At 54.3% G+C, this 56,915-nt stretch carries 56 protein-coding genes (1 of these 56 running past the window's edge); 43 read left to right on the top strand and 13 right to left on the bottom strand.

Annotated features, from left to right (window positions below; genetic code table 11):
• The 8 genes from purB to EDM57_RS09265 all read left to right on the top strand — a co-directional run.
• A protein-coding gene (gene purB / locus EDM57_RS09300; protein ID WP_122904499.1) for an adenylosuccinate lyase crosses the window boundary here: on the top strand, positions 1-1,026 show its 3' portion. Its footprint begins 270 nt before the window's first position; 1,026 of the gene's 1,296 nt are visible here — the last part of the coding sequence; its start codon lies off the left edge, out of view; it ends in the stop codon at positions 1,024-1,026.
• Positions 1,027-1,260: 234 nt separating this feature from the next.
• Positions 1,261-1,776, top strand: coding sequence for a sigma-70 family RNA polymerase sigma factor (locus EDM57_RS09295; RefSeq protein ID WP_122904498.1), 516 nt, complete (start codon positions 1,261-1,263; stop codon positions 1,774-1,776).
• 143 nt (positions 1,777-1,919) lie between these two features.
• Complete coding sequence (locus EDM57_RS09290; RefSeq protein WP_122904497.1) at positions 1,920-2,618, top strand: response regulator transcription factor; 699 nt, start codon at positions 1,920-1,922, stop codon at positions 2,616-2,618.
• On the top strand, positions 2,615-3,631 hold the full coding sequence (locus EDM57_RS09285) for a sensor histidine kinase (protein ID WP_122904496.1): 1,017 nt from the start codon (positions 2,615-2,617) through the stop codon (positions 3,629-3,631). Before EDM57_RS09290 ends, EDM57_RS09285 begins: the two co-directional genes overlap by 4 nt.
• Positions 3,632-3,700: 69 nt before the next feature.
• Positions 3,701-4,471, top strand: a complete 771-nt coding sequence (locus EDM57_RS09280; RefSeq protein ID WP_122904495.1) for an ABC transporter ATP-binding protein — start codon at positions 3,701-3,703, stop codon at positions 4,469-4,471.
• On the top strand, positions 4,446-6,335 hold the full coding sequence (locus EDM57_RS09275; protein WP_122904494.1) for an FtsX-like permease family protein: 1,890 nt from the start codon (positions 4,446-4,448) through the stop codon (positions 6,333-6,335). Before EDM57_RS09280 ends, EDM57_RS09275 begins: the two co-directional genes overlap by 26 nt.
• 81 nt (positions 6,336-6,416) lie before the next feature.
• A complete protein-coding gene (locus tag EDM57_RS09270) occupies positions 6,417-6,887 on the top strand; it encodes a nucleoside deaminase (RefSeq protein WP_122904493.1) in 471 nt (156 codons plus the stop codon).
• A gap of 271 nt (positions 6,888-7,158) precedes the next feature.
• The gene (locus EDM57_RS09265; protein WP_122904492.1) at positions 7,159-7,518 is read left to right on the top strand and encodes a response regulator; all 360 of its coding nucleotides are present in this window, start codon (positions 7,159-7,161) and stop codon (positions 7,516-7,518) included.
• 199 nt (positions 7,519-7,717) lie between these two features.
• Here the strand turns inward: EDM57_RS09265 and EDM57_RS09260 are convergent, their stop codons facing one another.
• A complete protein-coding gene (locus tag EDM57_RS09260) occupies positions 7,718-8,866 on the bottom strand; it encodes a response regulator (protein WP_122904491.1) in 1,149 nt (382 codons plus the stop codon).
• Between the two features lie 156 nt (positions 8,867-9,022).
• Here EDM57_RS09260 and EDM57_RS09255 point away from each other — a divergent pair, with 156 nt between their 5' ends.
• The 16 genes from EDM57_RS09255 to EDM57_RS09180 all read left to right on the top strand — a co-directional run bounded on the left by EDM57_RS09255 (position 9,023) and on the right by EDM57_RS09180 (position 24,907).
• The gene (locus tag EDM57_RS09255; protein ID WP_122904490.1) at positions 9,023-12,145 is read left to right on the top strand and encodes a hybrid sensor histidine kinase/response regulator; all 3,123 of its coding nucleotides are present in this window, start codon (positions 9,023-9,025) and stop codon (positions 12,143-12,145) included.
• Positions 12,146-12,397: 252 nt separating this feature from the next.
• Positions 12,398-12,871, top strand: coding sequence for a prepilin peptidase (locus tag EDM57_RS09250; RefSeq protein WP_246005776.1), 474 nt, complete (start codon positions 12,398-12,400; stop codon positions 12,869-12,871).
• Between the two features lie 102 nt (positions 12,872-12,973).
• Complete coding sequence (locus tag EDM57_RS09245; RefSeq protein WP_122904489.1) at positions 12,974-13,831, top strand: CpaB family protein; 858 nt, start codon at positions 12,974-12,976, stop codon at positions 13,829-13,831.
• A 3-nt stretch (positions 13,832-13,834) separates the two neighbouring features.
• Entirely contained in the window at positions 13,835-14,992 is a 1,158-nt protein-coding gene (locus tag EDM57_RS09240; RefSeq protein WP_122904488.1) for a CpaE/TadZ family protein, read from the top strand.
• A gap of 12 nt (positions 14,993-15,004) precedes the next feature.
• The gene (locus tag EDM57_RS09235) at positions 15,005-16,393 is read left to right on the top strand and encodes a TadA family conjugal transfer-associated ATPase (protein ID WP_122904487.1); all 1,389 of its coding nucleotides are present in this window, start codon (positions 15,005-15,007) and stop codon (positions 16,391-16,393) included.
• Positions 16,371-17,297: a type II secretion system F family protein gene (locus EDM57_RS09230; RefSeq protein ID WP_122904486.1), complete on the top strand. Its 927-nt coding sequence runs from the start codon at positions 16,371-16,373 to the stop codon at positions 17,295-17,297. Before EDM57_RS09235 ends, EDM57_RS09230 begins: the two co-directional genes overlap by 23 nt.
• A 4-nt stretch (positions 17,298-17,301) precedes the next feature.
• On the top strand, positions 17,302-18,237 hold the full coding sequence (locus EDM57_RS09225; RefSeq protein ID WP_122904485.1) for a type II secretion system F family protein: 936 nt from the start codon (positions 17,302-17,304) through the stop codon (positions 18,235-18,237).
• Between the two features lie 98 nt (positions 18,238-18,335).
• Entirely contained in the window at positions 18,336-18,560 is a 225-nt protein-coding gene (locus EDM57_RS09220) for a hypothetical protein (RefSeq protein ID WP_122904484.1), read from the top strand.
• Between the two features lie 119 nt (positions 18,561-18,679).
• Positions 18,680-20,086 (top strand): VWA domain-containing protein, encoded by a 1,407-nt coding sequence (locus EDM57_RS09215; RefSeq protein WP_122904483.1) that lies wholly within the window; start codon positions 18,680-18,682, stop codon positions 20,084-20,086.
• 50 nt (positions 20,087-20,136) lie between these two features.
• Positions 20,137-21,171, top strand: coding sequence for a hypothetical protein (locus EDM57_RS09210; RefSeq protein WP_122904482.1), 1,035 nt, complete (start codon positions 20,137-20,139; stop codon positions 21,169-21,171).
• 59 nt (positions 21,172-21,230) lie between these two features.
• Complete coding sequence (locus tag EDM57_RS09205) at positions 21,231-21,950, top strand: hypothetical protein (RefSeq protein ID WP_122904481.1); 720 nt, start codon at positions 21,231-21,233, stop codon at positions 21,948-21,950.
• The gene (locus tag EDM57_RS09200) at positions 21,947-22,147 is read left to right on the top strand and encodes a hypothetical protein (RefSeq protein ID WP_122904480.1); all 201 of its coding nucleotides are present in this window, start codon (positions 21,947-21,949) and stop codon (positions 22,145-22,147) included. The genes EDM57_RS09205 and EDM57_RS09200 overlap by 4 nt, the downstream gene beginning before the upstream one ends.
• Before the next feature lie 40 nt (positions 22,148-22,187).
• On the top strand, positions 22,188-22,388 hold the full coding sequence (locus tag EDM57_RS09195; RefSeq protein ID WP_122904479.1) for a hypothetical protein: 201 nt from the start codon (positions 22,188-22,190) through the stop codon (positions 22,386-22,388).
• Complete coding sequence (locus EDM57_RS09190) at positions 22,375-22,866, top strand: TadE/TadG family type IV pilus assembly protein (RefSeq protein WP_246005775.1); 492 nt, start codon at positions 22,375-22,377, stop codon at positions 22,864-22,866. The genes EDM57_RS09195 and EDM57_RS09190 overlap by 14 nt, the downstream gene beginning before the upstream one ends.
• Complete coding sequence (locus EDM57_RS09185) at positions 22,867-23,538, top strand: pilus assembly protein TadG-related protein (protein WP_122904478.1); 672 nt, start codon at positions 22,867-22,869, stop codon at positions 23,536-23,538. It abuts the gene before it with no gap.
• 55 nt (positions 23,539-23,593) lie between these two features.
• Positions 23,594-24,907, top strand: coding sequence for a VWA domain-containing protein (locus tag EDM57_RS09180; RefSeq protein ID WP_122904477.1), 1,314 nt, complete (start codon positions 23,594-23,596; stop codon positions 24,905-24,907).
• Positions 24,908-25,005: 98 nt separating this feature from the next.
• On the opposite strand, the gene EDM57_RS09175 is transcribed toward EDM57_RS09180, so the two are convergent.
• Entirely contained in the window at positions 25,006-25,599 is a 594-nt protein-coding gene (locus tag EDM57_RS09175; RefSeq protein WP_122904476.1) for a hypothetical protein, read from the bottom strand.
• Positions 25,600-25,890: 291 nt separating this feature from the next.
• Between EDM57_RS09175 and EDM57_RS09170 the strand changes: the two genes are divergently transcribed.
• A complete protein-coding gene (locus EDM57_RS09170) occupies positions 25,891-26,223 on the top strand; it encodes a hypothetical protein (protein WP_122904475.1) in 333 nt (110 codons plus the stop codon).
• A gap of 174 nt (positions 26,224-26,397) precedes the next feature.
• On the opposite strand, the gene EDM57_RS09165 is transcribed toward EDM57_RS09170, so the two are convergent.
• From EDM57_RS09165 to EDM57_RS09145, 5 genes are all read right to left on the bottom strand, one after another.
• Positions 26,398-26,919, bottom strand: a complete 522-nt coding sequence (locus tag EDM57_RS09165; protein ID WP_122904474.1) for a DinB family protein — start codon at positions 26,917-26,919, stop codon at positions 26,398-26,400.
• Between the two features lie 65 nt (positions 26,920-26,984).
• Positions 26,985-27,932, bottom strand: a complete 948-nt coding sequence (locus tag EDM57_RS09160) for a helix-turn-helix transcriptional regulator (RefSeq protein WP_122904473.1) — start codon at positions 27,930-27,932, stop codon at positions 26,985-26,987.
• A 168-nt stretch (positions 27,933-28,100) separates the two neighbouring features.
• A complete protein-coding gene (locus tag EDM57_RS09155) occupies positions 28,101-28,559 on the bottom strand; it encodes an AraC family transcriptional regulator (protein WP_122904472.1) in 459 nt (152 codons plus the stop codon).
• Positions 28,560-28,765: 206 nt separating this feature from the next.
• Positions 28,766-29,881, bottom strand: a complete 1,116-nt coding sequence (locus tag EDM57_RS09150) for an aminopeptidase (RefSeq protein ID WP_122904471.1) — start codon at positions 29,879-29,881, stop codon at positions 28,766-28,768.
• A gap of 84 nt (positions 29,882-29,965) precedes the next feature.
• Complete coding sequence (locus EDM57_RS09145; protein ID WP_122904470.1) at positions 29,966-31,165, bottom strand: iron-containing alcohol dehydrogenase; 1,200 nt, start codon at positions 31,163-31,165, stop codon at positions 29,966-29,968.
• A 372-nt stretch (positions 31,166-31,537) separates the two neighbouring features.
• Between EDM57_RS09145 and purC the strand changes: the two genes are divergently transcribed.
• The 10 genes from purC (at position 31,538) to purD (ending at position 42,053) form a co-directional block, all read left to right on the top strand.
• Positions 31,538-32,257 carry a phosphoribosylaminoimidazolesuccinocarboxamide synthase gene (gene purC / locus EDM57_RS09140; protein WP_122904469.1) on the top strand — a complete coding sequence of 240 codons (720 nt, stop codon included), beginning with the start codon at positions 31,538-31,540 and terminating at the stop codon, positions 32,255-32,257.
• A complete protein-coding gene (gene purS / locus EDM57_RS09135; protein WP_122904468.1) occupies positions 32,250-32,498 on the top strand; it encodes a phosphoribosylformylglycinamidine synthase subunit PurS in 249 nt (82 codons plus the stop codon). The genes purC and purS overlap by 8 nt, the downstream gene beginning before the upstream one ends.
• A 4-nt stretch (positions 32,499-32,502) precedes the next feature.
• Positions 32,503-33,195 (top strand): phosphoribosylformylglycinamidine synthase subunit PurQ, encoded by a 693-nt coding sequence (gene purQ, locus EDM57_RS09130; protein ID WP_122904467.1) that lies wholly within the window; start codon positions 32,503-32,505, stop codon positions 33,193-33,195.
• A complete protein-coding gene (gene purL / locus EDM57_RS09125) occupies positions 33,176-35,419 on the top strand; it encodes a phosphoribosylformylglycinamidine synthase subunit PurL (RefSeq protein ID WP_122904466.1) in 2,244 nt (747 codons plus the stop codon). Before purQ ends, purL begins: the two co-directional genes overlap by 20 nt.
• Positions 35,404-36,822, top strand: coding sequence for an amidophosphoribosyltransferase (gene purF, locus EDM57_RS09120; protein WP_122904465.1), 1,419 nt, complete (start codon positions 35,404-35,406; stop codon positions 36,820-36,822). The genes purL and purF overlap by 16 nt, the downstream gene beginning before the upstream one ends.
• Before the next feature lie 31 nt (positions 36,823-36,853).
• Positions 36,854-37,894, top strand: a complete 1,041-nt coding sequence (purM, locus tag EDM57_RS09115) for a phosphoribosylformylglycinamidine cyclo-ligase (RefSeq protein WP_122904464.1) — start codon at positions 36,854-36,856, stop codon at positions 37,892-37,894.
• Complete coding sequence (gene purN / locus EDM57_RS09110) at positions 37,888-38,499, top strand: phosphoribosylglycinamide formyltransferase (protein WP_122904463.1); 612 nt, start codon at positions 37,888-37,890, stop codon at positions 38,497-38,499. Before purM ends, purN begins: the two co-directional genes overlap by 7 nt.
• Positions 38,500-38,645: 146 nt before the next feature.
• On the top strand, positions 38,646-39,014 hold the full coding sequence (locus EDM57_RS09105) for a hypothetical protein (RefSeq protein WP_122904462.1): 369 nt from the start codon (positions 38,646-38,648) through the stop codon (positions 39,012-39,014).
• Between the two features lie 195 nt (positions 39,015-39,209).
• Positions 39,210-40,760, top strand: a complete 1,551-nt coding sequence (purH, locus tag EDM57_RS09100) for a bifunctional phosphoribosylaminoimidazolecarboxamide formyltransferase/IMP cyclohydrolase (RefSeq protein ID WP_122904461.1) — start codon at positions 39,210-39,212, stop codon at positions 40,758-40,760.
• A gap of 15 nt (positions 40,761-40,775) precedes the next feature.
• A complete protein-coding gene (gene purD, locus EDM57_RS09095; protein ID WP_122904460.1) occupies positions 40,776-42,053 on the top strand; it encodes a phosphoribosylamine--glycine ligase in 1,278 nt (425 codons plus the stop codon).
• A 70-nt stretch (positions 42,054-42,123) separates the two neighbouring features.
• On the opposite strand, the gene EDM57_RS09090 is transcribed toward purD, so the two are convergent.
• From EDM57_RS09090 to EDM57_RS09080, 4 genes are all read right to left on the bottom strand, one after another.
• Positions 42,124-43,332, bottom strand: a complete 1,209-nt coding sequence (locus EDM57_RS09090) for an MFS transporter (RefSeq protein ID WP_122904459.1) — start codon at positions 43,330-43,332, stop codon at positions 42,124-42,126.
• Positions 43,333-43,343: 11 nt separating this feature from the next.
• Positions 43,344-43,787 carry a MarR family winged helix-turn-helix transcriptional regulator gene (locus EDM57_RS09085; protein ID WP_122904458.1) on the bottom strand — a complete coding sequence of 148 codons (444 nt, stop codon included), beginning with the start codon at positions 43,785-43,787 and terminating at the stop codon, positions 43,344-43,346.
• 126 nt (positions 43,788-43,913) lie between these two features.
• Positions 43,914-44,048 carry an EYxxD motif small membrane protein gene (locus EDM57_RS23895; RefSeq protein ID WP_281274228.1) on the bottom strand — a complete coding sequence of 45 codons (135 nt, stop codon included), beginning with the start codon at positions 44,046-44,048 and terminating at the stop codon, positions 43,914-43,916.
• Between the two features lie 19 nt (positions 44,049-44,067).
• Entirely contained in the window at positions 44,068-44,604 is a 537-nt protein-coding gene (locus EDM57_RS09080) for a YgaP family membrane protein (protein ID WP_122904457.1), read from the bottom strand.
• 189 nt (positions 44,605-44,793) lie between these two features.
• On the opposite strand from EDM57_RS09080, the gene EDM57_RS09075 reads away from it, so the two are divergent.
• The 7 genes from EDM57_RS09075 to pdxR all read left to right on the top strand — a co-directional run bounded on the left by EDM57_RS09075 (position 44,794) and on the right by pdxR (position 53,772).
• Entirely contained in the window at positions 44,794-46,548 is a 1,755-nt protein-coding gene (locus tag EDM57_RS09075; protein ID WP_122904456.1) for an adenine deaminase C-terminal domain-containing protein, read from the top strand.
• 315 nt (positions 46,549-46,863) lie between these two features.
• The gene (locus EDM57_RS09070) at positions 46,864-48,105 is read left to right on the top strand and encodes a branched-chain amino acid ABC transporter substrate-binding protein (RefSeq protein ID WP_122904455.1); all 1,242 of its coding nucleotides are present in this window, start codon (positions 46,864-46,866) and stop codon (positions 48,103-48,105) included.
• Positions 48,106-48,258: 153 nt separating this feature from the next.
• Entirely contained in the window at positions 48,259-49,209 is a 951-nt protein-coding gene (locus EDM57_RS09065; RefSeq protein WP_122904454.1) for a branched-chain amino acid ABC transporter permease, read from the top strand.
• Between the two features lie 9 nt (positions 49,210-49,218).
• Positions 49,219-50,502, top strand: coding sequence for a branched-chain amino acid ABC transporter permease (locus EDM57_RS09060; protein WP_122904453.1), 1,284 nt, complete (start codon positions 49,219-49,221; stop codon positions 50,500-50,502).
• Between the two features lie 21 nt (positions 50,503-50,523).
• Complete coding sequence (locus tag EDM57_RS09055) at positions 50,524-51,300, top strand: ABC transporter ATP-binding protein (RefSeq protein ID WP_122904452.1); 777 nt, start codon at positions 50,524-50,526, stop codon at positions 51,298-51,300.
• A gap of 14 nt (positions 51,301-51,314) precedes the next feature.
• On the top strand, positions 51,315-52,022 hold the full coding sequence (locus tag EDM57_RS09050) for an ABC transporter ATP-binding protein (protein WP_122904451.1): 708 nt from the start codon (positions 51,315-51,317) through the stop codon (positions 52,020-52,022).
• A gap of 271 nt (positions 52,023-52,293) precedes the next feature.
• On the top strand, positions 52,294-53,772 hold the full coding sequence (gene pdxR / locus EDM57_RS09045) for a MocR-like pyridoxine biosynthesis transcription factor PdxR (protein WP_122904450.1): 1,479 nt from the start codon (positions 52,294-52,296) through the stop codon (positions 53,770-53,772).
• 184 nt (positions 53,773-53,956) lie between these two features.
• Here pdxR and EDM57_RS09040 read toward each other — a convergent pair whose 3' ends face one another.
• Positions 53,957-55,132 (bottom strand): MFS transporter, encoded by a 1,176-nt coding sequence (locus EDM57_RS09040; protein WP_122904449.1) that lies wholly within the window; start codon positions 55,130-55,132, stop codon positions 53,957-53,959.
• Between the two features lie 7 nt (positions 55,133-55,139).
• Positions 55,140-55,598: a MerR family transcriptional regulator gene (locus EDM57_RS09035; RefSeq protein WP_122904448.1), complete on the bottom strand. Its 459-nt coding sequence runs from the start codon at positions 55,596-55,598 to the stop codon at positions 55,140-55,142.
• A 213-nt stretch (positions 55,599-55,811) separates the two neighbouring features.
• Here EDM57_RS09035 and EDM57_RS09030 point away from each other — a divergent pair, with 213 nt between their 5' ends.
• Entirely contained in the window at positions 55,812-56,786 is a 975-nt protein-coding gene (locus EDM57_RS09030; protein WP_122904447.1) for an aldo/keto reductase, read from the top strand.
• The last annotated feature ends 129 nt before the right edge of the window (positions 56,787-56,915 follow it).

The raw sequence follows: 56,915 nt of genomic DNA, 5'->3' as shown, positions 1-56,915 counted from the left end.
GGCCTGACCTCTACAGACGTGGTGGACACGGCGCTGTCTTACCTGCTGCGCCAGGCGAACGAGATTTTGGAAAAAGACATCGAGGACTTCATTGAAATTTTGGCGGAGAAAGCGCGCGAACACAAAGACACTGTCTGCATGGGCAGAACGCATGGCGTACACGCCGAGCCGACCACTTTCGGCTTGAAGCTCGCGCTGTGGCACGAGGAAATGAAGCGCAACCTGGCTCGTTTCCGCGCAGCAAAAAAAGAAGTGGCATACGGCAAAATTTCCGGCGCAGTCGGCACGTATGCGAACATCGACCCGTTCGTGGAAGCGTACGTTTGCGAAAAGCTGGGCCTGTCCCCGGCTCCGATCTCCACACAAACGCTGCAGCGTGACCGTCACGCCGAATACATGGCGACTTTGGCGCTGATTGCGACCTCGCTGGAGAAATTTGCAACGGAAATCCGCGGCCTGCAAAAGAGCGAAATGCGCGAAGTGGAAGAAGCGTTTGCCAAAGGTCAAAAAGGTTCTTCCGCCATGCCGCACAAACGCAACCCGATCGGCAGTGAGAACATTTGCGGTCTGGCGCGCGTCATCCGCGGACATATGCTGACTTCCTATGAAAATGTGTCCCTCTGGCACGAGCGGGATATTTCCCATTCCTCCGCAGAGCGCGTGATCCTGCCAGACGCGACACAGGCGCTGAACTACATGCTGCGCCGCTTCATGAACATCGTGAAAAACTTGACCGTGTTCCCGGAAAACATGAAGCGCAACATGGACCGCACTTTCGGTCTGATCTACTCCCAGCATGTCATGCTCAAGCTGATCGAAAAAGGCATGAGCCGCGAGCAGGCATACGACACTGTCCAGCCGCGCGCGATGCAAGCCTGGGCAGAGCAGCGCTCCTTCCGCGCTATCGTGGAGGAAGACGCAACTGTCAGCGCTACGTTGACCAAGGAAGAGCTGGACGAGTGCTTCGATTACCGTTATCACTTGAAACATGTGGATACGATTTTCAAGCGCCTTGGTTTGCTGTAACAAAGATAACAGGAACGCTCTCGCAGCATGCGGGGGCGTTTTTTATCGAAAAAATCAGCCCAGTCTGTAACCGAATGAATGACGCTGTCGTACCTACAGATGCAGCAGCTTACAAGCAGCCCATAAGTACCTTACAAAAGTGTAAGCTTCTTGAAATATAACTCGATGGTTCCTGCTTCTGATCCGTCTTACAATGAGAGCAACTCATACGGATCACGAAATGGGAGATCGAACATGACTACTGCAATCATTTATCCAAAACCGAATCAACGTCAAATTTACGAAGAATATTCTGCTAAAATATACCGCTACTTCCGCTACCGCGTGAAAAACGTCTGGGACGTGGAAGACCTGACAACGACTGTATTCATCAAGGTGTACTCGAAGCTCGATCAATACGACGGCCGCCATCCTTTTGGCGCCTGGATATTCCGAATTGCGCACAATGCGCTGATCGACCACATGCGCAAAAAAAAGGAGTGCCCGGTTGACCAGGAGACGTTCAGCACGCTTGCGGCTACTGACAAGCTGCCGGAGGAATGCGTGCTGACGCAGGAGACGACCGAGGGGCTGTGGCAAAAGGTACACGCGCTGACGACTGACCAGCGCAACGTCATTTCTTTGCGTTATCTGGCGGATTTGCGCATGAACGAAATTGCCGAGATTTTGGGCAAGACAGAAGCCTCTGTCAAAATCCTGCATTTTCGCGGCATCAAAAAACTGCAGAAAATGATGGAAGCAAAAGCTTGAGGGTGGGGAGTGTTCCACCCTTTTTCCATTGGGAAAAGCGAAGGCAGGCACGGGCAAAAGGCTGATGCAAATTGGCGCAGCCCAGTTTTCTAATGGTATAGTAAGGAAAGGAGTAGCAGGAGTATCGAGAGGAGTATGAGCGGATGTCTACGATCATGATTGTGGAAGACGACCCGAAAATCAACCAGCTTTTGCAAGAACAACTGGAAAAATACGGATTTCAAACGGTCAACGTGGAACATTTTGATCGTGTCATGGAAGTGTTCGTAAGCAAGCGGCCAGATTTAGTGCTATTGGACGTGAACTTGCCCAAATTCGACGGCTTTTACTGGTGCAGACAGATGCGGCAGGAGTCCAACTGCCCGATTTTGTTCATCTCCGCGCGGGAAAGCAAGATGGACCAGGTGATGGCGCTGGAAAACGGAGCGGACGACTACATTACCAAGCCGTTCGATTACGATGTCGTCCTCGCGAAAATTCGCAGTCAGCTTCGCCGCGCCTACGGCCAATACGCGGCGCAGGAAGGGGAGCGCACTGTGGAGGTCGCGGGGCTGAAGCTGTTTTTGGAGCGGATGGAGCTGTCGATAAACGATACGAAAATCGAGCTGAGCAAAAAAGAAGCGCTGCTGCTGGAAGCGCTGATGAACCAGTACCCGCGCGTCGTCAGCCGCGAGCGGCTGCTGGAAAAGCTGTGGGACGAGCAGTTCGTCGATGAAAACACGTTGAATGTGTACATCACGCGTGTGCGCGGAAAGCTGAAGGACATCGGGCTGGAAGGCGCGGTTGAGACTGTGCGTGGCTCCGGCTACCGTCTGAAAGCGACATGGGAGGACGGACAATGAAGCTGTTCCTTCGGGATCAATGGGCATTTGCCGCCTTTTTTCTCGTTCAGCTGATCTTGATGATTCTGATTTTTGCCATGGACGGGTACTGGAACGAATCGCTGATGATCTACGTCATGTTTCTCTCCGTCTTTTTTGCCGGGGCGTTTCTGGTCGTTCGCTATTTGACGCACCGTCTGATTTACCAGCGCTTGAGCAAGCCTGTAGAGTCGCTGGAAGAGCTGACGCAGACGTATGGCAACGCTGCACTGTGCCAGGCAATGGATGAGAAAAGCCTGGAGCAGTATCGGCTCTACAAGGAGCAGATTCACGCCTACGAAAACAAGCAGCGCGACTATACGACGTTTATCCAGCAATGGGTGCATCAGATGAAGACGCCGATCTCGGTCATCCACCTGTTGCTGCAAAACGAGGACGATCCGAAGGCCGAGAGCATCCGCGAAGAAGTCGACCGGATCAAGCGCGGATTGGAAACGGTGCTGTACATCGCGCGGCTGGACCGTTTTGAGCAGGACTTTTTGATCGAGCCGGTGTCGCTTCGCACGCTTGCGCAAAACGTGCTGGCGGAAAACAAGCGTTTGTTCATCCGCAACCAGGTGTACCCGGAGCTGAAAATCGAGCAGGACTGGCGGGTGGAGTCCGACGAAAAATGGCTGTCGTTTGTACTCAACCAGCTATTGACCAACGCCGTCCGCTATTCTGCGGGCAAAAGCAACAAGGTCACGATCCGCGCCTACGAACGCGGGCCGCATCTCGTCCTGGAGGTGCAGGATTACGGCATCGGGATTCCGCCGGAAGACATCCAGCGGGTGTTCAAGCCGTACTTCACAGGGGAAAACGGCCGCAAGTATCCGGAGTCGACCGGGATGGGGCTTTATTTGGTCAAGGAAATTTGCGGGCGGCTGCACCACAGTGTGGAAATGGAGTCGCGAGTGGGAGAAGGCACGACTGTGCGCATCGTCCTGTCCGCCGTAGTGCCAACCTTACAAGAACGTAAGAATGATGAAAGTTAATTCGATAGCTGGAAAACGCGCGTCCTCGTATAGTGGATAACGGGATGTCAGAGGAAAGGGGATAGACGTATGGAAATGCTTGCGGTGAACAGTCTGAGCAAAATATACGGAGGCAAAATCACATACCGCGCGTTGACGGATATCGATTTTTCTATTCGCAAAGGGGAATTTGTCGGTATCATGGGCCCATCGGGCAGCGGGAAAACAACGCTGCTGAACATGATCTCGACCATTGACTCTCCGACATCCGGGACTGTTCTTTTGAATGGAACGAATCCGCACTTGTTGAAAAAAGACAAGCTGGCGCTGTTCCGTCGCCGCGAACTGGGCTTTGTTTTTCAGGATTTCAACTTGCTCGATACATTGACGATTGGGGAAAACATCGTGCTGCCGCTTACGCTGGAAAATGTGAAGCTGCAAACGATGGAGGAAAAGCTGCAAAGCGTGGCTGCGAAGCTGGGAATCCAGGATATTTTGGACAAACGTACATACGAGGTGTCAGGTGGCCAGCGGCAAAAGACGGCAATCGCCCGTGCGATCATCCACTCCCCTTCGCTGCTGCTTGCCGATGAACCGACCGGCAATCTCGATTCCAAGTCTTCGCGGACGGTCATGGAGACGCTGGAAGCGATCAATAAAACAGACAATACGACGATGATGATGGTCACGCATGATCCGCTGGCAGCAAGCTACTGTCACCGGGTTATTTTTATCAAGGACGGACAGTTGCACAACGAAATGTACCGGGGCGAGAACCGCCAGGCGTTTTTCCAAAAGATTATTGACGCGCTGTCGTTCCTGGGAGGGAACACGTATGACCTTTCGACAATTCGCGTGTAATAATGTTTTGCGCAACAAACGCACCTATGCTGCCTTTTTTATGAGCAGCGTGTTTTCCGTGATGATCTTTTTCGTGTATGCGATGTTCATTTTTCATCCGGGAATTGTCGGGGAGGAAATTCATGAATCGGTTGCGACCGGGATGATCGTGGCGGAATATGTGATCTTCTTGTTCTCTTTCTTTTTTCTCTTCTATTGCGTCGGCGCTTTTTTGAAAAAGCGGGAGAAAGAATTCGGGATCTTGTTCATGCACGGCATGACGTCGCGGCAGCGCAACACGCTGATTTTCATGGAAAACATGCTCATCGGGATCGTCGCGATTGCCTTTGGCATCGGGCTTGGGATGGTGCTCGCCAAGCTGTTTTTCCAGTTCGCGGGCTTCCTGCTGGATGTAAAGGCGCTCGGCTTTTACCTCCCGTGGAAGGCGATTGGGCTGACGGTCGTTGCGTTTCTCATCCTGTTTGCTGCGATCTCGCTGTTTACGGTGCTGCTGCTTAGAAGCCGCAGCCTGCTGGAACTGTTGCAGGGCAGTCGGCGCCCCAAGCGGGAGCCCAATGCATCGATTGCGCTGTCGATTGTGGCAGTGGCGCTGTTGGGGATGAGCTATGCATTGGCGCTGACGGCGGATGGCATTTACGTGGTGGCGCTTGTGCTGCCTGTTACGGCTTTGACGATTGTCGGGACGTATTTACTGTTCACACAGCTTAGCGTGATCCTGATCGAGTTTTTGAAGAAGCGGCGCTTCATCTATTGGCGGCGCACGAATCTGTTGATGCTGTCAGATCTTTCATACCGGATGAAGGATAACGCGAGAATGTTTTTTTTGGTTTGCATCGTGTCGACGGTCGCCTTTTGCGCAATCGGGACGCTGGCGGCATTGGCCGGGTCGATCCAGGAGACGGTCGTGAAAACGAATCCGTTTGCGTTCGAATACCAGACCAAGGCCGAGAATGCCGACAAGGACACGCATTTGCGGTTGATTGAAAACAGCTTGCAGCAAGGGGGCTTTTCCTTCGAAAAGTACCAAGTGTCAATGCGGGTGCTTCCGGAACAGGTAAATGACGAGACGGTCGGGGTGGTCAAGCTGTCCGACTACAACCGTTTTGCGCGGGCGGCGAACTCACGTGAGCTGCAAATGGCCGACAACGAAGTGTTTATCTTGCTCAGGTGGTTAGGCGATACGGTCGAGGAACAGACGTTGCAGATCGGCGGGCAGGAGCTTGTGGTCAAAACGGACACGAAAATGAATCCATTGATTAACGGCATCGAATTTGCACGGCTGGCGGTTGTCCCGAACAACGTGTACGATCAGCTTCACGACTTGCAAGAGGAGCAACGCTTTGCCTACGATGTTCCGCGCTGGAAGGAAACGCAGGAGATCAGCCTCAAGCTGGAAGAGGAAATCGAGCATGATACGGAAACCTATTCATTTTCGGCTCGTGCCCCTGTCTTTCACCAGATGAAGCAGTTGGCGAACACGGGGCTGTTTATCGGGCTGTTCGTGGGCGTGCTGTTTTTTGTCGCGGCAGCCAGTTTCCTGTATTTCCGTTTGTATACGGACCTGGAAAACGACAAAAGGCATTTTGGAGCGATTGCCAAAATCGGTTTGACGGAGGCCGAGTTGACGAGAATTGTGACGATCCAGATCGCGTTGCTGTTTTTTGTGCCGATACTGGTTGCGATCATTCACAGCATGGTGGCGTTTGTCTCGCTGCAAAGCCTGCTGAAAGTCATGCTCGTGGCATCGGTCGTCAAGCCGACAGCCATCGTGCTGTGCAGCTTTGTGATCGTGCAGGCGGTCTACTTCTGGGTGATCCGCAATCGGTATTTGTTCCATTTGAAGCGTTCGATGAACTGGATATGAAGCGCGGGTCGTTTGGTTTCGCTAATGCCGCCAGACAAACTGGCATAGGATAAAAGAAGAGGTGCGCGAGGAGGGAACAGGATGGATCAGGATACGTGGATGGGGCAAGCCGTCCGCATTGCACTGGACAATGTGAAGGAAAGCCACGGCGGGCCTTTTGGAGCGATCATCATCAAAGACGGGCAAGTCGTCGGACGGGGCCGCAATGAAGTGACGGCGCTCAACGACCCGACTGCCCATGCGGAGGTGCAGGCCATTCGCGAGGCGTGCCGCAATCTGGGCACTTTTCAGTTGAGTGACTGCGAGCTGTATACGAGCTGCGAGCCGTGCCCGATGTGCCTGGGGGCGATTTACTGGGCAAGACCGCGGGCCGTGTACTATGCCTGCACGAAAGAAGACGCGGCCAGCGCCGGATTCGACGACCAGTTCATTTACGAGCAAATCATGCTGCCGCATGAAGAGAGAAGCATACCTTTCCGGCAAATTGAACTGGAGAACCGTCAAAGCCCGTTCATGGCATGGGTGCAAGCGGAGAAGCGGATTGAATATTGAAATGTCGTGGAAACGGCATGGTAGCCGCCTCGCAGCCTTTCGCTGTCAGCTTCGAAATTCCTCGTATACGTTTCGCACAATTAATCTTCTCCCCACTTGCCGACGGGCGGCGCTTCTTTTTCCATGTTCAGATTTTGTTCAGATTGTCCGATTAGAATGGAAAACTGAACAAAAGGGTCGATATACTCAATTGATCTACGGAGAAAGGCCTGTTTTTGGCGTGGTCGAAACTACGGCAACCCCATAGGTCGAGACAGGAGAAGTTATGTAGATGAGCAACATCATGATTGTGGACGATACAGCTTTTGCAAGAGCCATATTGAGGGAGATCGTGGAGTCGCTGGGTCTGGAAGTGACGGTGGAAGCAGATTCAGGGGAAGAAGCGGTCAAAAAATACGGATTGTACAAACCAAAGCTGGTTCTCATGGATATTTCCATGCCGGGGATGAACGGCATCAGCGCTTCCCGCAAGATTGTGGAGATGGACATGGAGGCGAAAATCATTATTTGCTCGGCTGTTGTGCGCCGGGATACAGTTATCAAGGCGGTTCAGGCGGGAGCGTGTGATTTTATCGCCAAGCCGCTGCAAAAAGAACGCGTCGAGTGGGCAGTGCGCAATGCGCTGGGATAGAGAGAAAGGACGCCATTTTTCGTTCGGCCGGGACAGAGGCGAATGGTGTCTTTGCATTTGTCTGCCAATCGGCAGGATAGCACGGCGGATAGCTGCAATGGCGACGATACACCTTGACTAAGCATGGAAATCGCAGGAAAACCCCTTCTCGACTCTCCGTTCGGGAAGGGGTTTTCCTGCGCTATCTGCGGGCCTTGTGTCAGGTAAGAGACGTACCCTTTTTCCACGCCGCAAACCACTTTGTAATGTCCGGATTCACGGCAGAATCGAGTTCCTGCTCCCAGCGGGACGTCAGCAGATGGTATTGCTCCTCGACAGCCGCGTGATCGCCCAGGGCGTCGTAAAGTTGCATCAGGGCAAAATAGCAATCTTCTTCCAGCGGGTGCAGTTGCTGGATTCGCTTGTTGACTCGGAAGGCTTCTTCAAGCTTGCCAGCTTCCTGATAAAAGCTGCTCATCTTTTTGGCGAGCTGCAACCATAGCCGGCGCAGGCGTTCCCGCTCGTATTCGGCCCACAAATAGTCGTAAGCGCCTAAGTAATCCCCGCTGTACATTGCAAGAACTTGCTCGTATTCCGCGATGTTGGCATGTGACGGTGGAGCCAGTTGCCCCAGGTGTTGCTCCCACTCGTCCACGTCAATCAGCGAGGATTCGACTGTCAGCCTGTAGCCTGCTTCCAGGTTGCCTTTGTTGATGCTTAACGTCTTGATGCCGTAGCGTTTCAAGGTTTGCCGGATCAAGTATACTGCCGTGTAGAGCTGGGGCAGCGCTTTTGACAAATCACAATCCGGCCACAGCAGCTCCAGCAAAGTCTCCTTGTCTACTGTTTTGTTGCGGTGATGAAGCAAATAGGCAAACAGCTCCCGCACTTTGTTGGTACGCCATTTGATCTCCTGCGGCTCCTGGTCGGACAGGTGAAACTGCAGGTGGTTAAAGCACTGGATCGAAACAAGCGGCTTGGTCTCCGGTGCTGTTGCTTGCGCAATTTTGATTTTTTCCCGCAGGCGATTGACGGTTTTCTCCAGCCGTTTCAACTGGACAGGCTTCATGATGTAGTCCAGCGCGCACAGCTCGAAAGCGTCTACTGCGTATTTGTCATAGCCGGTCACAAAGACGATTTCCGGAGAAGGGTCAGTATTTTGCAGCTGTTCCCCAATCTCCAGACCGTTTATTTGCGGCATGTTGATATCCAGAAAGACGACATCGGGGCAAAGTTTTGGTGTCATTTCAATCGCTTTGCTTGGGTCGGTAAACGTTCCGATTACCTTTATGGCGCCTATTTTTTGTTCGAGCATCATCTGCAGGTGCTGCAAAGGCAGTTGTTCGTCATCGACTAAGATCGCTTTCATCGACTTTCTCCTTCTTTAACGTCGCCTTGAATGCACAAATATTTCTCTTCATAATGAAATGCGACTAATGCTTGAAAAACTCCTTCTACTATTTGTAGACTTTAAAAGTTTTCAAAAAGTTGCTTTAATCGACTGAAAAAGGAATTGTGAAGGCTCATGATAAAAATTCAAGGAATACTGCAAAACAAATGGAAGTTGACTGTCATTGTTGGCTTATTTTTGCTGGTCATCACGATGATTCGGCTACTTTGGATTGCGCATCACGAGGTTCCAGTGCCGCACCAGGCCGTCGGTGGCGTGCTTGACCTTCGGGGCTGGGACTTCGAACAGGAGGAAATGGTTGCTCTCAGCGGCCAATGGGAGTTTTACCCTGGGCAATTGATCGTTCCAGGCGCGGAAGCCAAGGCAAAAAGTGCATTTTCCGGTCTGTCCCCCGGCTTGCTTTCGGTTCCGGGCGATTGGGGAGAGGCTGCCGGAAGCGGAGGGAGCACTGCTACACATCGCTACGGCACGTATCGCCTGCTGATTCAATTGGATGAGAACGCGCGCTTTCCGGCCGGGATTCATTTTCCCAAGATTCAGGGGGCTTCCCGCGTCTATGTGAACGGACAGTTGCTGGGGGAATCCGGGCATCCGGACGCGGACGAAAGCCGGATGGTTTTGCGCAACCTGCCGTACTCTGTCTTTTTCACCCCGGAACGCGGACAGCTTGAACTGGTCGTCCACGTCGCAAACAATGAAGCCTACCTGACTGGCGGGATTTTAAAGTCGGTTTTGTTCGGCAAACAGGCGGCCATCGACCAGCGTGTCTCGACCTCGCATTTCATGCAGCTGATGGTGTGCGTCGTTTTGGCTGTACACGCTGCCTATGCGATGATCGTCTATGCAGTCGGAGTGCGGCAACCGATTCTGCTGACCTTTGCCGCGCTGGTCAGCTCCGCCGTATGCTCGATCTTGGTCGATGATGACAAGCTGTTGTTTCAGGTGGTTCCGTACGATTATGAGCTGTCAGTCCGGTTGGTGTACATGGCCTATGCGACTGTTTATGCGATGCTGTTTGCTTTTGTCGCCCAGTTGCTCGGAAAAGCAGGCAAAACGAATCGCTGGTTTTATGTTTTGTGCTTGTTCGAAGTATTGTTGCTGATTTGTTTTCCGCCTGCATCGGTTGCCTGGCTGGTCAAAATCCTCCTGTTGTTCATTTCCTTTCCGGCAGGAATCATGGTGATTTCTATCATTTGGAAAACGGTCAGAACAGGAGACAAGGACGCTGTTTTTCTGCTGCTCGGTGCGTCGGGAATTGCCGCCAACATCGTCTGGGGCTCTCTCAAAAATCGGCTTCTGGTCGATCTGACGTTTTATCCGTTTGATTTCATCGCGGCGTTTCTCGCCTTTGGCACGTACTGGTTCATTCGCTATTTCCGCGCAACCGCCCGGACCGAGGAACTGGCAGCGAGGCTGCAGCGGGAGGATCAGAACAAGGATGCGTTTTTGGCAAATACGTCGCATGAACTGCGAAACCCGCTGCATGGCATCCTGAATATTGCGCAAACCGTGCTGGAGCGCGAACAGGGCAGGATGGACAACGAGAGCAAAAAACGGATGGAGATGATCGTGACGGCCGGGAAGCGCATGTTGTTATTGCTGAACGATTTGCTCGATGTGACGCGGTTAAAGGAGGGGCGTGTTCAGCTCGTGCCAAAAAGCGTCAGCGTGCAGACGGTCGCAACTGGCGTACTCGACATGCTGCGGCTGATGGAGGAAGGCAAGCCAGTGAAATTCATCCTCGCGATCCCGGAATCATTTCCGCTGGTGCTGGCCGATGAAAATCGCCTCGTGCAAATTTTGTTCAATCTCGCCCATAATGCAATGAAATACACGGAAGAAGGGACGATTACAATCGGGGCGAGCGTGCGGGAAGACAAGGCGTACATTTGGGTGGCAGATACGGGGATTGGCATGGACGAGGAAACACAGCAGCACATTTTTCAACCGTACGTGCAAGGACAACCAGGAGTGGCAGCAGTAGATGGGGGCATCGGTCTTGGCTTGGGCATTTGCAAGCAGCTTGTGGAGATGCACGGCGGTGAGCTGGAAGTGGCATCAACTCCGGGGCAAGGCTCTGTGTTCACGTTTTCTCTGCCCTTGATCCCGGAAGCAGTAGCGGAGACGGCATCTGCCGCAGAGTCGTCGCTGTTGGCACCTCCGCTGTTTACAGAGAGCGCAGAAGAGACGGGGGACACTCCTGAAAATGCTTCGTCTGACGACGGGGTGGTCATCGGTCGTCCGAAAATATTAGTAGTCGATGACGAACCGTTCAATTTGACTGTTTTGGAAAGTATTTTGCAGACGGAAGGATACGAAATTACCGGGGTGACGAGCAGCAAGGAGGCGTTGGAGCAGTTGGAGCGGGATCAGTGGGATCTCGCCATTGTTGATGTGATGATGCCGAACATGTCTGGCTACGAGCTGGCGCAGCTGATTCGCGCTCGCTACACCGTTTTGGAGCTGCCGATTTTGCTGCTGACGGCGCGCAGCTATCTGGAGGGCGTGGCCGCGGGCTTTTTGGCGGGGGCAAATGATTACGTCACCAAGCCAGTCGATCCGCTGGAGCTGAGAGCGCGAGTACGCTCACTGGTAGAGGTCAAGCAGTCCGACGAGGAACGGCTGCGCATGGAAGCCGCGTGGCTGCAGGCGCAAATCAAACCGCACTTTTTCTTCAATACACTAAATTCGATAGCGATTCTCAGCGAGTTGGACCCGCCGCGCATGCGCGAGCTGCTGTTGCAATTCAGCACGTATTTGCAAAGAAGCTTTGATTTCCAAAATGCGCAGCAAATCGTTCCGTTTGCACAGGAGCTGGAGCTGGTTCGCTCGTACCTGGCAATTGAGCAGGTGCGGTTCGGGGACAAGCTGCGTGTAGTCTGGAAGATCGATGAGGACAGTGATTTTTATCTGCCGCCGCTGACCATTCAGCCGCTTGTAGAAAATGCTCTCGTTCACGGCTTGCTGAACCGGATCGAAGGCGGGACCTTGACCCTTAGCGTGACGCATGACGGGGACGAGGTGGAAATCAAGGTGGAAGACGATGGCGTGGGCGTTGCGGAGGAGAGAGTGAAGGAACTGCTCGCGGGCGACAGGCAAACACGTAGAGGCGTCGGGCTGTTCAATACCGATTATCGCCTGAAGCAGCGATACGGCAAAGGGTTGCAGATCGAGAGCGGCGTGAATCGCGGCATGACGGTTTCTTTTCGCGTCCCGAAAATGCAAGGGACAAAGTAGCAAGGCAGTCCTAGAGTGGTTTGGCAGAGGAATCCGATCTGCTGAACCACTCTTTTTTTGCGTGCAGGTACAGGCATTTTGGCCCCTGCACGATTCGACAACGACAATCTGGCCAAAATAGCGCCGGATACAGGGAAAATGGACCTGTTCCCAATGGAAACCAAAAATTTTTCCGTTTGCGCAACAAAATTATCCAAAAGACCGTCTGTGATGGTGAAATTTTCCTCCGAAAGGAAGATAGGAGGATCGAGCGTGACGACTTGGTATGTCATCATTCCCATTCTTTTTGTAATGGCGGTGGCTGTGTACACAGACCTACGCTACCGACTGATTTACGACTGGCTGACACTGCCCGGGATCGCCTATTTTCTCATCGCGCATGCAGTGCTTCGGCCGGACAACTGGGCGGCGCACGTCCTGGGAGTCGTCGTGCTTGGCGGCTTGTCGCTCGGGATGGCAGTCGTAAGCAATGGGCAGTTGGGGGGTGGCGACATCAAGCTGTTTGCGGTGGTAGGGGCCGCGCTGGGCTGGCAGGCGGGACTAGTTGCAATGGGGCTTGCCTATCTGCTGGCCGGAATCATCATGCTTCCTGTGTGGCTTGTCTACAGGCTGTCGCGGAGGGTGTCGTTTGAACGGGAAATTCCGCTGGCTCCATTCGTTGCGGGGGGAACCGGGCTGTTGCTGGTAATGGTTGTCTATTACCAGACGGTGATTCTTGGGGAATAGTCCGACAATCACAGTGGGTATTTTTACTTATTATGGAATTTTAAGAGCGCTCAGCATGACTTGACATCATCTTAGCTACAGACAAAGAGAGGGAAACTTTTCATGTTGGAATCGAAACGACGGGCAATCATTTTTCTGGTGTTATCCTTTTTGCTTGCGGCGCTGGCTGGTTTTCTGTTTTTGAAAAAAATCAAGGACATGAACGCGCAGCTTGGGGAGATGGTGGAGATTTACGAGGCAAATGTCGACATTCCCTCTCGGGCGTTGATCCAACCCGATCAATTGACCACAAGACAAATTCCGAAAAAGTACGCGGATGACTCGTATGTCGTCGACAAGCTGAGTCTGAAAAATCAGGTAACGGTCGTACCTTTGTCGAAAGGCGACGTCATTACGAAAAATATTTTGAAGCCTGCAAACATCGTCCGCGATCAAAACAACCGCCTGGTTACGGTGTACGCGTCGGGAAACGTCATGTTTGACCAGGAGCTGGAGGCGCTCGACCGTGTCGACATTATCATCTCGACGACGGAGGGTGGCAAGCCTGTAACCAAGGTGTTCATGAAAGACGTGCCTGTCGCCATGGTGGCGAAGTCGGACAACAAGTTCAAGGGCGTGGCGCTGGAGCTGCCGTTTGAGGATGTGCCCAAATTCATCCATCAGCAGCACTACGCCGAGCTGATACGCATCCTGAAAGCAAATGTCGGCAAAGGAGAGCTGGGAATTCCCGACCCGTTTACGACAACCGAGCCGGGCAAGACAGAAACTGCGCCAAAGCCTGCCGAAGCGAAGCCGCAGACGCCTCCAGCCGCTACGCCAGCGGCATCGTCAACAGCGTCGCCAGCCGCTCAGCCAACCGTACAACCCCATACAGCACCGACCAATCCGCAGCAGCCACAAGCGAAACCGCCAACTTCGGGACAGCCGCCAGCCAATCCAGCACCAGAAACCGGAGGGTAAGTCATGAGCAAAGAAGTGAACATTCTTGTAGTCGCCGATCACGATTCGGTCAAGGAAATGCTGACGGAGTTTTTGGCCGGGTATGAGCAGGTACGCTATACGACGTCCAGCGGAGTGAAAAAAGAAATCGACCGGATCGGCCCCGATGTCGTGCTGCTCGTCCAGTCCGAGGAAGGGGCCGGAGTCGAGCTGGTGCAGTACATACAGAGCGAGCTGCCGGAGGGAATCATCATTTTTTTGACGGAAAAGCAAGATTTTGTCCTGCTGCGGGATGTCGTCCGCGCCGGGGCCGTCGAGTACATCGTCATGCCCGACGAGTTGAACTTGCTGACTGATCGGCTCGAAAAAATATCCGAGCTGTTCCAGATTCAGCAACGCAAAAAAGGCGCAGATGCTTCCGGCAAAGCGTTTGTGCGCGGGCGGGGCAAGGTGTACTCGTTTTACAGCGGCAAAGGAGGCAGCGGCTGCACACAGCTTGCCACCGGCTTTGCCCAGTCGCTGAAGCTGGAATCGACGGCCAGCGTGCTGTTGATCGACCTGAACCTGCAGTACGGGGGCGTCGAGACGTTTCTGTCGTTTGACAGCAACCGCACGCTGGGGGACCTGATTCCGGTCATGAACGAGATGAACGAGTTTCACATCCGCAACGTAGCGCAGCGCGAGCCTCATTCCAAGCTGGAAGTGCTGGTCAGCCCGCGTGACGCCGAGATCGCGGAAAACATGTCCGAGGCGTTTGTCACACGTCTGATTCGGGCGAGCCGCCGCAGCTACGACTTTGTCATCATCGACCTGCCGAGCCATATGAACGAGTTGGTGTATGCCGCTCTGTCAGAAGCCGACATGATTTACTACGTGATGAACCTGGATACGCCGTCCGTGCAAATTTATCGACTCGTCGAAGACCTGTTCAGAAGGCTGCGTATTGATACCGAGGGCAGGCTGGAAGTCGTCGTCAACCAGGTCGGCCGGGATAACGAACTGGCCGTGTCCGACCTGAAAGGACTGTTCAACGCTCCGATTACGGCGGAAATCAGGCGAGATCACGCGGGAGTGCAGGCGGCCGTCAATTCCGGCAGGCCGTTGCAAAAAGAGGCGAACGAGAAAAAACTGACTCCCGCGGCAAAAGACATCCGAAAATGGGTCCAGAGCATACTGTCGTGAGGGGGAAGCTAGATGGCTTTATTCAAGCGCAAGCAGGAGCAGAAGACAGCAGAAGCCGAGTCGCCACGGGCGACGCTGGCAGCGACACTTGCGGCTCCCGCCTTCAACCCGTACATTGACGAGCTGGCAGAGCATTACAAGACGCGGCTTTTGCGGGAAACCAATCTGGAGAGACTGACCAGCCTTGGCTCGCAGGAAATGCGGGTGGCGATTGAGCGGCTCGTGTCGCAGTACATGTCGGAAGAAAAAGTAGTGATCCCGCGCAGTGAAAAAGAGCTGCTGCTAACCCGCCTGATTAACGAATCGGTGGGGCTGGGGCCGTTGGAGCCGTTGCTTGCCGACCCGGAGATTACGGAAATTTCAATCAACGGGCACAACACCGTTTACATCGAAAAACGCGGGCGGCTGGAGCTGACCGATCTGAAATTCCGCGACGAAGAACATTTGCGGCACATCGTCGACCGGATCGTGGCGCCGCTCGGCAGGCGGATTGATGAAAGCTCGCCGATGGTCGACGCCCGCTTGAAGGACGGGAGCCGGGTGAATGCGGTCATCCCGCCGATCAGTTTGAACGGAACGTTGGTGTCGATCCGCAAATTCCGCAAAGAGCCGTATTTGATGGAGGATTTGCAGCAATTCGGCTCGTTTGACGAGGCGATGTCACGCTACATCCAGGCAGTCGTGGAAGCGAAAATGAACGTCCTCATCTCTGGCGGAACCGGGAGCGGGAAAACGACGCTGCTCAACGCAGCCGCGCGGGCGATTCCCCACTACGAACGGATTATCACGATTGAGGACTCGGCGGAGCTGAAGCTGACCCATCCGAACTGCGTCGGGCTGGAGGCGCGTCCGCCGAACATGGAGGGAAAAGGCGAAATTACAATCCGCCAGCTTGTGCGCAACTCGCTGCGGATGCGGCCCGACCGGATTATCGTCGGGGAGGTGCGCGGCGCGGAGGCATTCGACATGCTGCAAGCGATGAACACGGGCCATGAAGGCTCGCTCACCACCGTCCACGCCAACTCGCCGCTGGACGCTTTCAACCGTTTGGAAGGGATGGTCGTCATGGCGGGGATGGATTTGCCCTCGGCCATCATCCGCGAGTACATCGTCAGTGCGCTGGACATCATCGTGCAGGTCATGCGGCTGTCGGACGGAACGCGCAAAATCGTCTCGATCTCCGAAGTGGCGAAGGTGGAGGGCAAACGGGTAGAGGTGCAGGAAATTTTCCGCTTTCACCGGACCGGGATCGGCAGCAAAGGCGAAGTGCTCGGCTATTTTACGCCGACCGGAATCATCCCGCGCAGCCTGGAGCGGCTCAACGTTTACGGAATTGATCTGGACGAATCCATGTTTACGCCGAAGGGAGGGAGCAGACGTGAGCCTAGCTATTCTGTTTAGCCTGGCGGTGCTGTTCGGAATTTGGGGCATGTACGAATACCTTGGATACCGCTCGAAGAAAAACGAGTGGAAAAAGAAGGCGGAAGACTGGTACGAGGTAAAAACGCAGCGCAAAAGCTTCATCGTCGTATGGGGCGACCGCTTCGACCAGAAGCCGTACGCCCAGGAAATCGGTAAAAAGCTGAAAAAGGCCAACATTCCACTGACCCCTTCCGAATTTTTTGCGGGCATGCTCGTCGGCACGATGGGGCTCGGCTTTTTCCTGCACAGCGTGGTGGCGATCCCGGCTCCGTACAACTTCATAGCGGGCGGGGCCGCGATATATGTCATCCAGAAAGCCGTCTTTTTTGCGCGGCGCCACAAATATTTGGAGAGATTGAACGATCAGCTCTCGGAGGTGTGCCGTCTGCTCGCCAACTCGCTGCGCGCAGGGCTGACGCTGACCCAGGGGATCGCGATTGTCGCCAAAGAGCTGAACGCTCCGGCCGGAGAAGAGTTCAAGCGAATGTCGCGGGAGCTGGCGCTTGGCGTCAGTTTTGACCGGGCACTGCTGGAGATGGAAAAGCGGATTCCGACGCGCGATTTCCGCATTTTCGCGGCGACGCTGCTCATCCAGCGCAGGGCCGGGGGCAACTTGAGCGAAGTGCTGCAGGAGATGGCCGAGACGATGGAGGAGCGCCGCCTCGTCTCGCAGGAAATCAAGACGATGACCGCCGAGCAGCGCTACGTCTCGTATCTCGTGCCGATCATGCCCGTCGCCCTGGTGCTGATGATGAACATGATTAACAAAGGCTTTATCGATCCGCTGTTTACGCCGATGGGGCTGGTGCTACTCGGACTGTTTTTGATCGGAACGCTTTTGTCCTACATCCTGGTAAAAAAAGTGACCAATATAAAGGTGTGACACGATGGATGCACTCATTATCACCTGCCTGTTTCTGTTTTTATTGTTCTTTGCCATATTTTTAAAGGAATGGTATTTGTTTTCTGTGCAAAAACGTTCGCTGATCGAGCATATGTACGAAGTGACAGGCCATCGGACGTACCATGTGCGCAAGCCGGAAACCGCTTCAGAACGGCTGGTCAAACGGCTGCTGCGCTACGGGGATGACTATGCGGTTCTAGGCCAGCGCTTCAATTTTTTCAGCGAATCGCACGAAGTGGAGGACTGGCTGCTCAAGGCGGGCCGCCCGCTCGATCTGACGGTAGCCCGCTTTCAGGGTGTAAAAATCGTGCTGACGCTGCTCGGCATCATCGTCGGGGCGCTGCTGTTCGTCCTGGGCTTCCCCTTTGCCCAGTTTGGCCTGATTCTGTGGCCGCTGGCCGGCTACTTTTTGCCGATTTTCTGGCTGAAAAAAAAGGCGAGCGAGCGTCAACAGCAAATTCGCTACGATCTGCCTGAATTTCTCGACACCGTCAGCGTGACGCTACAGGCGGGGGTCAGTCTCGATCAGGCCCTGCGCGAAGTCATTCGCTTTTTCAGCGGACCGATCCAGGAAGAGTTCTCGCGCTTCAACCAGGAGATCGACCTTGGCGTGCCGCGGGAAAAAGCGTATGAGCAGCTGCTCAAGCGAAACGACAACCCGGAATTCCAGATGTTGATTAAGGCACTGATCCAGGGGATGCGCCTGGGAGTGCCAATCTCGGTGACATTCAAGGTGCAGGCGGACAACATGCGGCGAATGCGCAAAGAGCTGGTCAAGGAAAAGGCAGCGAAAGCCTCGCCAAAAGTGACGCTGATTACCACGCTCGTCGTCGCGCCAACTGCCATGCTGATGATCGGCGGGCTGATGGTGCTGAACATCCTGGAAAATGCCAAAACGTTTACCGGCATTTTTCAATGAATGAAGAAGCGGACGCCTGAAAGGGAGGTGATGCAGGTAGAGACGTCCGGGAGTTATTTTTGTACCTATTAAAAATATTCCGGTTTGGAGGAAAAACGATGATGACAACCATGATGCAAAAACTGTTTGTAAGAGCAAGCTTTTCCCTGCGCAACCAAAAAGGCGCGCAATCCATCGAATGGATCGCACTGGCTGCGGTTGTTTTGGCGGTGCTTGGCGCTGTCGCAACCTTTTTCAGCAAAGACGAGAATGTGGGTAACGCCGTTTCCAACACGCTGTCGGATGTCATCGAGCACATTGGCGACAAGATCACAGGCAACTAGTGCCGACACGTTTATTCCAGCGGACGGTTAGTGGTGAAAGCAGGTTTTCACCACTACCTTCCCTGCTTCATTTGCCAGGGGAACCACAAGCAGCTCTGACATGACGGAGGTACATACAGATGAAAGCGATCAAGGTACTGATTGCAGCCTGCGGGCTGATGGTCGTCTTGCACGGCTGCTCCAGCGAGGAGCCGTCGAGTACGCAGGAGACGAATGCGCCAGTGGTGGCGCCCGACGAACAGGCTGAGAAGCCGCTCCAACAGGGGCAGAAGCTGTCGCGGGAGGAGCAGATCGCGGCCCTGAAGGCACTGCTTCCGGAAGGGGCCACGAAAATTCCGGAGACGGCCGCCGAGATTGCCAGCTTTCCCATCGGGCGCTATGCCGGAACGAACTTTTCCGAGCATGAACAAGAGCTTCGAGCGTTTCTGAACGATTTGCCTGCGATTGAAAACCCCGATCAGGAAGTAATCGACATGTACTACTTGGCACTGCTCGGGCTGTTCGCCGAGGATTATCCTGATCCGGAACGGCTGATAGAAGACATCAAGATGGCCTCGTTCGGAAGCCCCGACATCGACGATCCACGCTTTCAGTTCAAGGAGCAGTACAACGTGGAGATCATTCTCGACGCGAGCGGCAGCATGGCTGGGCAAATGGACGGCAAAACGAAAATGGATGCGGCCAAGGAAGCGATCAAAGCGTTTGCAGAGGCGTTGCCCAAAGATGCCAATGTCGCCCTGCGCGTATACGGGAACAAAGGGAGCGGTAAAGAGTCCGACAAGGCGCTTTCCTGCAGCAGCAGCGAGTTGGTGTACGAGTTGCAAAAATACGACGCCGGAAAGCTTGCCGCAAGTCTGAACCAATTTCAGCCGACAGGCTGGACTCCGATAGCCTATTCCTTGCAGGAGGCAGAAAAAGACTTGAGCCAGCTTGCTGGGGACAAGAACACAAACCTGATTTTTCTCGTCAGCGACGGAATCGAGACGTGCGGTGGCGATCCGGTGGCAGCAGCCAAACAGTTGGCTGACTCCAACATTACACCTATTTTGAATGTCATCGGTTTTGACGTGGATGGAGAGGGGCAAAAGCAGCTTAAGGCAGTCGCAGAAGCAGCGCGCGGCCGCTATGTGTCTATTCGCGACAAAAAAGGGCTGCAAGATGAATTTTCCAAAGCAAAAGAAATTGCTCTCGAATGGCACAATTGGAAGAGCAAAGAGTCCAGTAAAGCGTACTCCCGGAAAGTCAAGCAGCTCCTAAACAATACGCAATACAAGCTGGAGTGGAATTTTTTGGCCGACGATGAAAAGCGAAACATCGACTGGATGATTCGGCAAATCAAACGGGACAAACGGTTCCCGCTGCAGCTTGCCGAAGGGTTGGGCCGTCTGCAGGATGAGCATAAACGAAACGTGGATAAGCGGGCGGAAGAACTGGAAGATTTGCTCGATTCCCTAACCAAAAAATCTTACAAGGAAACCATTGAAGCCATTTCTGAGCAGTACCGCACCAAGGCGGGCAGTAACTAGCACCGTCGATCAGCGGTTTGCCAGGGATTAATGAAATCGGGGTGAATGCTGTGAATCATCATACAAGACGCACGAACTGGGCTGCGATTGTGGCCCTGTTCATTCTGATGATGAATCTCTTCCCCTTTGCAGCTTTTGTACACGCAGAATCTTTGGCGCCTGGGGACGTGCGTCCGGGCGCAGTCCAGCCGGGAGAGATCAGGCCGGGAAACATTTCGCCAAACAACATACAACCCGGTAATTTTCAGTGGGAAACAGGAGAGATTTCACCAGGTGAGATCGAGCCGGGGAGTCTGGATGCAGGCAACATGCGACCGGGCGGTGTGCAGCCTGGCAACGTCACGCCGGGCAATGTGAATCCGGGTGTTTATCAGCCGGGAAGCGTCAATCCTGGTGATACCCAACCGGGGAATGTCAATCCTGGAGATATGCACCCCGGCAGTTTGACTCCGGGAAATACGCAGCCCGGCAGCGTCACACCGGGCGGCTATTCCGGCAAAGGCGATTCCAAAGCATACGACTATGTCAACTGGTCCATCAATGAGGCGTTCGGCGGCAGCCTTGGGTTGGCGGCTGATCTCGCGGAAGGAAATGTCGATCCGGCCACTTTTGCCACCATGCGCAGCCTGTTCCTCGTCGAGCTGGGCGTCAAGGCAATCGACATCCATCTCAAGGACACTTCCTATGACTGGTTGAGCGGCCTGCCTGTCGACGGCTTTGATGCAGCTTCTGCCGTGATGAATTTCAAGTTCATCAAAGACACAGCCAGCGGCCTGCAAGTGACAGGGCTGGTCAAAGGCTTGAACGTCGCAACGGGCGGGATCGGCCTCGTGTTTGACAGCATCGACACGTTCACGAATTTCCGGGATGCTTTTGATTCAAGCAACAGCAAGGATGAGCGCGTCGACTCTTTTATCGACGGAACCGGCAGCTTCGGCAGTACGCTCATGGATGCCGGGGTCATCGCCGCGATGGTTCCCGGAGGACAGACGGTCGGTCTTGTGCTTGTCTCGGTCGGCGGGGTTCTGTGGGTAGGCAGCAAGCTGACGCGATGGGGGCGCAAGCTGTACAAAAAGTTTGCCTAGCGCAGCGCCTGATGCTGGTGGTGACTGGTCGCCAAAACGTTAGATGGGAATGAGTCAGAGTGAAGCATCCGATCAAAGAAAGCTTCCTGTTTTACACGCGCAACATTGAGTCCATGCTGCTCTTGTCAGCAGTCGTCGTTCTGCCTTTTTTGCTCATTCACAATTTTACCGTCAACTACATCCACTTTATCGCTGTCCTGACAGGCGGGCAGGTGGTGTCAGCCTTTTTCAACCTGTTTTTGCTGCTCGTGTTTTTGACCGTCGTTCAGCTTCCGTTTGCCCAGTATGTGCAAAGCGAGCTTGAGGGGGAGGAGCGGCCGGTTCGCCAGGCGCTGCGCACGTTTTTGGACCACAGCTTTGCTGTGTTTGTCTTCGGAATTATCTACGTGCTTGCCGTGTCGTTTGGCATGCTGCTGTTTGTGGTGCCAGGGGTGGTCATCCTCGTGCTGTTTTACTTGACCCCGTACTTGACTGTCATCAAAAAGCAGCCGGTGCAGCAGTGCTGGAAAAAGGCGTTTGCGCTGGGGAAAAAGCACTTTTTCTCCATCCTTGGCGTCATCCTGTTGATTAGCGCCATCGAGTGGGCCATCAGCGTGATCGGGCTGTTTACGGTTACGTACATTACGACCAGCTTTGGCGCGGTTTTTTTTACGCAGCTGCTCTTGAATGTCATTTTCTTTCCGTTCATGGCGGTGATGCTGACGATGTACACGCACAAATGGCTGAGTGAGTCAGCGAACGCAGAGAGCGTGGATACCGGGAGGAGGGACACGGCTTGACGACAAAAGCAGTGAAAAGGCAGCGGCTCTGGAACAGGATCGCGATTGTTTTGTACGGCGTGCTCCTGCCGCTCTGCTGCCTGCTCATGATCGTGGGGGAGACGATTCCTTATCCGTTGCTGCTTTTCTGGTTTGCGCTGCCCTATATCGAACAGGCTGGCATGGAGTACGCTCGCCGCAAAGATGTAAAGCGGTAAAGCTTGACGCCAGGCGAAAAAGCATGGAGGGGGAAATGACATGTCCAAGCAGGAGAGAAACTGGCAGCGCTTTTGGAATTTCATGCTGCTTTACTTTTACGCCCTGATTGTGCCTGCGACGATCATCGGCGCCATTTACCGGGGAGATTTTCCGATCCAGCTGGTCATTTTGGCGATCGGGCTGCCGTTCATGAAAAAAAATCATCTGGCGTTTCTCCGGAAGAAACATGCGTCTGTTTAACCGTACGCCCAGGCAGTGGGTGATGCTGTGCCCTAGACAGGGGCGCGCCGAAGCGAGGGACGCAGGGAAGCTGGCGCGTGCGCTGTCTGACGAAAAAGGTTCGGTCACGATTGAGTTTCTCGGGATTTTGCCGCTGCTTTTTCTCATCATGCTCGTCTGCTGGCAGTTTTTGATTGGGGTATACGGGGTGATTGCTGCCCAATCGGCTGCCAATGAGGCGGCAAAAGTATACGCCATTACGGGGAGCGAGTCCAGTGCGCTCGCTGCGGCGGAAAAAGTGCTCGCCGGAGCGGGCGGCGGCATCGGCTTCAACAGCGGGGAGTCGTACATCGAGTCGCAAGGTGACGGCTATTTCAAGGTCATGATCGGCGCGAACCTGGAAATCGCCTTTTTGCCGGATATTTTGACGCGGAACATGGATGAAGCTGACAAGACGATTTCGTTTCAGCGTGAGATTACGAGCAGGGTGGTTCACTAGATGAGAGACAGGCTTGCGTTTTTGCGAAATGAACGAGGGAATGTCACGATTTTTACGCTGACCATCTTCATGCTCATCATGCTCGTCCTGTTCATGGCGCTGTTTAACCTCTCGACTGTCTTCGTCGTCAAGGAGCAGGCGGCAAACAGTGCGCAGCAAGCGGCGTTGGCGGCGGTCAAGCCGATTTACGACGAGATGGAAAAGGCGCTGGATCGCTACGATCAATCTCCCATGCGCTTGAAGGACGAAACGTTCATCAAGCCGTTTGTGGATGAGGCGGAGGCTTCCATCCGTGCGAGCCATCCGGACTGGTCAAGGAGCGAGGTGCGGTATGAAGCGATTGACCAGGTGCTGGGAAGCTGGCTGCCGGCAAACGTGGAACTGCTGCTCTATGTGCAGGCAGGTCTGGCACAAGCGGCTCCGCAGCTTCGGGATGTCGTCGTCACGATATTGGAGGCCAATCACGCCACCGTGCGCGGCTCGCAAATTGTCGTCACTTCGGATGAGCGCATCCAGGTGCAGACGTCTGTCCGCTTTCGCTCCACTACGTTTGACTTTTCCTTCATGCCCGATCCAAAGCACGAGGAAGAAGTGTACCAGACGGGGCGGAGCAGACAGATTGGCTTTCTTCATGCCGCAGGGGGCCTTTTTCTTGGCTCTGGCATGCTGTAAAAGCAAAATCGGTTCATCTCGTCAAACATACACACGACAAGGAGGTGCTGACCGTATGCATGGTAAGTACAGGCGCAGGCTTGGCCTGGTAAACAGCTTGATGATCGTCCTGCTGCTGTGCGGCTGCACCCTTGGCGCATCTGGAGCAGGGCCGCGAATCGGCGAGGTGAAATGGCCGCAAAGCACGCAGGAGTTGATCGCGGAGCAGCCCGGGCAGTTGGCGGGGACGCATTTTTACCTCGCCCAACACCCGCATCGGGCTGCCATCTCGGCTATTCTCGACAAAATGCCTACCGTGGTGGACGGGATGGACGAGGCGTATTTGCAACTGTACTGGAAGCAGCTGCTCGATTTGTTTTCCGAGGATTACCTCAGCCCGCAGATGGTTGTGGATCGCTGGAAAATGGCTTCGTTCGGAAGCCCGGACATCGAGGATGCGCGGTTTCAGTTTCGGGAAAATTTTAACGTCGAAATTATTTTGGACGCGAGCGGCAGCATGGCTGGCAAAATTGGCGACAAAACCAAAATGCAGCTGGCCAAGGAAGCGATCAAGGAATTTGCCGAATCACTCCCGGAGGAAGCTAAAATTTCGCTGCGCGTCTATGGACACAAAGGGAGCAGTGGCGATGGGGACAGACAGCTCTCGTGCTCCCGCAGCGATCTGGTCTATCCGCTGCAATCGTACGAGCCGAAGCGGCTGGACGAGGCGCTTGCGCAGTTTGCGCCGACCGGCTGGACGGCAATTGCCCATTCTCTCAAGCTTGCCCAGCAAGATTTGGCGGAGTTTTCCGCAGATAAAAACACGAACGTCATCTACCTGGTCAGCGACGGCATCGAGACGTGTGGCGGCGATCCGGTGGCCGTAGCCAAAGAGCTGTCCCAGTCGAAAATCATGCCGCTTTTAAACGTGATCGGCTTTGACGTGAACGCCGAAGGGCAAAAGCAGCTGAAGGCGATTGCCCAGGCATCGGAAGGCTTGTATGCCAACGTAACGAACCGTGAGCAATTCAAAAGAGAGCTGGAGCGGGCAAAAGAAATCGCCCAGAAGTGGGAGCAGTGGAAACGGGACGCCCTGACGGAAGCAGGCGCGGTGCTGATTGATCGGCGCAAGTGGATCGACGCCTACAACCGGGACTGGTACGACAAAAGCTGGCGGGAGAGCCTGAACCTTGGGACGGCCATCGAGTATTTGGCGGCAAACGGCAAGATCGGCAATCAGGCCAGGGAATATTTTACGAAGCAAAGACAGGCCAGGGAAACGTTGGCCGCACAATCGAAAGAGGAGCTTACCGATTATTTGGTGAACCTGACCAACAAGACGTATCAGGAAATGAAAGAAGAAATCGAGGAAAAATACAGTGGTGGCTAGTGGAAAAGTCCCGTTGCGCAAGAGTGTGTCTGGCAACGGGACTTTTTTGCCAAAAAATAGCCTGGGCGTGGTCGATCCGATCAGTCATATCAGTCATATCAGTCATAGGTGAAAGTGACGACCTGCTTCAATGCCGTATTTACTCCAATCGCGACCGCGTTGTAGCCGTCTGAATAGTAAAAGTAGCGCTTGAGTTCATTGGTTGTCGGCTCCGATGTTCGAACGAGCTGAAAGTTTGCCGTTGCCAGCAAGTTTTGCGAACGCACGAAGTCGGCTGCCGTTTTTTCCAGTTCCGCTTCGGCGATTGTTTTCGTCGCTTTCTCGCCGTCCTTGCCGATCACGTCAATGGAGAGCGAGAGAAGCTGCTTCTTCTTTGGCTCGATAATCGCGTGGTAGGCATAAATATCGCCGCTTTTCGGCTCGCCGCGAAGCAGGGCGTGAACGGGCACTCCTTTGTAGATCGGCTCGCCAGTGGCGGCATCAATCAGTTTGGCAGGGTCTTCCAGCGTAATCTCCCGGTCGGCGGTATCTACGGAAACATGGTAGTATTGACGGACAGCGGCTGCAGCGATTTGCGCCGCTTCTTCTTTTCCCAGTCCCTGCACCTGCTCGGGTGTGCCGGGCTTGGAACAGCCTATGATAATCAACGCCAGGAGCGTCGTTGCGAGTAAAAGGGTTGCCAGTTTTTTCATCAATCAAGCCTCCGTGCCTGTTGCGTAATCCTTTCTTATCCTAACAGGAGACGGGGCGTGGAGAAATCGAATTTCCTTTCCATTACCTTACGAAGTTGTAAGCTTGCTTTAAAAGGCGCTGTCTAGAAAGTCAGTGAAAACGGACAGTGGGACGCCGCGTTTTTGTTGAATGGTAAAAATAGTAAAAAACCATCTTTTCCTGTAGAATGAAAGTAACCACACAAACACAAGTTTTTGCTCCATATGGTTATGACAAAGCTTCAATTGATTCATTGGCAAAGGGGGAAAATCATGGAGACGTTGCCTTCTTGGGTCTGGGGCTTCTATTATGGATTTATTTTGATAGCACTAGTCAGTAGTATTGTGTATCTCATTCGGAAACAGCGCAAGCTTCTCGCAACACTGACCATCGTATCCGCTGTATTTGGACCGATCATCTTCTTTTTACAGTCCTTGCTGCGCGCTTCCGGGACGGAAATAGATAATCTGTGGCATAGTCTTGGTCAAGGGGAGATATGGGCTCTGTTTGTTCTCCTTGCGCTTATGGAAATACTCGTGTGGTTTGTAACGCTTATGAAAGATTTAGTTGGGCAATTGGGGAAAAAGAACAGTCTCAAAACGTAAGGAGCAGTATTTTCTTAAAATGAAAAACGCAAAAAAAGCGCTGGTCAACAGTAAAAAATTCGCCTATCGTTCGTTTGTGACAACTTAACGATAGGCGAATTTGCTTCCTTATGGCGCTCAGCTTTCCTTTCCGCCGACTTACCCGAAGCTCGCTGGCATGTTCGGGTAAAAAAGCTAGCCTTTCAGCCTGTTCAATTGGTGCAGATGGTGGCGATAGTGCATCTCGACTAGCGCAAACCATTCCTTGGCAGCGAGCGGGCCGAAGCCAGGGTGCTCTACTTTGTGTTGGGGCGGGATTTCGTCCAGCGTCGGGGCCAGCTCGCGCATGCGCTCAAGCACTGCCTGCATGCCGTTGACCAGCTCTTCCTTGCTTGCGGGCTGGGCAGGTGTGTATTCGGGCGAGGCAGGAATTTTGATGCGAATCGGCGGGAGAGAGCCTTGGGCAAAAATTCCTTTCCCGATCTCCCCCATCTCGGCACCCGGCATGTTAACTTCCGGACCGCCCGCTTTGCATTTTTCGATGTTGGGGATTTGCATGTGCAAGGCCGTCTGGATCAGGTGCACGTACATTTGCCCCAACGACCACTCGTCCTCGCTCGGCTTTTTGTGCAGTTGCTCCATGCTGAATGCTTCCAGCTCTTGCAAGTAATGAGCAGTTACCTTTTCCAGATTGCGTACGATTTCGACTGGATTCATGAAAAAATCAGCTCCTCTTCATTTGCTTAGCCCTAGCATACAAAAACGCTACTGACAGCAGTATGTCAGTAGCGTTTGAGCATTTTTTCCGCTTCCTCGCGAATTTTTTGGCGCAGCGATTCCGGTTCCAGAACAAAGGCATTGGCCCCGAGTCCCAGTACCCAGGACGATATTTCCTCAAGCTGCCGGACGCGCAGCGTGACCAGCACGCCGTCCGGATGATCGGCCATTTCTTCTATATAAAAGGACTTTGCTTCCAGCACCTGATCGGCTATCGCTGGCGGGATGAGCAAGCGGACTTCGAGTGTGCGGTCATCGGGAGGCTTGTAATCGTCAAACGAAAAGTGCTCCGGCAGGTCAAAGCTGTCTGCGAGCATGGTCAGCCCGCCCATCCGGGACAGGCGGAACCTGCGAATGTCCTGACGCAGATCGCAAAAGGCAAGCAAAGTCCACACGCCCCGCACCAACACAAGCCCGTAGGGAGCCACGTCGCGCACGCTCTCGCGGTTTCCGTCCGCTTCCGGGATGGTTTTGCGATAGCGAAAGCGGACCTTGCGGCGATGCAGGATGGCTTCGTGGAGCAGCTCGGCGTATTGTTTTTCCTGTTCGCGCTGGTTGGCTTCTCCGATGTCGAGCAGGCGGAAGGTCGAGCGAATTCGCTCTACTTCCCGGATAAATTCCGGCGACAGAATCGCTTCGACTTTGCGCTCGACGCCGCGGGCGCTGTGACCGTAATTTTTGCCAAACGCCTGCTCGACCAGGTCTGCGCCAATCAGCAGCGCGACGGCTTCTTCGACCGTAAAGCGAACGGGCGGCAGAAAAAAGCCTTCCATCAGCGAGTAGCCTTGCCCGGGCGAGCCGACGACGGGGACCCCAGCTTCGCTCAGCGCCTGCATATCGCGGTAAATGGTCCGCACACTGGTTTCGAATGTCGCGGCCAAATCTTCCGCGCGCAAGGTGCGCTTGCGCTGAAGCTCCAGCACAATGGCCAGCAGGCGGTCTGATTTGTTCATGGATAGCCCCCATTTCCCCAAAACGTGTCTTATCCTTATTGTATTTTTTGCGTCAAGCGAGCAAAAGCCGGAAATGAACTTTCTGCCGGACGGTCGTCACGCCGCGCCATGTCGTGTCATGCCGGCAACGTTATCCCGCAAGTATTGCCATGCCGCCAGACTGGTCTATCACACTTTAACAGGCACACATATTTCGCAATAAGGATTGGTCGTGAGATCGCCCGTATATTTTTCCAGAATGGGTTTATCGTCCATCGTGTAGCCGTTGCTGTGGAGAGCAGGAAAAATTTCTGTATACGCCCGCTGGATGTCCTCTGCTGTATGCTTCACTTCGAAAACGAGGTAATTCCCGCCGGCAAGCTCGCCTTCGCGGATAGCTGAATCGGCAGCGTTCAACTGGGCATTTTCGGACAGTACGATGCAAGCATCAAAGCGGCAGTGCTCAGGTGCGGTAGTCTGCGGGTTGTCTTGTGGAATGGCAAACAGGATAGCCGAATCCAGAAGCTGGTTCTTCCTCGCCCATTTTTTTAGCTCCTCCATTACTTCCACATTGGCAGGACCGTATGGACCGACTCGCCGCATATACGCAATGCGATAAGGGGGGAACGTTTCGAGTTTGCATTTCATAAAAAGTCGCTTCCTTTCTTCGTAGATTTGGTTGCCGTATTGAATGTAGCATGTTATAAAAAATTTTGCATATTTTTTAAGAATTTTTTGTAAATTTTAAAATGATGATTTTTCAATAGATATGAGAGCATGAAAAAATGGATAGGGTTTCAGATGCTCTCTGAAGCCTATCCATTCTTTGTGCCAGACGTGCTAAACGGTATGCCCTACACCAGATTTTCCGGGTTCAAGCCTTCCAGCTCAGGCAGGACGAAGCGGCCGTCTTTTCTAATCAGCACGTCGTCGAACCAGATTTCGCCGCCGCCGTATTCAGGGCGCTGGATTTGCACCAGATCCCAGTGGACAGAGGAACGGTTTCCGTTGTCTGCTACTGTGTAGGCGTTGCCAGGCGTGAAGTGGAAGCTGCCTGCGATCTTCTCGTCGAACAGGATGTCGAGCATCGGGTGGAGAATGTGCGGGTTGAAGCCGATCGCAAATTCCCCGATGTAGCGAGCGCCTTCGTCCGTGTCGAGAATGTCATTCAGCGCTTTGGTGTTGGAACTGGTCGCTTCCACGATTTTTCCTTGCTTGAAGGTGAACTGCACATCGGTAAAGGACATGCCTCGGTAGTTGGTAGCCGCGTTGTAGTAGATGGTGCCCTCTACAGAGTCGCGGACAGGCGCTGTGTACACTTCACCGTCCGGAATGTTGCGTTTGCCGTCGCATTTCACTGCATTAATGCCTTTGATGGAGAAGCGCAGGTCTGTTTTCGGTCCGATGATGTGGACGCGGTCGGTGCGCTCCATCAGCTCTTTCAGCGGAGTCATGGCTTTGGACATTTTCGCGTAGTCCAGGTTGCACACGGAGAAATAGAAGTCCTCGAAGCCTTCCAGGCTCATGTTGGACAGTTGCGCCATCGATTTGTTCGGGTAGCGCAGGACAACCCAGCGCTTGTTTGGCACGCGTTCATTTGTATGCACAGGCTGGTACAGGATGCGGGAATAGATGCCCATCTTGTCTTCCGGAACGTCAGCGAATTCATTGATGTTCTCGTAAGCGCGGATCGCAATGTACGCGTCCATGTCTTTCATGCGCTCGTATTCGTACTTCGCCATTAAGGCCATGTGTTCTTCACTGGTGCCCTGGTAGAGCGCGCGCAAAATTTCCTGGTCTTTCAGCGTCACGAGCGGCAGAGCGCCGACCGCAAACGATTCGCGGACGAGTGCGCGGACAAGCTCGGGTTGCAGGCCAGTATTTTCAATCAGGACCTTTTCCCCTTTTTGCAGGTTGAGCGAGTAGCGGACGAGACGGCTAGCCAGTTCATTGATCCGTGGATCTGCCATATGTACGACCTCCGTATAGTAAAAATTTTTTTATTAATCGTATTATCGCACAAAAAAGATCCGTCTTGCCAGTATGTTCGACGATTACAAGCACGCTCGATAGATGGCAATGACGTCATCCGCGTTCAGCTTTTTGGCGCTGGCCAGGTAGCCTGCGCCGCGTCCGCCGATGGTAATGGCTTCTTCGGCCATCTTCGGCAAGGCGTCTTCTGTCACGCCGAAGTCGGAAAGCCGCTCGGTGATGCCCATGCTTTTGTACCAGCGCGAAACAGCGGCGATGGTCGCGCGCGCTGCCGCCATCTCGTCCGCTTCGGTGACGCCGAAGCAGTGACGGCCCATGCGCGCCAGCCGTTCCGGACGAAGCGGCAAAATGACCTGCTCGAAGTAAGGAATGGACAAAATCGCCAAACCGCGCCCGTGCGCCATGTCGTAAATTCCGCTCAACGGGTGTTCGATGCCATGCAGAGGCATGCCTGCGCCGCGTCCGGCGTTTGCGAACGGACTGATGCCCAGCGTGCTCGCCCAGAGCAGAGTGGAACGGGCTTCCTCGTGATCCGGCTGGCGAATCGCTGTGAGGGAATGCTCGGCGACAAGCCGGATGAGTGTCTCTGTGATCCCGTCCTGCACGTTTGTTTTGTCTGCGCTGATGAGATAGGTTTCAAACAGATGGGAAAAAATATCTGCGCAAGCTTCCGCCGTGACGCGCGCAGGAACGGTAAAGGTGACGGATGGATCGAGAATGGCGATTTTCGGAAAGAGAGCCGGGCCGTTGATGGAGGATTTTTCATGCGTCTCCCAATGGGTCAGGACGCTGATGTTGTTCGCTTCCGACCCGGTAGCGGCTACCGTAGGCACTGTCAGGAGCGGAAGCGCCTCTTGCACAGGCACGAGCAATTTGCCTGTGCCGCTCGGGTTGCCGCGCATGTAGTCGTAGATGGGACGGCCGGAAAGCGCTGCGGCTGCAATCGCCTTGGCCGCATCCATGACCGAGCCGCCGCCGAGCGCCAGCACGAAGTCGCACTGTTCGTTCCGGGCGAGCGCTGCCCCGGCATCGACCGTAGCCGTGCGCGGATTCGGTTCGATTTTGTCAAAGAGAACAAAGGCTACTTGCGCTTCCTGCAGGAGCGTAATCGCGCGGTCGAGAAGCCCCGTGCGCTTGGCTGCGCTGCCCCCTGTAACGAGAAGCGCCTTGTTGCCGAGAGTTTTCGCTGCCTGGCCCAAACGCGCAAGTTCACCCATGCCGAAGTAGATACGGGTAGGAAAAGATACTTCAAAGGGAAACATCTGCTATTCCTTCTTTCACGTGTAGGTTGTACCAAAGACAGTGTAACACAAAGCTGGCGAAAGAGCCTTTTTGAGCGGGGAGACTTCTGCATTTCAGACCCCGATCAAGCGTAATACCTCTCGCGGGAAAAAAGCATAGTAAAACAGACAAGACGAAACTTGCGCCGCTGCTTCAGAAGCAGCAGGGAAGTAATATGCAAACGAATGTTGGCAAAAACTTGACAGACAATTATGTAATAATTCCCGAACATTTGTCGAAGGCTGTTCACGCTTTTTTCGTTGATAAATGCGTATGTTTATGTTTTAATGTAGTTGAATCGTTCGTGAATTAATCGCAACTCAACCTTTTTATCTGGGAAGGTGACTCCTACAGTGGAAAAACAGGAACAACTCTACGAAGGTAAGGCGAAACGTATTTATCGAACATCTGAGCCTGACCAATACTGGGTAGAGTACAAAGACGACGCAACAGCATTCAACGGAGAGAAGCGGGCGCAAATCACCGGAAAAGGTGAACTGAACAACCGCATTACCGCTATCTTTTTCACCATGCTAAAGGAGAAAGGCATCGACAACCATTTTGTCCGCCTGCTGTCCGCAACCGAGCAGGTTGTCCGCAAAGTGGAGATCATTCCTTTGGAGGTCGTTGTTCGCAATATCGCGGCTGGCTCGCTTGCCAAACGCCTTGGCATGGAAGAAGGCACTGTTCTCCCGCAGCCGGTTGTCGAGTTTTACTACAAGGACGACGCATTGGGCGACCCGTTGGTGAACCCGTCCCATATCAAAGTGTTGGGAATTGCGAGCGAAAGTGACCTGGCTACGCTTGAGCGCATGGGGCTGGCTGTAAACGAGGTTCTCGTACCTTACCTGGCCGAGCGCAACATCACCCTGGTCGATTTCAAACTGGAATTTGGAAGAACACCGGACGGGGAGATTCTCCTCGCCGATGAAATATCCCCGGACACATGCCGTTTCTGGGACTCGCAAACAAAAGAGAAGCTGGACAAAGACCGCTTCCGTCGCGATTTGGGCAATGTAGAAGAAGCGTATCAAGAAATGCTGAAGAGACTGGGAGGAGACGTACATGTTTAAAGCTGTTGTTTATGTAACACTGCGCGAGAGCGTTTTGGACCCGCAAGGCCAGGCTGTAAAAGGGGCGCTGAACACCCTTGGTTTTGACGAAGTAAACAATGCGCGGATCGGAAAGTACATGGAACTGGAACTGAACTCGGCGGACCGTGCGCAGGCAGAAGAGCGTGTACGCGAGATGTGCGAAAAGCTGTTGGCGAATACGGTGGTTGAAGACTATCGCTTTGAAATCGTGGAGGGCTAAGGACATGCGAGTAGCGGTTATCGTCTTTCCAGGCTCCAATGCCGACGTAGATTTGTATAACGCAGTTGAAGACGTCATGGGAGTGCCGGTTGATTACGTATGGCATTCCGCGACTGATCTGTCCGGGTATGACGTGATTCTTTTGCCGGGCGGATTCTCCTATGGAGACTATTTGCGCTGTGGCGCGGTCGCTCGTTTTTCGCCTGTCATGGAGCAGGTGGTCAAGGCGGCGGAGGAAGGCAAGCTGGTCATGGGAATTTGCAACGGATTCCAAATTTTGACAGAAGTAGGGCTGTTGCCAGGAGCACTCTTGCGCAACCGTTCCCTCAAATTTGCCTGCAAGCTGTCCGGCCTGCGCGTAGACAACAACAATACCCCGTTCACCCGCGACTACGCGGCTGGGGAAGAGATTCAGATTCCAATCGCACACGGCGAAGGAAACTACTACTGTGATGAAGAGACGCTTGCGAAGCTTAGAGCAGGCAATCAGATCGTTTTCCGCTACAGCGGCGAGAACCCGAATGGTTCGATTGACGATATTGCAGGCATTTGCAACGAGCGCGGCAATGTGCTCGGCATGATGCCTCACCCTGAGCGTGCTGTCCACAAATGGATGACCTCCGATGACGGACGCCGCATGTTTACCTCGATCCTGAAGACGTGGAGGGAACAAAACAGTGTCACAACTCACGCATAAAGAACCGACCGCAGAACAAATTGCCGATCAGAAGCTCTATCGCGAAATCGGGCTGACTGACGAAGAATACCAACGTGTAGTCAATATTTTGGGACGCCAGCCAAACTGGACAGAGACAGGTCTGTACAGCGTGATGTGGTCTGAGCACTGCTCCTACAAAAACTCCAAGCCTGTCCTGCGCAAGTTCCCGACAAAAGGTCCGCGCGTACTGCAAGGTCCGGGCGAAGGCGCCGGGATCGTGGACATCGGCGACAATCAGGCCGTTGTTTTCAAAATTGAAAGCCACAACCACCCGTCTGCTATCGAGCCGTACCAAGGTGCAGCGACTGGCGTGGGCGGCATTATCCGCGACGTGTTTTCCATGGGTGCGCGTCCAATCGCCCTGCTCAACTCCCTTCGCTTCGGAGAGCTGAACAGCCCGCGCGTCAAATATTTGTTTGAACACGTCGTAGCCGGTATCGCCGGTTACGGAAACTGCATCGGGATTCCTACCGTGGGCGGCGAAGTGAACTTCGACCCGACGTATGAAGGCAACCCGCTCGTCAACGCGATGTGCGTGGGCCTCATCGACCACGAAAAAATTCAAAAAGGGGTAGCCTCCGGTATCGGCAACCCAGTCATCTACGTCGGCGCAAGTACAGGCCGCGACGGGATTCACGGCGCAACGTTTGCATCCGAGGAGCTGACAGAGGAATCGGAGAAAAAACGTCCGGCGGTGCAAGTGGGCGACCCGTTCATGGAAAAACTTTTGCTGGAAGCGTGCCTGGAGCTGATCGACACCGGCATCGTCGTCGGGATTCAGGACATGGGCGCGGCTGGCTTGACCAGCTCCAGCTCCGAGATGGCGTCCAAGGCAGGAAACGGAATCGAGATGAACCTCGACCTCGTGCCACAGCGTGAAGCGGGAATGTCCGCTTACGAAATGATGCTGTCCGAGTCCCAGGAGCGCATGCTCGTCGTCGTGGAAAAAGGCAAGGAAGCAGAAGCAATCGCCATTTTTGACAAATGGGGTTTGGCGTCTGCTGTCGTGGGCAAAGTAACGGATGACAGCAAGCTGCGCCTGCTGCACAAAGGCGAGGTCGTGGCCGAAGTGCCAGTAAACAGCCTGGCTGATGACGCACCTGTCTACCACCGTCCTTCCGCAGTACCTGCCTACTACGAGGCAAACGCAAATGTAGACGTGCTCGCTGCGATCCAGGAGCCAAAAGACTTGAACGAGACGCTGAAAAGCATCCTGGCACAGCCGACTGTAGCCAACAAGGCGTGGGTGTATGAGCAATACGACCACATTGTCCGGGCAAACACAGCGGTCAAGCCTGGCTCTGACGCGGCAGTAGTCATGGTGCGCGGTACGCGCAAGGCGCTCGCCATGACGACAGATTGCAACGGACGCTACGTGTACCTCGATCCAAAAGTGGGCGGCGCTATCGCGGTAGCGGAATCCGCTCGCAACGTGGTCTGCTCCGGTGCCGAGCCGCTGGCGATCACCGACTGCCTCAACTTCGGCAGCCCGGAAAAGCCGGAAGTGTTCTGGCAGTTCGAGAAAGCGTGCGAAGGCATGAGCGAAGCGTGCGTGGCACTCGACGCGCCTGTCATCGGCGGCAACGTATCTTTTTACAACGAACGCAGCGGTGACGCGATCTATCCGACTCCAACCGTCGGCATGGTCGGTCTGATTACCGATGTTGACCATATTACGACGCAAGACTTCAAAAACGAAGGCGACGCGATCATCCTGCTTGGCGAGACATTCGCAGAGCTGGGCGGCAGCGAGTATCAGAAGCTCGCAACGGGCTCCATTTCCGGCCGTCCTCCGCAAATCGATCTGAACAAGGAAGCCGCTGTGCAAAAGCTCGTGCTCACAGCGATCCGCAAAGGCCTGGTCAACTCTGCTCACGACCTGTCCGAAGGCGGTCTGGGCGTGGCTTTGGCAGAGTCTTGCTTCGGCAAAGGCATCGGCGCAAAAGTCGAGCTTAGCTCCGAACTGCGAAGCGATGTACTGCTGTTCAGCGAATCCCAATCCCGCATTTTGCTCAGCGCAAGCCCTGAGCAGGCGGAAGCGATCCTCGCACTGGCAGGTGAGCATGGCGTACCGGCTGAAAAAATCGGTACAATCGGCGGCGATCGTCTGGTAGTGAATGTGAACGGTACTGAAGCGATCAACGCTTCGATTCAAGAGGTGAAAGCAGCCTGGAAGGATGCGATTCCATGTTTGATCGGGTAATCTGGGACAAACTGAACGAAGAATGCGGCGTCTTTGGCATCTACAACCATAAGGAAGCATCCCAATTGACCTATCTCGGTCTGCACGCCCTTCAGCATCGCGGTCAGGAGAGCGCAGGTATCTGCGCCTCCGACGGCGAGAAGTGGTACAAGCATCGCGGAATGGGGCTTGTCTCGGAAGCGTTTGGCAAAGGGGATCTGGAAAAATTCCGCGGTCATATTGCGATCGGCCACACCCGCTATACGACTGCCGGCTCCAGCAAGATTGAAAACGCCCAGCCGCTGTTTTTCCGCTACGCGCAAGGCAGCATGGCTGTTGCGCATAACGGCAACCTCGTCAATGCCGCCGTCCTGCGCAAAGAGCTGGAAGCAAAAGGCTCGATTTTCCAGACGACCAGCGACACCGAGGTAATCGCGCACCTGATCGCACGCTCCGAGCGCCGCGATCTGCCAGGTGCGGTAAAAGACGCGCTGCAGCACATCAAGGGCGCATATGCGCTGCTCGTCATGAACGAGAAGCAGCTCGTGATCGCTCTCGATCCGAACGGTCTGCGTCCGCTGTCCCTTGGCCGACTGGGCGATGCGGTGACGGTCGCCTCCGAAACCTGCGCGTTTGACATCATCGGTGCCGAGTATTGGCGCGACGTGCAGCCAGGGGAAATGATTGTCATCGACCAGGACGGCATCATCGAAACCAAGCATACCGAAACGACACAACGTTCGATCTGTACGTTTGAATACATTTACTTTGCGCGTCCGGACAGCGACATCGACGGCATCAACGTCCACATGGCCCGCAAGCGTCTGGGCAAGCAGCTCGCTTTGGAATCGGCAATTGATGCCGATGTGGTAACGGGCGTGCCGGATTCCAGCATTTCGGCGGCGATCGGCTTTGCGGAAGCGACAGGCATTCCGTACGAGATCGGCCTGATTAAAAACCGTTACGTGGGCCGCACCTTCATCCAGCCGAGCCAGGAGCTGCGCGAGCGCGCGGTATACCTCAAACTGTCGGCGGTTCGCAAGGTGGTCGAAGGCAAGCGCGTCGTCATGATTGACGATTCCATCGTGCGCGGCACGACGAGCAACCGCATTGTCCGCATGCTGCGCGAGGCTGGCGCCAAGGAAGTACACGTGCGCATCAGCTCTCCGCCTGTCATGAACTCGTGCTTTTACGGCATCGACACTTCCACGCGTGACGAACTGATTGCCGCGACCAAATCGGTAGAGGAAATTCGCCAGATCATTGAAGCCGATTCCCTGGCCTTCCTGTCTGTAGAAGGCATGATCGATGCGATTGGCCGCCAGGATTCGGCTCCGAACAAAGGGCATTGTCTCGCCTGCTTTACCGGAGAGTATCCGACCGAGATCGAATTTGAAGAGGCGCTGCCAGCGTCCAAGTGCTAATACAAGCAACCTCTTGTAAGGGGGAGAAACGATGAGTGAAGCATACAAACAAGCGGGTGTCGACATCGATGCGGGGAACGAAGCTGTCGAACGCATGAAAAAACACGTGAAGCGGACATTCCGCCCCGAAGTGCTGACCGATTTGGGCGGCTTCGGAGCGCTGTTCCGTCTGGACACGAAAAAATACGAAAAGCCGGTTCTCGTCTCGGGAACCGATGGCGTAGGAACCAAGCTGAAACTGGCTTTTGCCATGGACAAACACGACACAATCGGGATTGACGCCGTGGCGATGTGCGTCAACGACGTCGTGGTGCAGGGCGCAGAGCCGCTCTTTTTCCTCGACTACCTGGCAGTAGACAAGGTGATCCCGGAAAAAATCGAAGCGATTGTAAGCGGGATCGCAGAAGGCTGCGCCCAGTCCGGCTGCTCGCTGATCGGCGGGGAGACGGCGGAAATGCCGGGCATGTACGCGGAGGGTGAATACGACATTGCCGGATTTACCGTAGGGGTTGTCGACGAAAGCAAAATGATTACGGGCGCGAACGTGGCAGCAGGCGACGTGCTGATCGGGCTTGCCTCCAGCGGCGTGCACAGCAACGGCTTCTCGCTCGTGCGCAAGGTGCTGTTGGCCGACAAGGGCATGTCCTTGCACGATCATGTAGACGTTCTTGGCAAAAAGCTCGGCGAGGAACTGCTGACGCCGACGCGCATCTACGTGAAGCAAGTGCTGGCTGTGCTGGAATCGCATGAAGTCAAGGCGATGGCCCACATCACAGGCGGCGGCTTTACGGAAAACATTCCGCGCGTGCTCCCGGAAAACACGCAAGCGGTCATCAACGTCGGCTCCTGGCCTGTGCTGCCGATCTTTTCGCTCGTGCAGGAAGCCGGAAACATTTCCTTCCCGGACATGTACAAAACGTTCAACATGGGCATCGGCATGATCCTTGTCGTGAAGGAAGCGGATGCAGCGAGCGTCATGGCAAAACTGAAAGAGCTCGGCGAGCAGCCGTACCTGATCGGAAACATTCAGGCGGGTGAGCGCAAAGTCGTGTACAACGGGGTGGAATGGTGAGAAAGCTGGCCATTTTCGCCTCAGGCAGCGGCTCCAACTTCGAAGCAATCGTGCAGGCTGTTCAGGCAGGACGGCTTGCGGGCGTGGAAGTCGCCCTGCTCGTCTGCGACAAGCCGCAGGCGAAGGTGCTGGAGCGCGCCGAACGTTTGGGAATCGAAGCTTTTGTATTCCAACCGAAAGAGTATGCCAGCAAGGCAGCATTTGAAGCGGAGATTGTGGCAGAGCTGCAAAAGCGCGACGTTTCGCTGGTCGTGCTGGCAGGCTACATGCGGTTGGTAGGCGAGACGCTGCTGTCTGCCTACGAAGGAAGAATCATCAATCTGCATCCGTCCCTTTTGCCCGCTTTCCCAGGCAAGGACGCGATTGGTCAGGCACTCGCTTACGGGGTAAAGATAACGGGGGTAACGGTCCATCTGGTCGATGCCGGTCTCGATTCGGGCCCGATCATCGCCCAGGTTCCCGTAGCTGTGCATGACAACGACACGGCCGAGACGCTGGCAGCGCGCATCCACGAGGTAGAGCACGGCCTGCTGATCGAAGTGATCGGCCTCTTGGTGGAAGACCGCGTCAAGCTGACGGGACGGCACGTTCAGGTCATATCGTAAAAGCAGGAAGAAGACAGACACCGTATCGTTGTGTCGATCTTCTTCCTTTTTCTGTTGAAAAGAGACAAGAGCAGTCCAACGAAGGCAAACCAAATCCGCCCTCCCGTCATACTGTAAAAAGAAGCAGGAAAAGAGGAGGGGCCGATTTGACCGGAGATTTTGTTGCGGATTTGCTGGGCAAGCTAAGCAAGAGAACAGGGCGGGAATGGACGCTGGACGATATTATGAGGCTCGCGCAAAAGTTTCCCAAAGGCGGGGGCAACCTCGACGAGCTGATGAACGAGTTGGCCGAGATGGGCCTGGACGTGCCGGAGGAGACAAAAGAGCGCGTCAAGGAACGAATGAAAAGCGGAAAGTCGATTACCATGGAAGAGTTGGGGAACATGGTTCCCAAAGAGGTCAAGGCAAAAAGCAGCAAACCGAAAAAGCCAACTAGGGCTGTTGGCAAAAGCAAGCACCTTTCTCTGGCAGAGCGTGTGAAAAAGTTGTCCGGAGGAAGCAAAAAAAAGCGCTAGGCTTCCGGCAAGTGGGAGCGGGAGGAAGCAGTCGCGAGTGCCGAACAGGCATGGGCGGCTGCGTTTGTTTTCACGGGGAAAACTCTTGATAAAAGCGTACAATTATGTTTTAATATGAAAGGAATGTTCGTGTTTTAGTGTGGCGTGAACAGCTTTCCACCATGTTTTTTTACTAAAAGTCAGGAGGTTCTATCCGTGAGTGTGAAAAAGGCGTTGATTAGCGTTTCTGACAAGACAGGATTGATTCCGTTTGCCCGTCGTTTGGCAGCTGCCGGAGTGCAGATCATTTCCACCGGAGGTACGGCGTCTCTCTTGAAAGCAGAGGGGGTTCCCGTCATCGGTATTTCCGAGGTAACCGGATTTCCCGAGATTTTGGACGGACGCGTCAAAACGCTTCATCCGAATATCCACAGCGGCCTCTTGGCTGTACGTGACAACGAAGCACATCAAAAGCAACTGAAAGACCTGAATATCGAAACAATCGATCTGGTCGTGGTCAACCTGTATCCGTTCAAGGAAACGATTGCCAAGCCAGACGTGACATACGAAGATGCGATTGAGAATATTGATATTGGCGGGCCGACCATGCTGCGCTCCGCGGCGAAAAACCACGCGTTCGTGACGGTTGTCGTGGACGCTGCCGACTATGACAAGGTAGCCGAAGAAATCGAGGCAAACGGAGATACTACGCTGGAAACGCGCCGTCGTCTGGCAGCGAAAGTATTCCGTCACACAGCGGCCTACGATGCACTGATCTCGCGCTATTTGAGCGAGCAGGTAGGCGAGCTGTTGCCGGAAAGCTACACCGTGACCTACGAAAAAGCGCAAGACCTGCGCTACGGCGAAAATCCGCACCAGCGCGCCGCTTTTTACCGCGAACCGCTGTCCAGCCAGTTGAGCATCGGCTATGCGGAGCAGTTGCACGGCAAGGAGCTTTCCTACAACAACATCAACGACGCAGACGCCGCTCTGGCGATTGTGCGTGAATTTACCGAGCCGGCTGTTGTGGCAATCAAGCACTCCAACCCATGCGGCGTAGGGATCGGCGCAGACATTCGCCAGGCGTACCAAAAAGCGTACGAAGCAGACCCGGTATCCATTTTTGGCGGCATCGTCGCGGCCAATCGCCCGATTGACAAAGATACGGCGCTCGCGATGAAAGAAATTTTCCTGGAAATCATCATCGCTCCTGATTTTACCGAAGAAGCATTGGCTGTGCTGACGGAGAAAAAGAATCTGCGTCTCTTGCGCATCCGTGGCTTGAATGAGCCTGCGAAAAAAGCGGACAATCTGTTCCGCATCGCTCCGGTCGCAGGCGGCGCACTGATCCAGGATTACGATTACAAGCAATTGGAAGAAAGTGAAATCCAGGTCGTGACGGACCGCAAGCCGACCGAAGAGGAAATGGCCCAACTGCAATTTGCCTGGAAGGTCGTCAAGCACGTGAAGTCCAACGCGATTTTGCTGGCAAAAGACAACATGACGATCGGGGTAGGCGCTGGTCAGATGAACCGCGTAGGCGCAGCGAAAATCGCCATCGAGCAGGCGGGAGAGCTGGCAAAAGGCGCTGTGCTCGCATCCGATGCCTTCTTCCCGATGCCAGATACCGTAGAAGCGGCTGCTGCGGCCGGAATTACGGCGATCATTCAGCCGGGCGGCTCGATTCGCGATCAGGATTCCATCGACGCGTGCAACCGTGCAGGCATCGCCATGGTGTTTACCGGAACTCGCCACTTCAAGCACTAACAGGAGGAAATCCCCATGAAAGTATTGGTAATTGGCGGCGGCGGCCGCGAACACGCCATTGCCTGGAAGCTTTTGCAAAGCCCGAAGGTAGAAAAGGTGTACTGCGCTCCGGGAAACGGCGGCACAGCCGAGATTGCCCAGAACGTACCGATTGGCGTCAACGATTTTGCGGCGCTGGCCCAGTTCGTCAAGGACGAAGGCATTGATTTGACTGTCGTAGGACCAGAAGATCCACTGCTCGGCGGCATCGTCGACTTTTTCCAGGAGCGCAATCTGCCGATCTTTGGGCCGAATAGCAAAGCGGCGATGATCGAAGGCAGCAAGTCGTTTGCGAAAAGCTTGATGAAACGCTACAACATCCCGACCTCTGCCTACGAGTCGTTCATCGACTACGAATCGGCGAGCGCGTATGTGCGCGAGAAAGGGGCGCCGATTGTCGTCAAGGCTGACGGTCTTGCCGCTGGAAAAGGCGTCGTCGTGGCCGAGACGGTCGAGGAAGCGGAAGAAGCGCTCCGCCAGATCATGCAGGAGAGCGTTTTTGGCGAAGCGGGTGCGCGCGTCGTCATCGAGGAGTGCATGTTTGGCGAAGAGCTGTCCCTGCTCTCCTTTGTCGACGGCGAAACTGTAAAGCCGATGGTTACTTCGCAGGATCACAAGCGCATTTTCAACGATGATCGCGGTCCGAATACAGGCGGCATGGGGACGTACGCCCCGGTTCCGCACATGTCGGCCGAACTGGTTGATACGATTGTGAAAACGATTGTTCAGCCGATGGCGTCCGGGATGGCGAAGGACGGTATTCCGTTCAAAGGGGTGCTCTACACCGGACTGATGATTACCGAACAAGGGCCAAAAGTGGTCGAGTTCAACGCCCGCTTTGGCGATCCGGAGACGCAAGTCATTTTGCCGCTTCTGGAAACGGATTTGCTCGATATTTTCGTGGCGACGGTTAACGGAGAGCTGGACGGTCTGGACGTGACCTGGAAAGAAGGAAGCGCCGTCTGCGTCGTCATGGCTGCTCCCGGCTATCCGGGCGATTATCCGAAGGGCAAGCGGATCGACGGCCTGGAAAACACGACAGAAGGCGTTACTGTATTCCATGCCGGCACCAAGCAAACAGACGAAGGCATCGTGACCAGCGGCGGCCGCGTGCTCGGCGTAGTGGGAACCGGAGCCGACCTCGAACAAGCGCGTGAAGCCGCGTATGCGTCGGTAAAGGCGATTTCGTTTGAAGGAGCGCAATACCGCACAGACATTGCGGCAAAAGCGATGAAGCACCAGCAGAAAAACTAGGCATTCATAAAAAAAGGCAGTCCCGTTCGACACTGAGGATCGAACGAGGACTGCCTTTTGCGTATCACTCTTATACGCCGATATTTTCGCCTGCCAGCTGTGTCTTCTTCCCTTTGGCTGCCGCAAGCTGCGACAACACGTACACGACGAGGAACAGCAGCATGCTGGCGGCTGACCAGCGGTACATGACCGAGTAGCCGGAATGTGTCGCAAGTATGCCAAGCAGCATGGAGCCAGCGGCGATGCCAAGATCGATGGAATTGAAGAACAGGCCGTTTGCCATGCCGCGCTGCTCCGGCCTGACGACCTTGACCATCCAGGCTTGAATCGACGGCTGGATCATGCCGTAGCCCAGTCCGTAGAAGATGGCTGAGAGCAACAGCAGCGATTCGCTGGTCGTCACGGACAGGAGCAGCAGGCTGACGCCTACGAAGATCGCGCCGGGCGGCAGAACGGCCATATGACCCTTGCGATCGTACAGCTTGCCGGAAAAAGGCCGGATCAAGATCATGGCGAGCGCATTGGCGAGGAAAAACCAGCCTACGTTGGCAATGTGCGCTTCTTTTCCGTACAAGGCCAAAAAGCTCAAAATCCCGCCATACGTGATGGACAGGCAAAAATTCAGGCTGACGGGCAAAAGCAGCTTTTTGTCAAAATAGCGGGCAACCCCTTTGACGGTTGCTGCCTGGGTTGCTGGCGCCATGCGCAGGTTGTAGGAGCGGATCATGTGCGCCAACGGGAAAATCGCTGCCACGAGCAGCACGAGCGTCAACAGCATCGGACCAATTCCGAACGATTGCAGGATGCCAAGCCCAATCAGCGGGCCGAGCGCCATCGCCAGACTGGTGGAAAGGCCGAAGTAGCCCATCCCTTCCCCGATTCGCCGGACGGGAATGACGTTGGACACGACCGTCGGAAACGCGGTGCTGCCCATGCCAAAGCCGATGCCGACGAGAACGCGAAAAAACAAAAACAGGGCAATATGTCCTGCCCAGTAGTAGCCCGCGCTGAAAATCCCGACGGTGCACAGCGCCAATAGCGCGATCACCTTGCTGTTTTTCGTCCGCAAGGCTTCCCCGGTGAAGGCGCGTGCGACGACCGCTGCCAGACAAAACAGGCTGATGACCAGGCTGACGACAAAATCGTTCGCCTGATACGTCTGCTTTACGTAGGCAGGAAACGTGGGCGTCTGCATCTGGATCGCCAGGAACAACAGCGTGTTGCATAAAGTCAAAAGGACGAAATCCTTCGTCCACAGTTTCTCTCTACTCTCCCCCAAGATGTCATCTCCTATTCGTGTGTATGGCGGTTTACGTTCTCATTGATCGCAAGCAATATTTCCCGCAAAAAAGCGAGCTTTTCCGGTGAAATACCTGCAAATACATCCGCGATTGCCCTGGCCTCTGCGGGAATGGCCTGTTCAATCCGCTCCCTGCCATTCGGCGTGAGCGTGATGAGATAGGCGCGGCGATCCTGTTCGCTCAGCTTTTTTTCAATCCACCCTTTTTTCTGCAGGTTGTCGAGAATGCGGGTCATGGTCGGCTGGTCCTTGGCAGAGCGCAAAGCCAGCTCCTTCTGGTTGATTCCGTCCTCTTCCCGAAGCCGGTACAAGACGGCAAACTGCTCCGTCGTCAGGTCAAATTCGCGCAAAAACAGGGACACATAATGAATCAGGCGTCTGTACGTATTGCCGATCAGAAAGCCGATCGGTTCCTTTTGCCAATGGTCGATCATGCGAAGAACCTTCCTTTGTTCGCGAAATTAATTGCTTTGACAATTATATGTCTGGCAATTAATTTTGTAAATGGAAAAACCGCCTGCGAAAAGACGAGGCGGTTGGTTTCCTTTTGGGCTGTCAGCTTATTGCCGATAGCGTCCTTTTCGCTTGGAGGCGTAAAAAACGTAGTAGCCCACTACGCCAATGGCACCGACGATCATGGCTGCGACAAACAGATTGTGGGACAGCCATTCATAGAGGGGAGTTCCGACGATCATGTGCAGCGTCTCCTCTTTTCTACGAGTAAGTAGGGTAGTTTGTACTGCTGTCGTCCTTTTCCTGGGAGCGGTAGGAAATGAACTCGCGGGCAGCTTGTTCGATCAACTGGTCTTCGGCAGACAGCTTGCCTTTTTCCGGTTTGTTTTGCTGCGTCGCGGCATTCGTGTTTGCAGCAGCAGCCTGCGACTTGGCAGTTTGTGTGTCTGCGGCGGCTGTATTCGTAGCGCTTGACTCCTGTTTGTTGTGCTCCTTGCCTTTGGCGGAAGAACCGCTGATTGCGCCCGTCACCTGGTTCATGACGGTTTGAATCCCTTTTTGCTTCATTTGGTCCATCATGCCCGACATGCCTTTTGCCTTGATCGTGTTGATGCCCAGCGCTTTGTACATCGGGCAAAAGCGGGTGGCGCCTTCCGCAACCTTCATCGCGGAGAAAGCCATCAGCAGCCAGGGGGCATTGTGCGGGCGACGGCTCATTTTGCCGATGCCGTAAGCCAGTCCCAAAAGCCCCCCGGTTATGCGGATGATCGCATCCGTGGTTCCAACGTTTCTTTGCATTTGTACAGGCCTCCTGTCGCGTCTTTTACGCATAGTCTGTGATAAAGGCAAAAGGACAACCCGTGGAAATTGCAGGACGAAGTGTCGCGGCAAGCAGGGGAAGTCTTTGCGGGCGGCGAACAGTTAAGTGAAATGAGCGACCGCTCAGTTGATGCGGACGACAATGGACAGCGAGAGGAGAGAAAAAGCATGCGAGTTCGAGCTTTATCAGAGGAAGCGTACCGGAATCTGCTCCGTGTGAGCAAAAGACAGGCGCCAGCCAGCCTGTGGATCAAGGGGGCCAGCGTCCTGAACGTGTTTACAAAAGAATGGCAGGAGCACCATGTCGTCGTGGCAGGCGAGCGGATTGCCTATGTGGGGGAAAAGGAGCCGCTCACGGACGAGCATACGGTGATCGTCGAAGCGAATGGAAAGTATGTGGTGCCCGGATACATCGAGCCGCACGCCCATCCTTTCCAATGGTACAATCCGTTCACACTGGCGGACTTCGCACTGGAGCGGGGGACGACTACACTCGTGTCCGACACCTTGATGCTGATGAGTTTGCCGCCTGGGCAAGTGGCAGCGCTGATGGAGTCTTTGTCCGCCCATCCGGTCAAGCAGTTTTTCTGGGCGAGACTCGATCCGCAAACGGGCAAAGAGCATCCGCAATTCACAAAAGAAGGTCTGGCCCGCATGCTGGAGCATCCCCTCGTCGTCCAGGGCGGGGAACTGACGAACTGGTCCGGCGTGCTGCAGGAGGACGAGACCCTGTTGTTTGGTTTGAAGCATGCGCGCGATCTGGGGAAAAGAATGGAGGGGCATCATCCCGGAGCCTCGTACGAAACGCTGAACATCGCAGGAGCGGCCGGAATCACTGCCTGTCACGAAGGGATTACGGCGGAGGATTTGCTGCAGCGGCTCAGGCTTGGCATGTACGCCACCCTTCGCCATTCCTCGATTCGCCCTGATTTGCCGGAGCTGGTGCGAGGATGGCTCGCGCTCGGGCTTCCGTGGTCGCCCCGGATGATGCTGACGTCGGATGGCAGCACCCCGCCCATGCACCGAAACGGCTTCATGGACGGGACGATTCGCGTCGCGATTGAAGCGGGCATGCCGCCGGAGGAAGCTTATGTGATGGCGACGCTGAATCCGGCTGTCTACTACGGGTTTGACGCCGAGCTGGGCAGTATCGCGCCCGGCAGAATCGCAGATATGCTGCTTTTGCAAGCCAGGGACGAGCCTGCGCCGCTCGCGGTTTTTGCCAACGGACAAAAGGCCGCGGAAGTAGGCAGGCTGCTCGTGCCAACAATCGAGCCGCGCTGGGCGGACTACTCGTTTTCGCCCGTCGATTCCCTGCAGGAAAGAACGCAAGCCGAATGGTTCACGCTGCGCCCGGATACAGAGGGGATGGCTCCTGTGCTGAACATGCAAAACGCCGTCATTACCCGTATGACGCTGGAAAAACTGCCTGTAGACGAGAGCGGCTTCGTCTCCCTGGCGCACGATCCGCAGCTGGCCCTGATCGTCAGCGTCGATCCCTCCGGGAAAAGGCGCACAGCAGCGGTACTGCGCGGCTATGGCGAGCATATCGAGGGCCTGGCCAGCTCCTACACAGCATCCGGCGACTGGCTGGTCATCGGGCGTGATCCGCAGGCGATGGCGGCGGCGCTTGCGCGAGTCAGGGAAATCGGAGGCGGTGTCGTGCTGATCGACAAGGAAAAGATTTCCTGCGAGTGCCCGTTGCCGCTTGCGGGAAAATTTTCCCCAGCCCCCATGGAGGAAGTGATTGCCATGGCGGAAAATTTGACGGCCAAGCTGCGGGAAAAAGGACACGTGCATCTCGATCCGCTCTACTCGCTGTTGTTTTTCACCGCCACCCACCTGCCATATGCGCGGCTTACTGCGGATGGAATCGCAGACGTAAAAACGGGACAAATCCTGGTTCCGGCGCTCCCTCTGTAACAGGGGGAGCGTTTATTTGATAGGGTAAATTTGATGGATAACATTAACGCTTTGCTATGTTAAAGCAAAGATATAATTATTTGATTTCAATAGAACGGAATGAAATCACGAGTATGTAAGGATCAGATATATGATCGTAAAAAATATTTTACCTCTTGTAAATTATCAGATTTATTTTACAATAAAAATAACCAAGCCGCATCTATTCTTCTGTCCGAACAAAATGAGTGATCGCATCGTCGCAGCCTGGTAGGTAGGGTAGATCGTCTGGCGAGGACAAAAATAAAGAATAATTAAAGGGGGATTCAATTCCGCATGAAAAAACTCTCTCACATCAGTATTTTATCTGCGGTATTGGCGACGAGTGTGGCACTCACTGGTTGCGCGGGAACCAGCAATTCATCAGGTGGATCTAACACAAGTGGAGGTGGTCAGCAGTCGACCGACCAGTCCAGCGCTTCTGGTGGCGGAGCAACAGACGGTGGTGTCATTAAAATCGCAACCCAAACTCCCCTCTCCGGGAACCAGTCCTCTCTTGGAGACGCGATCAAGACAGGAGCCGAATACGCACTGAACCTTCGCAAAGAAGAGTTCAAAAAGCTCGGCTTCGACATCCAGCTCTTCCCGCAGGACGACCAGGCGGACCCGAAAATCGGCGTATCCAATGCGGAAATGCTCATTTCCAACCCTGATGTGTACGGGGTCGTTGGCCATCTGAACTCCGGTGTAGCGATTCCATCGTCCGTGAAATACGAGGAAGGCAATCTGGTCATGGTGTCTCCTGCCAATACGGCGGTCAAGCTTACGGAAGAAGGCAAGAAAACCGTACACCGGATTTGTGCCCGTGACGACGCTCAAGGACCAAAAGCGGCCATGTACGCGAAAAACACGCTCGGCGTGAAAACAGCTTTTATTATTCATGATAAGACAGCGTACGGCCAAGGTTTGAGCGACCAGGTCAAACTGCAGTTTGAAAAAGACGGCGTGCAAATTCTCGGTTACGAAGGGATCACGCAAGGTGAAAAAGATTACAGTGCCGTACTGAACCAGGTAACGGCCAAGAACCCTGACATCATCTTCTTCGGGGGACTTTATCCAGAAGGTGGAATTCTCGTCAAGCAAGCCCGTGAAAAAGGTTACAAGGGATATTTTATGGGTGGCGACGGCTTGGACTCTTCTGATATGATTAAAATAGCCGGCGATGCTGTCGAAGGAGTTGTGTTTACATCAGTGGCAGGTGACGTGACACAAACCGAAGAGGGCAAGAAGTGGGCTGAAGAGTACAAGAAAGCGACCAACAAGCCTCTTGAAACCTATTCCGTCTACGGTTTCGACTCCATGAACGTCATCCTCAACGGCGTCATGGAAGCAATCAAAGCGAACGGTGGCAAAAAACCAACGCGTGAGCAAGTACTCGAAGCAGTTCACAAAACCAAAGATTTCCAAGGGCAATTTACGAAAGTTACCTTTGATGAAAAAGGTGACAACGTAAACGCAGATGTATTCATTTACAAGTATGACAAGGACAAGTCCACTTTTGTAGGCAAGGCCGAGTAATCACAGCCAACATCACCGTACACTCTTTCCTGCCTCATACAGTCCGGGGCGGCACGCTTGTGTTCGCCCCTTTCTACTGAAACTCACGTCCAGTCATAGGGATGAATGCAGAAAATTTTTACAAGTTTATTGAGAAGTGAGGGATGGGAAGGCATGCTCAACATTTTGCCTCAGGTGTTGGTTGACGGATTAACACTTGGATTCATGTATGCGGTTGTGGCCCTGGGCTACACAATGGTTTACGGTATTTTGGAATTCATCAACTTTGCTCATGGGGAAATTTTCATGGTCGGGGCATTTGTCGGTACAGAGGTATTGCTGATCTCTGACTCCCTGGGCGCTCTGGAAGGCATGAATCCTTTTGTCGCACTATTCTTGACACTGATAATTGCCATGGTGCTTACAGGTGCGCTCGGAGTGGGAATCGAGCGGATTGCCTATCGGCCGCTGCGTGGAGCGCCGCGTCTCGTGCCACTGATTTCTGCCATCGGTGTATCGTTCTTGCTGCAAGACCTTGTTCGTTTTACGGAAGCGCTGGCTCGTAACGAATTTTATCTGAACAGTCCCACTCTTTTTACTGGTTCGATTTCTTTGGGCAGTATCGCTTCGATTCCAACCAAGGGCTTGATCGTCATTGTGATTGCCATTGTGATGATGATTGCGCTGACGCTGTTTGTTAACAAGACAAAATGGGGAATCGCCATGCGTGCCGTAGCGCAGGATCAGAGCACGGCTTCGCTGATGACCATAAATGTGGACAAAGTAATCATGCTTACGTTCTTGATCGGTTCCAGCCTTGGTGGAGCGACAGGCGTGCTGTTTGCGCAAAACTACGGTACGATTGACCCTTATATCGGCTTTATTCTCGGTTTGAAGGCATTTACCGCAGCCGTTCTCGGCGGGATCGGCAACCTGCGCGGAGCTATGGTGGGCGGCGTGCTGCTGGGCCTTTTGGAATCGCTTTCCGGCGCATTCATGGGGCCACTGACCAACGGCGCATTCGGTGCCGAGTACAAAGATGTGTTTGCGTTCAGCATTCTAATCCTCGTGCTTCTCTTCAAGCCGGAAGGGCTGTTTGGCGAAGCTGTGAAAGAGAAAGTGTAGGTGAAACCAATGGCAAATCTGGCCTGGAAAACGTTCAAAGGAATTCCGCTCGCGCTCACGTTGGTTTGGATTGCCGTCTTTGCGGCTGCGTTGCACTTCATGGACAAATCCGTTATCGCGTTTCTCGGCATTCTCTCCTCGATCGTGCTCGTCTATTACACGAATACGTCCAAGACGATCAAACTGGTTATCGGGGCTGCCGTCCTGCTCGTCATCATTCCGCTCGTTGCCGGTGAAAACCGCTACTACATGGAGGTTGCTTCACAGGTAGGCATCTACGTGGCGATGGCGCTCGGACTGAACATCGTAGTCGGTTTCGCGGGTCTGCTTGACTTGGGATACGTCGCCTTCTTCGCTGCCGGTGCGTATGCTTACGCGATCTTCTCGACCTCGCAAGCGAATGAGTTTATCGCAGGGAACCTGTTCCCGCTCTCTGGTGAATGGTTCTGGCCGTTCCTCATCGTCGGCCTGATCGTGGCAGCGATTTTCGGGATATTGCTCGGTCTGCCGGTGTTGCGGGTAAAAGGGGACTACCTCGCCATTGTTACGCTCGGTTTTGGTGAGATTATTCGGATTATTTTTAATAACCTGGACAAACCGATCAACATTACAAACGGTCCGCAAGGGATTACCCCCATTCCGTCGCCGGAACTGTTCGGCATCAAGATGGGGACGCCGTTTTTCTTCTACTTCATCGTTCTGTTCGTGATCGCCTTTATCGTCCTGGCGAATATCCGCTTTGAGCATTCCCGTCTGGGCCGTGCCTGGATCGCGGTGCGCGAGGATGAGCTGGCGGCACAGTCCATGGGGATCTCGCTGCTGAATGCGAAGCTGGCCGCGTTTGCTACAGGCGCTTCCTTCGCAGGTGTGGTCGGAGTTATTTTCGCAGCCAAGCAGACCTTTATCGATCCGACTTCCTTTACGCTGATGGAATCGATCGGGATTCTGGTCATGGTCATTCTCGGCGGCAGCGGAAGCATTCCGGGCGTCGTGCTTGGAGCCGCTTTTGTTACCATTTTGCAGGTGCAGCTCCTGAAAGAGTTCTCCAACTTCCTGCACAGCCTGCAGCAATCCGGAATTATCAACCTGCCGAACCAGTTGGACCCGTCCAAGTTCCAGCGGCTCGTTTTCGGGATCATGCTGATTCTCGTAGCCTTGTATCGTCCGAACGGACTGATTCCGGCCAAACGGAAAAAGAGCGATCTCGACGCGATCAAAGAGAGCGAATTCAGCAAGCAAAAGCTGGGAATTCTCGGCAAGCTGTCCCAATTGGCTTCTGGCAAGCAGTCATAGCGGACGAGGAGGGAAAAAGGCATGGCATTGTTGGAAGCAAAAAACTTGACGAAGCGTTTTGGCGGACTGGTCGCCAACCAGGATGTCTCGATTTCGATAGAAAAAGGAAGCATTACCGCTGTTATCGGTCCGAACGGGGCCGGGAAAACGACCTTTTTCAACATGATTACCGGATTTTACGAGCCGGATGAGGGAGAAATTCTCCTGGACGGCAAAAGCATCAAAGGGCTGCGTCCCGATCAGATCGCAAGCCGCGGGATTACCCGGACGTTCCAAAACATCCGGCTGTTCAAAGAAATGACGGCGCTGGAAAACGTGATGGTCGGCGTTCACAGCCGCTTGTCGGCCGGGCTGCTCGGCATTTTGTTCAACACCAAGCGTGTGCGGGTAGAAGAAGAAAAGGCACGCGTAGAAGCGTATCAGCTTCTGGAGTACGTAGGCATTGAGCATATTGCCAACGAAGCGGCTGGCAGCCTGCCATACGGTTTGCAGCGCCGGTTGGAAATCGCTCGGGCGATGGCGACGAATCCGCAGATCATTTTGCTCGACGAGCCTGCGGCAGGGATGAACCCGCGCGAGACAGTCGAGATGACTGATTTTATCCGCAAGCTGAAACGCGAGCTTGACCTGACGATTATCCTGATCGAGCATGACATGAAGCTGGTCATGGGACTCAGCGAATACATTCACGTACTGGACTATGGCCGGAAAATTGCGGAGGGCACGCCGGAGCAAATCCGTAACAACCCGAACGTAATCGAAGCCTACCTCGGAAAAAGTGCGTCGGAAGTGTCGTAGAAGGAGGAAAAACGATGGCATTGCTAGAGCTGAATAACGTTCATACCTATTACGGCGGTATCCACGCATTGAAGGGATTGAGCATTACCGTCAACCAGGGCGAGGTTGTCACCTTGATCGGTTCCAACGGGGCGGGAAAATCGACCACCCTGAAAACGATCTGCGGTCAAACTCGCGCCAGGGAAGGCAAAGTGATCTTCAACGGCAAGGATATCACCCAGATGCGTACCCACGATATTGCCAGTGCGGGAATCGCCCATGTGCCGGAAGGCCGCCGGATTTTTCCAAAGCTGACTGTACGTGAAAATCTGGAAATGGGAGCCTTCGGCGTATCGGATAAAAAGATGATCGAGGAAGGAATCGAACGTGCTTTTACCTACTTCCCGCGTCTCAAGGAACGGATCGACCAAAAAGGCGGCACGATGTCCGGCGGTGAGCAGCAAATGCTGGCGATCGCGCGTGGACTGATGATGAAGCCGAAAATTCTCATGCTCGATGAGCCGTCAATGGGCTTGGCTCCGATCCTCGTCGAACAAATTTTTGACATCGTTACAGAGCTGAACAAGGAAGGTATGACGATCCTGTTGGTAGAGCAAAACGCGAACCAGGCCCTCTCTGTAGCTCATCGCGGCTATGTGATCCAGACAGGAGAAATCATCTTGAAGGACGACGCCCAGACTCTGCTGGCAAATCCACAGGTTCGGGAAGCGTATCTCGCGTAACAAGCGACCTGCTACAGACAATCGGATAAGCCGGGGGCCGATGGAGAATATTCTCCGTCGGCCTTTCTTTTCCCAAAAGCAGCGGATCAAAGCGTGACCACTGGACGTGGAGAAGCGCTGGTTGCGCCTGCGTGCAGACAAGTGTGCCGAATTGGTTTGAAATGTACAAATTTTCTGATATAAACAAGCATAGACCGACTTGCCCTTCGTGAACATGTGCAGATTGAAAAAAGGGAGGCAGGTCAGTTGGCAGGAGAGGAGAAAACAGAATATGCTAGACGTCAGTCCCCATCTGGTTGAGGGCAAAGAAGCGTTGTATTTGCAGCTCTATCGGTATTTTCGCGCAGAAATCCAGGCGGGCAAGCTGTCTTCGGGGACGCGGCTGCCATCTGTACGGGCCTTGAGCGGATTTTTGCAGGTCAGCAAAACAACTGTGGAGTGCGCCTATCATCAGCTTTTGGCAGAAGGGTACATTGAGAGTCGGGAGCGCAGCGGCTTTTATGTCGTAGATGTGGAGTGGGACGGCCCGCTGGGGGAGCGTTTGGGAAAAAAGCCAGCCCAGACCACGGGTGCTGTTGGCGCTTCGGCTGTCGCAAGCGGATGCAGGCAAAAGGCTGCGGAACAGCCAGACGGGCACCCCGTCCCGATTCGCTACGATTTTCACCAGGCTCGGGTAGATGCGGAGCACTTCCCTTATGAGCGCTGGCGCAAATATACCAACCAGTGCATGCAAAAAGAGAACCGCAACGTGCTGCATTACGGCGACAGGCAGGGGGAGCCGCTTTTGCGGGAGGAGCTTGCCCGCTACTTGAGCCGCGCTCGCGGGGTGCAGGCGACACCGGAGCAGATTGTGATCGGTGCGGGTACGCAAATCATGATTAGCTTGCTCGGCTTTTTGTTCGGCCCGCGCGGACAGGCTGTCGCCATGGAGGAGCCTGGCTACAACGGGGTTCGTTTTGTGTTTGCTCGCCTTGGCTTTGACATATGTCCGATCCGGCTGGAGGAGGACGGGATCGACGTTGAAGCGCTCGGTAAAAGCGGGGCGAGATATGTGTACATTACCCCTTCTCATCAGGACCCTTCGGGGATCGTCATGCCGTATGGAAAGCGGTTGAAGCTGCTGCAATGGGCGAACCAGACAGGCGGCTATATTATCGAGGATGACTACGACGGAGAGTTTCGCTATCACGGCCGACCGATTCCTTCTCTCCAGGGGCTGGATACACACGGACGGGTCATTTACCTTGGGACGTTCTCCAAGGCGCTGCTGCCGTCCATTCGCATCAGCTACATGGTACTGCCGCAGGAGTTGCTGGCCATATACCGGGAGCAGTTGGCGGATTACGAGCAGTCGGCATCGCGGATTCACCAGGAGACACTGGCTTTGTTCATGAAAAACGGAGACTGGGAGCGCCATATTCGCAAGATGCGCACGCTCTACCGCAAAAAGCACGATGCGATGCTGCACATTTTGCAGGAGCAGCTCGGGCCTTACATTTTGCTGAAAGGGCAGGATGCCGGCCTGTCGGTGACGGTCGAGGTGAGCAGCGACCGTACGGCTTTGGAGCTTGCCCAAATAGCGGCTGCGGCGGGAGTGCGTGTCTACCCCACCTCGCACAAATGGATGGAACCGCAGTACAAAGGACTTCCTGCCTTCCAGTTTGGCTTTGGCGGATTGACGACGGAAGAGATGGACGCGGGCATCCGGCTTTTGCAAAAGGTGTGGGGTCCGTACCTGCGGAAGCGCTGAGGCAGCTTGCGCAAGACGGTGGCGGTTCGCGGTATTTTCGCACACGCTGGGAAGACTCACCAACAAGGCGTATCGGCCAGAGCAAAGCGAGTGCACCTGGTTGGCGAAGGACAGAAAAAAGGAAAAGGCACCTGACCCTGTGCAAAAGTGCGCAGCGGTACAGGTGCCTTTTTCTTTCTTGGTTTTAATGGACGCTTGCCAAATGGCGGCGCCCGAGTGACAGCGCCATAATACTGACCAGTACGACGAGTGCACCGACGTAGAACGGTACCTGGGACGAATACCATTCCGCGAGCTTGCCTGCCAGCCAGGGGGCAATCGCCCCGCCGACAAAGCGGACGAAGCTGTACGCGGACGAGGCTACTGCGCGCTCGACCGGAGCGACATCCATGACGACCGTGGTCAAAATCGTGTTGATAATCCCCAAAATCGCTCCGGCGACAGCAATCGCGACGACCAATCCCGTCTGCGAGGAAACAGCGAAACCCATGTACGCCAGATCAACCGCAAGCAAGAGCAGCATGACGTACAAGGTAGGGACGGAGCCGAAGCGATCGGTCAGCTTGGGCGCAACGATCACGGACGTAATCGCGAGCAGGACGCCCCAGAAAAAGAAGACCAGCCCTAGGCTGTGCTCATCCATGTGCAGGACAAACGGCGAATAGGCGAGCAGGGTGAAGAAGCCGAAGTTGTAAAGCAGCGCCGTTACCGCCATCGTAAAAAGACCGGGAAAGCGCAGGGCGCGGAACGGATCGAGCAGCGAGGTGCGTTTTTTTGGCTTCGGCACTTCATTTAATAGAACAAAGACAGCGAGAAAAGCAATCGCCATCAAGAGGGACACGCCGAAAAACGGACCGCGCCAGCTAATCCCTCCGAGCAAGCCGCCGAGAAGCGGGCCGACTGACATTCCCAGTCCGATCGCCGCTTCGTACAGAACAATCGCCGAGGCAGTACCGCCGCTCGCGACGCTGACGATCACGGCCAAAGCCGTCGAAATAAAGAACGCATTGCCAATCCCCCAGCCGGCGCGGAACCAGACGATTCCGTTGACGGAGTTGGCCATGCCGCCCAAAAAAGCAAAGACGATAATAGCGAGCAAGCCGAACAGCATGGTTCGTTTCGGGCCGATGCGGCTGGACAGCCATCCGGTAATGAGCATGGTCACTCCGGTCATCAGCATGTAGCTGGTAAACAACAAAGACACCTGGCTCGGCGTCGCCTGCAGCTTGGCGGCAATCGCGGGCAAAATCGGGTCGACAAGCCCGATTCCCATAAAGGCCACGACACAGGCAAACGCTACCGCGTAAGCCGATTTTGGCTGCTGTAAAATCGAGCGTAATGAATGCGCGTCAGAAGACATGGATGTGCTACCTCCTTGTTGCTATTTTTTCCAATTCCATTCGTTTAGTGACGATGCGTTCCAGCTTTTCCTCGTATGATTGCAGCAGCTCTTGCATTCTGGTCATTTTCCCGAGCAAAATGTCTCGCTGGGTGCCGAGCGTCTTTTCCAGTGTTTTCAATGTCTCAATTCGTCTCAACAATTCCTCGCCTTCAAGCTCGCGTCCCATGTAGTGCTGGTGGTAAAACTCGCGCTGCTCCTCGTATTTGCGTCCCAGCTCCATCATTTCCTTGATCTCGGCGAGCGAAGCGCCGAGCAAGTCGCGGATGTCTTTGACGCGGAGAATCTGCTCGACATCCTCGTCCGTGTACATCCGGTAGCCCCCCTTGGTCCTGCCGGACGGAGACACCAAGCCCAGTTCTTCGTAATAGCGCAGCGCCCGCTTGGTCAAATTCGTTTTTTGCGCAACTTCGTCGATTCGGTACATCGCGTCGGTTCCTTTCTGATCTGATAGTAGCTGATTTTATGAGTCGTTTTTTTCATAACTATAACCTTAACGTAAACGTTATGGTTAGACAATCTGCAAATGTGCTCTTATTGTGTGGTTTTTCAGGTAAAAACATGAAATTACCCAACAAATACGAGATAATAGAAGAGCCTTTACACAAGCCATTTCCATGAAAAGAGGAGGTCTGCCATCATGAAATACTACCGTTTGGGAAAAAGCGGCCTGAAGGTTTCAGCGCTGGGCCTGGGAACCAATTCATTTGGGGGACGCGCCGATGAAAAGACATCCGTAGAGATTATCCATACCGCAATCGACAACGGAATCACGTTCATTGATACGGCCAATATTTACACGCAAACCGAATCCGAGCGGATCATCGGGCTCGCGCTGGAGGGAAAACGGCATGAGGTCGTGTTGGCGACGAAGGCTGGTCTGGTCAAAGGGGACGGGCCGAACGAGCGAGGCTCGTCGCGCTATCATCTGATGCGCGAGCTGGAAGACAGCCTGAAACGGCTGCGGACAGACTACGTGGACTTGTACCAGATCCATACCTTCGACCCGGAGACGCCGTTGGAAGAGACGTTGCGCGCCCTGGATGACATGGTGCGTTCCGGCAAGGTGCGCTACATTGGGGCGTCGAACTACGCGGCGTGGGAGCTGATGAAGGCAATCGGGATCAGCGAAAAGGAAGGGCTGAACCGCTACGTCTCGACACAGGTCAGCTATTCGCTCGCGGACCGCACGCCGGAGCGCGAGCTGGTGCCGATGTGTCTCGACCAGGGCGTGGGCATCATCCCGTACTTCCCGTTGGCGGGGGGCATTTTGACCGGAAAATATACGAGCGTGGACAAAGCTCCGGCAGGATCTCGCGCCGATAAAGAGCCGCGCTTTGTCCAGAGGCTGAGTGCGGAAAATGTGGCGCTCGGGCAGCGAGTAAGTGCGGTAGCAGCCGAGCTGGGCGTATCTCCAAGCGTGCTGTCGCTCGCCTGGCTGATGCACAAGCCGGCTGTTTCGACCGTGATCGTGGGGGCGACCAGCGTAGACCAGCTCACGGATAACGTGCAGAGCGCTTCGTTTGCACTCGATGCGGAAACGATGGAGAAGCTGGACCGCCTGAGCGACCCGTACCGTCACGGAGAGCCGTTTGCGGTGTACCGTCTGTCGTAGCTTGTCTGAAACAGAAAAAGGGACTGTCCGAAAAGGGCAGTTTTCCAATCTGAAACATGGATATATCAACGTTTCTGGCAGACAAAAGGGGCGTCTCGAAGTCGAAATACGACTTTTTATACGAAAATG

Source organism: Brevibacillus gelatini (genome assembly GCF_003710935.1).
Taxonomy (GTDB): domain Bacteria; phylum Bacillota; class Bacilli; order Brevibacillales; family Brevibacillaceae; genus Brevibacillus; species Brevibacillus gelatini.
The sequence above is the reverse complement of the archived record's forward strand: the minus strand, read 5'-3'. Positions and strand labels throughout refer to the sequence as shown.

Excerpts from the sequence above, each read along its gene's own strand:
- EDM57_RS09055 (WP_122904452.1), top strand. The coding sequence starts at position 50,524 with ATGGCATTGTTGGAAGCAAAAAACTTGACGAAGCGTTTTGGCGGACTG.
- EDM57_RS09170 (WP_122904475.1), top strand. The coding sequence starts at position 25,891 with ATGGAGACGTTGCCTTCTTGGGTCTGGGGCTTCTATTATGGATTTATT.
- EDM57_RS09160 (WP_122904473.1), bottom strand. The coding sequence starts at position 27,932 with ATGAACAAATCAGACCGCCTGCTGGCCATTGTGCTGGAGCTTCAGCGC.
- EDM57_RS09260 (WP_122904491.1), bottom strand. The coding sequence starts at position 8,866 with ATGAAAGCGATCTTAGTCGATGACGAACAACTGCCTTTGCAGCACCTG.
- EDM57_RS09240 (WP_122904488.1), top strand. The coding sequence starts at position 13,835 with ATGAGCAAAGAAGTGAACATTCTTGTAGTCGCCGATCACGATTCGGTC.
- EDM57_RS09285 (WP_122904496.1), top strand. The coding sequence starts at position 2,615 with ATGAAGCTGTTCCTTCGGGATCAATGGGCATTTGCCGCCTTTTTTCTC.
- EDM57_RS09145 (WP_122904470.1), bottom strand. The coding sequence starts at position 31,165 with ATGTTTCCCTTTGAAGTATCTTTTCCTACCCGTATCTACTTCGGCATG.
- EDM57_RS09185 (WP_122904478.1), top strand. The coding sequence starts at position 22,867 with ATGAGAGACAGGCTTGCGTTTTTGCGAAATGAACGAGGGAATGTCACG.
- EDM57_RS09150 (WP_122904471.1), bottom strand. The coding sequence starts at position 29,881 with ATGGCAGATCCACGGATCAATGAACTGGCTAGCCGTCTCGTCCGCTAC.
- EDM57_RS09155 (WP_122904472.1), bottom strand. The coding sequence starts at position 28,559 with ATGAAATGCAAACTCGAAACGTTCCCCCCTTATCGCATTGCGTATATG.
- EDM57_RS09035 (WP_122904448.1), bottom strand. The coding sequence starts at position 55,598 with ATGTACCGAATCGACGAAGTTGCGCAAAAAACGAATTTGACCAAGCGG.
- EDM57_RS09065 (WP_122904454.1), top strand. The coding sequence starts at position 48,259 with ATGCTCAACATTTTGCCTCAGGTGTTGGTTGACGGATTAACACTTGGA.
- EDM57_RS09265 (WP_122904492.1), top strand. The coding sequence starts at position 7,159 with ATGAGCAACATCATGATTGTGGACGATACAGCTTTTGCAAGAGCCATA.
- EDM57_RS09040 (WP_122904449.1), bottom strand. The coding sequence starts at position 55,132 with ATGTCTTCTGACGCGCATTCATTACGCTCGATTTTACAGCAGCCAAAA.
- purQ (WP_122904467.1), top strand. The coding sequence starts at position 32,503 with ATGCGAGTAGCGGTTATCGTCTTTCCAGGCTCCAATGCCGACGTAGAT.
- EDM57_RS09215 (WP_122904483.1), top strand. The coding sequence starts at position 18,680 with ATGAAAGCGATCAAGGTACTGATTGCAGCCTGCGGGCTGATGGTCGTC.
- EDM57_RS09255 (WP_122904490.1), top strand. The coding sequence starts at position 9,023 with ATGATAAAAATTCAAGGAATACTGCAAAACAAATGGAAGTTGACTGTC.
- EDM57_RS09235 (WP_122904487.1), top strand. The coding sequence starts at position 15,005 with ATGGCTTTATTCAAGCGCAAGCAGGAGCAGAAGACAGCAGAAGCCGAG.
- EDM57_RS09190 (WP_246005775.1), top strand. The coding sequence starts at position 22,375 with ATGCGTCTGTTTAACCGTACGCCCAGGCAGTGGGTGATGCTGTGCCCT.
- pdxR (WP_122904450.1), top strand. The coding sequence starts at position 52,294 with ATGCTAGACGTCAGTCCCCATCTGGTTGAGGGCAAAGAAGCGTTGTAT.
- EDM57_RS09075 (WP_122904456.1), top strand. The coding sequence starts at position 44,794 with ATGCGAGTTCGAGCTTTATCAGAGGAAGCGTACCGGAATCTGCTCCGT.
- purS (WP_122904468.1), top strand. The coding sequence starts at position 32,250 with ATGTTTAAAGCTGTTGTTTATGTAACACTGCGCGAGAGCGTTTTGGAC.
- purD (WP_122904460.1), top strand. The coding sequence starts at position 40,776 with ATGAAAGTATTGGTAATTGGCGGCGGCGGCCGCGAACACGCCATTGCC.
- EDM57_RS09295 (WP_122904498.1), top strand. The coding sequence starts at position 1,261 with ATGACTACTGCAATCATTTATCCAAAACCGAATCAACGTCAAATTTAC.
- purM (WP_122904464.1), top strand. The coding sequence starts at position 36,854 with ATGAGTGAAGCATACAAACAAGCGGGTGTCGACATCGATGCGGGGAAC.
- EDM57_RS09290 (WP_122904497.1), top strand. The coding sequence starts at position 1,920 with ATGTCTACGATCATGATTGTGGAAGACGACCCGAAAATCAACCAGCTT.
- EDM57_RS09270 (WP_122904493.1), top strand. The coding sequence starts at position 6,417 with ATGGATCAGGATACGTGGATGGGGCAAGCCGTCCGCATTGCACTGGAC.
- EDM57_RS09180 (WP_122904477.1), top strand. The coding sequence starts at position 23,594 with ATGCATGGTAAGTACAGGCGCAGGCTTGGCCTGGTAAACAGCTTGATG.
- EDM57_RS09080 (WP_122904457.1), bottom strand. The coding sequence starts at position 44,604 with ATGCAAAGAAACGTTGGAACCACGGATGCGATCATCCGCATAACCGGG.
- EDM57_RS09195 (WP_122904479.1), top strand. The coding sequence starts at position 22,188 with ATGTCCAAGCAGGAGAGAAACTGGCAGCGCTTTTGGAATTTCATGCTG.
- EDM57_RS09070 (WP_122904455.1), top strand. The coding sequence starts at position 46,864 with ATGAAAAAACTCTCTCACATCAGTATTTTATCTGCGGTATTGGCGACG.
- EDM57_RS09050 (WP_122904451.1), top strand. The coding sequence starts at position 51,315 with ATGGCATTGCTAGAGCTGAATAACGTTCATACCTATTACGGCGGTATC.
- EDM57_RS09245 (WP_122904489.1), top strand. The coding sequence starts at position 12,974 with ATGTTGGAATCGAAACGACGGGCAATCATTTTTCTGGTGTTATCCTTT.
- EDM57_RS09165 (WP_122904474.1), bottom strand. The coding sequence starts at position 26,919 with ATGAATCCAGTCGAAATCGTACGCAATCTGGAAAAGGTAACTGCTCAT.
- EDM57_RS09220 (WP_122904484.1), top strand. The coding sequence starts at position 18,336 with ATGATGACAACCATGATGCAAAAACTGTTTGTAAGAGCAAGCTTTTCC.
- EDM57_RS09280 (WP_122904495.1), top strand. The coding sequence starts at position 3,701 with ATGGAAATGCTTGCGGTGAACAGTCTGAGCAAAATATACGGAGGCAAA.
- EDM57_RS09175 (WP_122904476.1), bottom strand. The coding sequence starts at position 25,599 with ATGAAAAAACTGGCAACCCTTTTACTCGCAACGACGCTCCTGGCGTTG.
- EDM57_RS09030 (WP_122904447.1), top strand. The coding sequence starts at position 55,812 with ATGAAATACTACCGTTTGGGAAAAAGCGGCCTGAAGGTTTCAGCGCTG.
- EDM57_RS09225 (WP_122904485.1), top strand. The coding sequence starts at position 17,302 with ATGGATGCACTCATTATCACCTGCCTGTTTCTGTTTTTATTGTTCTTT.
- EDM57_RS23895 (WP_281274228.1), bottom strand. The coding sequence starts at position 44,048 with ATGATCGTCGGAACTCCCCTCTATGAATGGCTGTCCCACAATCTGTTT.
- purF (WP_122904465.1), top strand. The coding sequence starts at position 35,404 with ATGTTTGATCGGGTAATCTGGGACAAACTGAACGAAGAATGCGGCGTC.
- purN (WP_122904463.1), top strand. The coding sequence starts at position 37,888 with ATGGTGAGAAAGCTGGCCATTTTCGCCTCAGGCAGCGGCTCCAACTTC.
- EDM57_RS09060 (WP_122904453.1), top strand. The coding sequence starts at position 49,219 with ATGGCAAATCTGGCCTGGAAAACGTTCAAAGGAATTCCGCTCGCGCTC.
- EDM57_RS09085 (WP_122904458.1), bottom strand. The coding sequence starts at position 43,787 with ATGATCGACCATTGGCAAAAGGAACCGATCGGCTTTCTGATCGGCAAT.
- EDM57_RS09275 (WP_122904494.1), top strand. The coding sequence starts at position 4,446 with ATGACCTTTCGACAATTCGCGTGTAATAATGTTTTGCGCAACAAACGC.